Source organism: Pseudomonas jessenii (genome assembly GCF_002236115.1).
GTDB lineage: Bacteria > Pseudomonadota > Gammaproteobacteria > Pseudomonadales > Pseudomonadaceae > Aquipseudomonas > Aquipseudomonas jessenii.
The window spans coordinates 343,234-398,787 of sequence record NZ_NIWT01000002.1 but is presented as its reverse complement, the minus strand read 5'-3'; the positions used below and the strand labels follow the sequence as shown (position 1 = coordinate 398,787).

Here is a 55,554-nt window from a genome sequence, read left to right as displayed (position 1 = left end):
GCATCACGTCCATCGGGTGGGCGTCGGCGGGGATGCGTTCCAGCACTTCTTTGAGCGCTTGCGGCAGGTCGCGCAGCTTGCTCAGTTTGGCAACGTAGGCTGCCAGTTGCGCCTTGCTCGGCAGTTCGCCGTACAGCAGCAGGTAAGCAACTTCTTCGAACTGTGCGTCAGCCGCCAGTTCACGTACGTCATAACCACGATAGGTCAGACCGGCACCCGACTGGCCCACGGTGGACAGTGCGGTTTGCCCGGCTACCTGGCCACGGAGCCCGGCGCCACTGAGTACTTTTGCTTCGGCCATTGCTGTCTCCAATTCTTGAATTTTTTAGGGAAACCAATCTTTCATCTGTAGGAGCGAGCTTGCTCGCGATGGACGCCGATGATGACGCGGGAAAACTGATACCCCGCGGTGTATGGCCCACCATCGCGAGCGAACTCGCTCCTACAGGTACACGGTGTTCATTATTTTTTCGCGGCGAACAACGCATCGAGCTTCTGCTCGAAGGTGTGGTAGTCGATGCGATCGTAAAGTTCCATGCGAGTCTGCATGGTGTCGATGACGTTCTGTTGCGTGCCATCGCGACGGATCGCGGTGTAGACGTTTTCCGCAGCCTTGTTCATGGCACGGAACGCCGACAGCGGGTACAGCACCAGCGATACGTCGGCAGCGGCCAGCTGTTCGGTGGTGTACAGCGGCGTCGCGCCGAATTCGGTGATGTTGGCCAGGATCGGCGCTTTCACGCGATTGGCGAACAGCTTGTACATTTCCAGCTCAGTGATGGCTTCCGGGAACACCATGTCAGCGCCGGCCTCGATGCACGCGGCGGCGCGATCCAGGGCAGACTCCAGACCTTCCACCGCCAGGGCGTCGGTACGGGCCATGATCACGAAGCTGTCATCGGTACGGGCATCGACGGCCGCTTTGATGCGGTCGACCATTTCCTGCTGGGTCACGATTTCCTTGTTAGGACGGTGACCGCAGCGCTTGGCGCCGACCTGGTCTTCGATGTGAATCGCCGCCGCGCCGAACTTGATCATCGACTTCACGGTACGGGCGACGTTGAACGCCGAGGAACCGAAACCGGTGTCCACATCCACCAGCAGCGGCAGGTCGCAAACATCGGTGATGCGGCGCACGTCGGTCAGCACGTCATCCAGGCCGGTGATGCCCAGGTCCGGCACGCCGAGGGAGCCGGCAGCCACCCCGCCACCCGACAGGTAGATCGCCTTGAAACCGGCGCGCTTGGCCAGCAGCGCATGGTTGGCGTTGATCGCGCCGACCACTTGCAATGGATGCTCGCTGGCGACCGCATCGCGGAAACGCTGGCCTGGAGTGCTCTTGTTCAAACTCATGACTCACCTCGTTTGGCTGTCGGGTTAGCGCCGTCCTGGTAATGACGGGCGATGTTGCGTTTGGAGGCGCCGATGTGACGGCGCATCAACAACTCGGCCAGTTCACCGTCACGGTCGGCGATGGCATCGAGAATTCGGTGGTGCTCGGCAAACGCCTGGTGCGGGCGATTGGGCGTGGTGGAAAACTGGATGCGGTACATGCGCACCAGTTGATACAGCTCGCCGCAGAGCATTTGGGTCAGCGTACGGTTGCCGCTGCCCTGGATGATTCGGTAGTGGAAGTCGAAATCGCCTTCCTGCTGGTAGTAGCCTCTCCCGGCCTGAAACGCCTCATCGCGTTCGTGGGTTTCCAGGACCCGACGCAGCTCGTCGATTTCTTCGAGGCTCATGCGCTCGGCGGCCAGGCGACAGGCCATGCCTTCCAGGGATTCGCGGATTTCGTATAGCTCAATCAGTTCGGCGTGATTGAGCGACACCACCCGTGCGCCGACATGCGGCACGCGAACCAGCAGGCGCTGGCCTTCCAGACGGTGGATGGCCTCGCGCAACGGGCCACGGCTGATGCCGTAGGTGCGCGCCAGTTCCGGTTCGGAGATTTTGCTGCCCGGCGCGATATCGCCTTTGACGATAGCCGCCTGAATGCGTCGGAAGACGTTCTCGGAAAGCGTCTCCGTATCGTCTTGCGTAGAAACCGGGGGATCGAGTTGATCCAGCATATTGTCGACACCTTGTAAGCCAGTGCCGCAAAAACTATCGAATAGTGGCGACACAGTCAAAGTATAAATCGATATTGTCGACAATCTTCTGATAACCGGTTGCACCATTACGAAGCAACCGGCCTATTTATAGCCACCGGCCAGCGCTGGCGCCATCAAACCACCGTGCTAGAATGCCGCCCGCATTTGTTTGTCACATCTGCACTGCCTGTCATAAAAACCTGACAGGCATACGAGGGAGCTTGCGCAGCGATGCCAGGGCCTTGAATCAAGTCGGACCGCTGCGCATCAGGATTTATGAGACTCAAGCCCTTCCCCACCTTCCTTTATTTCCTTTGCCTGCCCGGTTTCGCAATGGCCGGGGAAAAGACCGTGTATGGCCTTAACGAGTACGCATCGCTCAATGGCATCGATCTGGAAGTGGCGGCCAAACTCGACACCGGGGCGAAAACCGCCTCCCTGAGTGCACGGGATATCAAACGTTTCAAACGCAACGGCGAGTCGTGGGTGCGCTTTTACCTGGCCATCGACGCCGCCCATTCGCACCCGATCGAACGCCCGCTGGCCCGTGTCAGCAAGATCAAGCGCCGGGCCGGCGACTACGATCCGGAGGAAGGCAAGAAGTACACCGCTCGCCCGGTGATCGAACTGGACATCTGCATGGGCTCGGCCCTGCGCAGCATCGAAGTGAACCTGACCGACCGCAGCGCTTTCCAATACCCGCTACTGATTGGCTCCGAAGCCCTCAAACGTTTCGATGCTCTGGTTGACCCCAGCCTTAAATATGCTGCCGGCAAACCTGCCTGCACCACCGACGCTCATACCGCCGAGTAATTCAAATGCGCTCTCTTACCCTTCACCTGAAACTGCTGATCGCCATCCTGGTGGTGCTGGGCATTTCAGTTACGGCCTATCAGATCTTCGTGCTGGGCATCCCGGTGACCGAAGACGCCACCGACGACCTGTGGAACATCGACGCCAAGGTCGAGTTCGTCGCCAGTGCCAAGGATCCGGTCAAGATCCAGATGTTCGTGCCTCCGCTGAGCCGCGACTTCGTGAGCCTCAACGAGAGCTTCATCTCCAACAACTACGGCGTGGCCGTGAACCGGGTCGACGGCAACCGCAAGGTCACTTGGTCGGCACGCCGGGCCAAAGGCAATCAGACGCTGTATTACCGCCTGGTGCTGACCAAGCGTTATTCCGGTGAGAAAGCCAAGATCAAAGGCCCGACCTTTCGCGACAGCATGACCATCGAAGGCCCGGAAAAAATCGCCGCCGAAGCCCTGCTCGCACCGATTCGCCAACACTCGGCCGATGTCGAAACTTTCGTCGGCGAAGCCATCAAGCGGGTCAACAACCTCAACGACGACAACGTGAAGCTGCTGCTGGCTGGTGACCCATCCGCGGCGCACAAGGCGAAAGTCGTCGAGCTGCTGCTGTCCATCGCCCATGTGCCGATCGAGAAGGTCCACACCATCCGCCTGGTGGCCGACCAGCCGCAAATGCCGGAACTGTGGCTGCGCAGTTTCAATGGCACCGACTGGCTGTACTTCAACCCGGAAACAGGTGAACAGGGCCTGCCGACCGACCGCCTGCTGTGGTGGACCGGCGACGAAAACCTAATCACCGTCGATGGTGGCAAGAAAGCCAACGTGACCTTCAGCCTGAACAACAGCGAAATGAACGCCATTCGCCTGGCCAAGCTGACCGACGAAAACACCGACGCCAATTTCCTCGAGTACTCGCTGTACGGCCTGCCGCTGCAAACCCAGCAGACCTTCATGATCATGGTGATGATCCCGATCGGCGTGCTGGTGATCCTGATCCTGCGCAACCTGATCGGCATCCAGACCCTGGGCACTTTCACCCCGGTGCTGATCGCCCTGGCCTTCCGCGAAACCCAGCTCGGCTTCGGTATCGTGCTGTTTACCATCATCACGGCGCTGGGCTTGTCGCTGCGCTCCTATCTCGAACACCTGAAACTGCAAATGCTGCCGCGGCTGTCGGTGGTGCTGACGTTCGTGGTGGTGCTGATTGCGGCCATCAGTCTGCTCAGCCATAAACTCGGCCTGGAACGCGGTTTGTCGGTGGCGCTGTTCCCGATGGTGATCCTGACCATGACCATCGAACGCCTGTCGATCACCTGGGAAGAGCGCGGCGGTGGCCATGCCATGAAAGTGGCCGTCGGCACGCTGTTCGCCGCGTCCCTGGCGCATCTGATCATGAGCGTGCCGGAACTGGTGTACTTCGTGTTCACTTTCCCGGCGATCCTGCTGATCCTGGTGGGCTTCATGCTGGCCATGGGTCGTTATCGCGGTTACCGCCTGACCGAACTGGTGCGCTTCAAGGCCTTCCTGAAAAAGGCTGACGCCTGATGTTCGGCCTCTGGAAGACCTGGAAGGCCCTGGAAGCCCGGGGCATCATGGGGATCAATCGGCGCAACGCAGACTACGTGCTCAAATACAACAAGCGCAGCCTGTACCCGATCGTCGATGACAAGATCATCACCAAGGAACGCGCCATCGCCGCCGGCATCCATGTGCCCGAACTGTATGGCGTGATCTCCACCGAGAAGGAAATCGACAATCTCGAAGAGATCATCGGCGCACGCAATGACTTCGTGATCAAACCGGCCCAGGGCGCTGGCGGAGATGGCATCCTGGTCATCGCCGACCGCTTTGAAGGGCGTTATCGCACGGTGTCCGGCCGGATCATCAGCCATGAAGAAATCGAACACCAGGTTTCCAGCATCCTGACCGGCCTGTATTCCCTGGGCGGTCACCGCGACCGGGCGCTGATCGAATACCGCGTGATTCCGGACCAGATCTTCAAGAGCATCAGTTACGAAGGCGTGCCGGACATTCGCATCATTGTTTTGATGGGCTACCCGGTGATGGCCATGTTGCGCCTGCCGACGCGCCAGTCCAACGGCAAGGCCAACCTGCACCAGGGCGCCATCGGCGTCGGTGTGGACCTGGCCACCGGCCTGACCCTGCGCGGCACCTGGCTGAACAACATCATCAACAAACACCCGGACACCACCAATGCAGTGGATGGCGTGCAACTGCCCTACTGGGACGGTTTCATGAAACTCGCCGCTGGTTGCTATGAGTTGTGCGGCCTGGGCTACATCGGTGTCGACATGGTTCTGGACCAGGAAAAAGGCCCGCTGATTCTGGAGCTCAACGCCCGGCCGGGGCTGAATATCCAGATTGCCAATGACTGCGGCCTGACGTTGCGCACTCATGCGGTCGAGGCGCGGCTGGAAGACCTGAAGGCGCGCGGCGTGAGTGAATCGGTCGAAGAACGCGTGGCGTTTGTGCAGGAGATGTTTGGGCATATTCCTGCGGTCGAGGGCTGAGGCCCTTCTCTTGCTCGCGATGAACTGAGGCCCATCGATTGTAGGAGCGAGCTTGCTCGCGATGAACCTGAAAACACTGTGGGGGGTCAGGCATACAGCGTTATCGTTGACGACCATCGCGAGCGAGCTCGCTCCTACAGCAATCAATCCCCTCTAGGAGCAATTCTCCGAGGGGACTACAATCGCCACCCCGCCTCGATGGCTGACTTCCCCCGCCCATGTTGACCTGTTCCGTACACCCGCTGCCCTATCGCGCCAACCCCGCCGAATATTTCGCGGCGATTCGCCATGCGCCCGGTGCCGTCCTGCTCGACAGTGGCCGCCCCAGCGCCGACCGCGGTCGCTATGACCTGCTCAGCGCCTGGCCACTGGAACAACTGACGGTGTCGCCCGACGAAAGTGGCGATGCTTTCCTGCAACGCCTGCGCGACAACCTGACACGCCTGGGCGAAGCCATTCTGCCGGCAGATTATGAGTTGCCGTTTGCCGGTGGGTTGATCGGTTACCTGAGTTACGACTTCGGCCGACATCTGGAGCGCCTGCCGAGCCAGGCCAGTGATGACCTGCATCTGCCTGATGCGCGCTTCGGCTTGTACGGCTGGGCCTTGATCAGCGATCACCTTTCGCAGACCAGTCAATTGGTGTTCCACCCGACCCTGCCCGACAGCGAGCGTCAGCGCCTGATCGAACTGTTCAGCCAGCCTGAGCCGCAAGCGAGCGCGCCCTTCAAGCTGCTCACCCCGATGACTGCCGACTTGAGCGCCGATGAGTATCAACAGGCCATCGAGCGCATCCAGCAGTACATTCAGGCCGGCGACTGCTATCAGGTCAATTTCGCCCAACGGTTTCGCGCACCCTGCCTGGGTGATCCGTGGGCCGCTTACTGTGCGCTACGCGCTGCTTGCCCGACGCCTTTTTCCGGTTTCCAGAACTTGCCTGATGGCGATGCCGTACTCAGCCTGTCGCCTGAACGCTTCGTCAAAGTCAGCCAGGGCCATGTGGAAACCCGCCCGATCAAGGGCACTCGCCCCCGGGGCCTGACGCCCGAGCAGGACGCCGCGAACGCCGCCGAATTGCTGGCCAGCCCCAAGGACCGCGCGGAAAACCTGATGATTGTCGACCTGCTGCGCAACGACCTCGGTCGCACCTGCCGCACAGGCTCGGTACGGGTGCCGGAATTGTTCAGCCTGGAAAGCTATCCGAACGTGCACCACCTGGTGAGCAGCGTCACCGGTGAACTGGCGGATGAGCGCGATGCCCTGGACCTGATCGCCGGCAGCTTCCCCGGCGGCTCGATTACCGGCGCGCCAAAGATTCGTGCCATGCAGATCATCGACGAACTGGAGCCGACCCGGCGCGGCCTGTATTGCGGTTCGTTGCTGTACCTGGACGTACGCGGCGAAATGGACAGCTCCATCGCCATCCGTAGTTTGCTGGTCAAGGACGGGCAGGTGTGTTGCTGGGGCGGTGGCGGGATTGTCGCGGACTCGCAGTGGCAGGCTGAGTATCAGGAGTCGATTACCAAGGTGAAGGTACTGCTCGATACGCTGCAGAACCTCTGACCACCCCCATCACTGTAGGAGCGAGCTTGCTCGCGATGAACCTGAAAACGCCGCGGGGTGTCAGTCTTGCCGCGTTATCGTTGACGACCATCGCGAGCAGGCTCGCTCCTACAGGGAATGTGATTACAAGCTCAGGGTCCGGTTTGATGCCTTGATGAACTCCTGCTTCAACGCTTCAAACGTGTGCACCGCCGGGAACTGCGGGAACTGCGCAATCACGTTATCCGGCGCATGGAACAGAATCCCGGCATCGGCCTCGCCCAGCATCGTGGTGTCGTTGTAGGAATCCCCCGCCGCGATCAACCGGTAGTAGAGGCTCTTGAAGGCCAGGACCGACTGACGCTTGGGATCTTTCTGACGCAGTTGATAGTCAGTGACTCGCCCAGTGTCGTCAGTAATCAGGCGATGGCAGAGCAAGGTGGGGAAGCCCAGCTGACGCATCAGCGGCTGGGAGAACTCATAGAAGGTGTCCGACAGGATCACCACCTGGAAGCGCTCGCGCAGCCAGTCGACGAACTCGATGGCGCCATCGAGCGGCTTGAGCGTGGCGATCACTTCCTGAATGTCGGAGAGCTTCAGGCCGTGCTCGTCGAGAATTCGCAGGCGCTGCTTCATCAGCACGTCGTAGTCGGGAATGTCCCGGGTAGTGGCCCTGAGGGATTCGATCCCGGTTTTTTCGGCGAAGGCGATCCAGATTTCCGGAACCAGCACACCTTCAAGATCCAGACAGGCAATTTCCACAAGACACTCCCATTTGTATTGATTATTGAGTCGAGCGAGCAAAAAGACTGCCGAACTCTAGCGATTCGGGCCTGCCCGCGCAACGCAGAGGATGCCCCGGCCCGTGCAGCTTTTTGTTACCATCGACCCCATATAGAGCGCCCAGCGCCACCGACCTGTAGGAAGCCGCCCTGATGAGCCCAACGTTCGACGTCGTGGAACTCGCCACGACCTATGCCAACAAATCCGCCCAGGACATTCTGAAACTCGCGTTTGCCGAGTTCGGCGATGACCTGTGGATATCTTTCAGCGGCGCCGAAGACGTGGTGCTGGTGGACATGGCCTGGAAGCTGAACAAGAACGTCAAAGTGTTCAGCCTCGACACCGGTCGCTTGCACCCCGAGACCTACCGCTTCATCGATCAGGTGCGCGAGCACTACAAGATCGACATCGAACTGGTGTCGCCGGACTACACGAAACTTGAGCCGTTCGTGAAGGAAAAAGGCCTGTTCAGCTTCTACAAGGACGGCCATGGCGAATGCTGCGGCATCCGCAAGATCGAACCGCTGCGCCGCAAGCTGTCAGGCGTGACGGCCTGGGCGACCGGCCAGCGTCGGGACCAGAGCCCCGGCACCCGCAGCGCCGTCGCGGTGATGGAAATCGACACCGCGTTCTCCACCCCGGAACGCACCCTGTACAAGTTCAACCCGCTGGCGCAAATGACCAGCGAAGAGATCTGGGGCTACATCCGCATGCTGGAGTTGCCGTACAACAGCCTGCACGAACGCGGTTTCATCAGCATCGGCTGCGAACCCTGCACCCGCCCGGTACTGCCGAACCAGCATGAGCGTGAAGGCCGTTGGTGGTGGGAAGAAGCGACGCAGAAGGAATGCGGGCTGCATGCGGGGAATATCATCAGCAAATCGAAAGCGTAAATGCCCCTGTAGGAGCGAGCTTGCTCGCGATAAACCCAAGAGCGCCATGGGGTGTCAGGAATACAGCGTTTTCATTGACGACCATCGCGAGCAAGCTCGCTCCCACAAAAATGTGTACACATAAATGTCACCATCGGTGCCATTTATGTGTGCACTTTTCGTTTCTGCGCCCCCAAAAGTTACATCCCCCCGCCTGACGTACACCGCCATGTCCTCCTGAATCCCCTTCGTAAAATAAATACCTGTTCAATCGGTCAATTTAAATTGCCTATTTTTCAGTAATTTGGCGAAACGCCATAACAAAACGAAATGAGCAGCGCGTTTCATAGAACTGCCAGCTGGCACAGTTCTGGCTTAAGTGCATACATGTTTTGTATACAATCAATTCAAAACATACACACACTTTAGATCCGCAAGCCTGAAGCGCCCTATCCCGTACAGGCTGCAGATGCCCCGTAACCAATGATATTCGCCATCCGCGACGAAGATTTGTCGAGCCAACGCTCATGCACAGTCATCGCGAGGTCGAGCATCAGGAGCCTGCCGGAATGCGTACTAGTCTCTCCAATAACAACATCGCGCTGGATCTACCCTCCTCCCATTCCATCCACACCCTCGACAATCAGGCGCATCACGCCCCCGTGGTGCTCAGCCCCCGATTGCACAACAAGGACCTGGCGCCAACCAAGTCCGAAGGTCGGCGCTGGGGCCGCTACAGCATCTTTGCCCTGTGGACCAACGACGTGCACAACATTGCCAACTACTCGTTTGCCATAGGCCTGTACGCCTTGGGTCTGGGTGGCTGGCAGATTCTCCTGTCCCTGGGGATCGGCGCCGCGCTGGTTTACTTTTTCATGAACCTGTCTGGCTACATGGGCCAGAAAACCGGGGTGCCGTTTCCGGTCATCAGCCGGATCAGTTTCGGCATTCACGGTGCGCAGATTCCTGCATTGATCCGCGCCGTTATCGCCATCGCCTGGTTCGGTATCCAGACGTATCTTGCGTCCGTGGTCTTTCGCGTGTTGTTAACGGCGGTCCATCCCGGGTTCGCCGACTACGACCACGACTCGATCCTCGGCCTGTCGACCCTGGGCTGGGTGTGTTTCGTCGCGATCTGGTTCGTGCAACTGGCGATCCTGGCCTATGGCATGGAGATGGTGCGGCGCTACGAGGCATTTGCCGGCCCGGTGATTCTGCTGACCGTCGCCGCCCTTGCCGCGTGGATGTACACCCAGGCCGATGCGACCATCGCCTGGTCTATCCGTGAGCCGCTGACTGGCGGTGAGATGTGGCGCAACATCTTTGCCGGTGGCGCACTGTGGCTGGCGATCTACGGCACCTTGATCCTCAACTTCTGCGACTTTGCCCGTTCTTCGCCGTGCCGAAAAACCATCAAGGTCGGAAATTTCTGGGGCTTGCCGGTGAACATCCTGGTATTCGCCAGCATTACCGTCCTGCTGTGCGGCGCGCAATTTCAGATCAATGGCCGGATCATCGAAAGCCCGACCGAAATCATCGCCTCGATCCCCAACACTTTCTTCCTGGTGCTCGGCTGCCTGGCGTTCCTGATCGTCACCGTGGCGGTGAACATCATGGCCAACTTCGTCGCCCCGGCGTTCGTACTCAGCAACCTGGCGCCCAAGTACCTGACCTTCCGCCGCGCCGGCTTGATCAGCGCGACCATCGCTGTACTGATCCTGCCGTGGAACCTCTACAACAGCCCGCTGGTGATCGTGTACTTCCTGTCCGGCCTCGGTGCCCTGCTCGGCCCGTTGTACGGGGTGATCATGGTCGACTACTGGCTGGTACGCAAAGGCCGGATCAACGTGCCGCAGTTGTACAGCGAAGACCCTGACGGCGCGTATTACTACAGCCGCGGTGTCAATTTACGCGCGGTGGCGGCGTTCATTCCTGCAGCGTTGATCGCCATCGTCCTGGCATTGGTACCGGGCTTCCACAGCGTATCGCCATTTTCCTGGCTGATTGGTGCCGGTATCGCCGGGATGCTCTACCTGATCATCGCCAAGCGCCAACCGCATTACGTCGATGTTAGCGGCGAAGCCATCGCGGTCGACAACGTCAGCCACTGATCCCGTCGCGGCCCGGCGTTGTCGGGCCGCAGAACCAACTGCAATAAGGACTCCCCATGCGCATTCTCGTGGTCAACGTCAACACCACCGAATCCATCACCCAGGCCATCGCCCGTTCGGCGCAGGCCGTCGCGTCACCCGGCACGGAAATCGTCGGCCTCACCCCGCATTTCGGCGCGGACTCCATTGAGGGCAATTTCGAGAGTTACCTGGCGGCCATCGCGGTCATGGACCGGGTGATGTCCTACGACCAGCCCTTCGATGCGGTGATCCAGGCCGGCTACGGCGAGCACGGCCGTGAAGGCTTGCAGGAACTGCTCAATGTGCCAGTGGTGGATATCACCGATGCCGCCGCCAGCACAGCCATGTTTCTCGGTCACGCCTATTCCGTGGTCACCACCCTCGACCGCACCGTGCCGCTGATCGAAGATCGCCTCAAGCTCTCGGGCCTCTGGGACCGTTGCGCCTCGGTACGGGCCAGTGGGCTGGCCGTACTGGAACTGGAACACGAACCGCAGCGCGCACTGGAGGCCATCGTCCATCAGGCCGAACTGGCGGTGACCCAGGACAAGGCCGAAGTGATTTGCCTGGGCTGCGGCGGCATGGCCGGGCTGGACGAGCAGATTCGCCGACGTACCGGGGTACCGGTGGTGGATGGGGTGACGGCGGCGGTGACTATTGCCGAATCATTGGTGCGACTGGGGCTGTCGACATCGAAGGTGCGGACTTATGCGACGCCACGGCCGAAAAACATCATTGGTTGGCCGGGGCGGTTTGCCCGGTAGACCGCGGTGCCCCAATCGCGAGCAAGCTCGCTCCCACAGGTTATGCATTGCACCTCAGTAGTGTATTCGACGCAAAACCTGTGGGAGCGTGGCTTGCCCGCGATGGCAACACCTCGGTCTTAAGCCAGGCTCAAACCGCACTGAACCTCTGCCCCAACCCCCGCTCGGCAAACTGCTCAATGACGAATTCGACAAACGCCCGGGTCTTGCCCGGCAGCAGTTTGTGTTCGGCGTAATAGATGGAGGTATAGCCGTCATCGATGTACCAGTCCGGCAACACCCGCTGCAGCCTGCCCGACTCCAGATAGCCCGCGGCAAACGGCATGCTCACCAGCGCAATGCCCAGACCCTGCGCGGCCGTGGCGCAGGCGGCCTCGGAATCGCTCATGGTCATCCGCGCCTTGAGCGTCAACGGGCTGTGTTGCTGATTGCGATGGGTCAACTGCCAGGAGCGTACCCGACCGGTCTGCGGTGAGCGGATCAGAATCCCGTCATGGTGCTTGAGGTCATCCGGCTCGCTGATCGCTGCATGTGTCTCCAGGTAGTCCTGCGTAGCCACCAACACCCGATGCGCCGGACTCAGCCGGCGTGCCACCACGCCCTGGGGCAATTCGAAGCCGCCGCCGATGGCCGCGTCGAAACCCTGCCCGATCAGATCGACCTGGCGGTTGTCGAAGTGCCAGTCCGGGTTGATCGCCGGGAATCGCCGCAGAAACTCGCCGAGCATCGGCACAATGTACAGGCACCCAAATACTGTCCCCATGCTGACTTTCAAGGTGCCCGCCGGCTGCCCTCCGGCGCTGGCGAGATTGGCCACGGCATTCTGGATCGTGTGCAGGCTGCCGCTGACTTCGCCTAGAAACAACTGACCGGCTTCCGTCAGGGTCAGGCTGCGAGTGCTGCGCTGGAACAATCTGACACCCAGGCGTGCCTCGAGCTTGGCAACGCTCTTGCCCACCGCCGCCGGTGTTAGGCTCAAGCGCCGCGCCGCCTCAGCAAAGCTGCCGACCTCGGCACTGCGCACAAAGCATTCGATACTGCTGAAGGTTTCCATAAGCGCCACTATAAACTTTTGGTTTACACAGACTATCGCAACTATGGTCTACACAGCACGTAATCCTGAATCGATACTAGCCTCCATCAACCGGGACATCTCGCCTCGGGACTTGGAGATCGATATGACTACTCAGAACCTCAGCGGCAAAGTGGCCTTGATTCAAGGTGGTTCCCGCGGCATCGGCGCAGCCATCGTCAAGCGCCTGGCCGCTGAAGGCGCCACCGTTGCCTTCACCTACGTCAGCTCCACGGCCAAAGCCGAAGAACTGCAAGGCAGCATCATCGCCAAGGGCGGCAAGGCCCTGGCCATTAAGGCCGACAGCGCCGACGCCGACGCCATCCGCGGCGCCGTGTCCGCCACGGTAGAAGCCTTCGGTCGCCTGGATATCCTGGTCAACAATGCTGGCGTACTGGCGGTTGCACCGCTGGACGAGTTCAAACTCGAAGACTTCGACCAGACCCTGGCCATCAACGTGCGTAGCGTGTTCATCGCCACCCAGGCCGCCGCCAGACACATGACCGAAGGCGGTCGCATCATCAATATCGGCAGCACCAACGCAGACCGCATGCCCTTCGCCGGTGGTGGCCCGTACGCCATGAGCAAGTCGGCGCTGGTCGGTCTGACCAAAGGCCTGGCCCGTGATCTCGGCCCGCAAGGCATCACCATCAATAACGTGCAACCGGGCCCGGTCGACACCGACATGAATCCGGCCGAGGGTGACTTTGCGGAAAGCCTGATCCCGTTGATGGCCGTGGGCCGTTACGGCAAGGCCGAAGAGATCGCCAGCTTCGTCGCCTACCTTGTCAGCCCTGAAGCGGGCTATATCACGGGGGCCAGCCTGACCATCGACGGTGGTTTCGGCGCCTGATGCGTTAAACGCAAACCCAATGTGGGAGCGGGCTTGCTCGCGAAAGCGGTGAATCAGACGACATCAATGTTGCCTGGTACACCGCCTTCGCGAGCAAGCCCGCTCCCACATTTGCCAGAGTCGACCCGTCTTTTTAGCTAGGTCCATTCCAGCGCCGGCAAACCAAAAGCACTCGGCACAAACGCCTTCAGCGTACGAAGAATGCCATCGGCGTGTGCGTACCTGGCGTCGGCCATTGCCGCATCCGGAATCGCAATCGCCGTCATCCCTGCCGCTTTCGCCGCAGTGACGCCGAAGGGCGAATCCTCGAACACCAGGCAGTCTTGCGGTGCAACACCCAGGCGCCGCGCCGCCGTCAGGAAAATATCCGGTGCTGGTTTGGCCGCGCCCACCTCGGCGTCATCGGCGGTGACGATAAAGTCGAACAAGGCGAACCAGTCGCGGTGCAATGTGGTTTTCTGGCCGAACGACTGGCTCGAAGAACTGGTGCCTACGGCAATGGGAATATTGTTGGCCTTCAGATGCCGTACCAGTTCCTGTGCTCCGGGCATTGCCTGCGCTGTAGGAAAACGCTCGCGCATCAGCGGCTCGCGGATCACCAGAAACTCTTGTGCCGTAATCGGCAAGTCCAGCGCTTCAACCACATAGCGCGCCAGATCGCCCGCGCCCCGGCCAATGATGTTCTGTTTGATGCTCCAGTCGAACGTCCGGCCGTAACGCGCGGCAATTATGGAGGTGACTTCGGTGTAGATGCCTTCCGTGTCCAGCAACAAGCCGTCCATATCGAAAATCACGGCCTTGATCGGGCCGAATGCTTTCAGTGGTGCATTCATCGCATCTGATCCGTTTTCTAAGGTATCCCGGGCAGCTCAGGTACGGCCGATGCCCCATGGATTAAAGGATTCAGCAGCATAGCGAGCGCCGCTGGTCTAGAGCAATGATGAAATTCCGATCGACGCCGAATGGCCCTCCGCGATTTAGCGAATAGCCCTACAGCAAGCGCCACCCTTTCCCGACTTCTTTCCTCGCCGATCCCCCGCAGAGTTTCGCGCTCCACATTCCGCCAAGCGAAAGACAGCAGATGTTCGATCCCCAAGAGGTATTGGCATGCCCCGCCAGCGGTCCCCTGATACTTTGCCCCGGCAGGCATGAACGCCACGAGGACGCCTCCAGACAGGCGAAAAACCCCAATGGTGTCAGTATCGACACCGCCGAGCGAACCGCCACCCACAACGGCCCGGTGTCGATGGTTACCGGTGAAGAACTGCTGACCCTGACCGATGGCACCCTCGACGGAATCCTGCCTTTCGACTTCACCCGCCTCTATCGCACCAGTGCCGTCGAAATCGACAGTGGCCTCGGTTTTGGCTGGAGCCATTCGCTGTCCCAGCACCTGGAACTCCACAGCGAGCGGGTGCTGTGGATCGACCCCGAAAACCGCCGCACGCCCTTTCCACGGCCGACGGCAGCGCGCCCGGTGATCCACAACAGCCTGTCGCGGGCGGCGATTTACCTCGGCGAAGAGCCGGACGAATTGATCCTCGCCCTGGCCGGCCACCGCGCGCGGTTCTACCACTTTCATGACGGCCGGCTCAGCACGATCAGCGATGCCTACGGCAACCGCCTGACGGTGCAGCGGGACCGCTGTGACCGGATCCAACGCCTGGACAACGGCGCCGACCGCGCCTTATTGCTGCGTTACGACGTCAAGCACCTGGTGGCCGTCGACTATCAGGTGTTTCAGCGCGGCGACTGCGAGGCAAACACCTGGCGCACCGAACAGACACTGGTCAGCTACCGCTACGACGCCCGCCGGCGCTTGATCGAGGCAACCAACGCCGCAGGTGAAAGCGAGCGCTATGACTACGACGAGCAGCACGTGATCCTGCAACGGCAACTGGCCGGCGGCGCGAGTTTCTTCTGGGCGTGGGAACGCTCTGGCAAGGCAGCCCGCTGCATCCATCATTGGGCCTCGTTTTCGCAAATGGAGGCACGTTACGCCTGGGACGATAAAGGCTGTGTGACAGTGAACAACGCCGACGGTAGCGAAGAGGTTTACGTTCATGACAACCGCGCACGCCTGGTACGCCAGGTCGGGCCCGACGGCGGTGAGTTGCACAAGGCCTACGACGATCAGGGTCGCCTGATCGCCGAGCAGGACGCCCTCGGCGCCGTCACCGAATACCATTATGACGAAGCCGGTCGGTTGATCGCGCGGCGTGCGCCCGATGAGGCGCCCATGACCTGCAACTATCGGCACGGTTTCCTGCGCACCCTCACCCGTGGTCAGGCGACCTGGACCTGTCAGCGCAATGCCCAGGGCGACATCACTGCTGTTTCCGATCCCGATGGACAGATCACCCGCTATTTCTACGACCCCAAAGGGCGCTTGCTGACAATCCGATTCCCCGATCAGAGCGGTCACCGGTTTGTCTGGAACGCCTTGGGGCAACTGTTGGAGGAGACCTTGCCGGACGGTGCCCAGCGCGCTTTTTCCTACGATGTGCTGGGCCGGCGGATTACCCGGCAGGACGAACACGATGCCGTCACCGGCTATGAGTGGGACGCCGTGGGTCGACTGACCAGGATCACGCTGCCCACCGGTGCCTGCCGTGCCTATCGCTACAACGCCTACGGCCAGGTCACCGCCGAAACCGACGAACTGGGACGGGTAACCCGTTACGAATACGCCGACGACCTGCACTTGGTCAGCCGTCGGATCAACCCCGACGGCAGCACGCTGAAGTACGGCTACGATCATGCGCAACTGTTGCTCACCGAGATCGAAAACGAGGTCGGCGACACCTATCGGCTGGACTACACGCCTGGCGGATTGATCCGACAGGAAACCGGCTTTGATGGCCGTCGTACCACCTATGCGTATGACGGTAATGGCCAGTTGCTGAAAAAAACCGAGTTCGGCGACGACGGTTCGCAACTCGTCACACAATACCAACGCGACAGCGCCGGGCGCTTGTTGCTCAAGACCCTGCCCGACGGGATCAAGGTCGAGTACCACTACGACAACTTAGGGCGATTGGTCCGCGTCGATGACGGTCAGGACCATCCGCTGGCGTTCGAATACGACCGCCAGGGCCGGCTGATCACCGAGCATCAGGGCTGGGGCACCCTGCGTTACGGCTACGATGCCTGCGGTCGGCTCAAGCGGCTGCACCTTCCGGACGACTGTGTCCTTGTCTACCACCATGCCAAGGGGGGCGCCCTCACTGCCATCGATCTCAATGGCACGCGCCTGACCTGCCACCGTTTTGTTGGCGGGCGCGAACAGCAACGCCAACAGGGCCTGCTGCTCAGCGACTACGCCTACGACGAGCAAGGCCGCTTGCAGCTCCATTGCGTCAGCCAAAAGCAACGAGCGCTGTATCGCCGCGAGTATGCCTACAGCGCCAAGGGCAATCTCCTGCAGATTGCCGACAGCCGTCACGGCCAGCGCCACTATCAATACGATGCGTTCGACCGCCTGACCGGCGTACGCCACGACCGCGATCCGTTCGCGGAGAACTTCACCCATGACCCGGCCGGCAATCTGCTGATCCGTGGCCGTCCAGGCCCGTTCGTGCTCCAGGGCAACCGTCTGCACCGCCATTGCAACAGCCACTACGACTACGACGCCTTCGGCAACCTGATCCGCGAACGCCGCGGCATGCCGCCCCAAGTCACCAAATACACCTATGACAGCCAGCACCGCCTGATCAGCGTCAGCACCCCGGACGGTAAAAGTGTCAGCTACCACTACGACGCCTTCGGCCGGCGCATCCGCAAAACCATCGACAGCCAGACCACGCAATTCTTCTGGCAAGGCGACCAGCTCATCGCCGAAAGCGCTCCCGAGCACTACCGCAGCTACGTTTACGAACCCGGCAGCTTCCGCCCGCTGGCGCTGCTTGACGGAAAAGGCCGGGCAGACGCCCGCCCGCTCTACTACCAACTCGACCACCTCGGTACTCCGCAGGAACTGACCAACTACGGCGGTGCTATCGTCTGGTCGGCCAAATACACCGCCCACGGCAAACTTCGTGAAGTGAGCCAGGGCGACGGCGAACGACTCAAACAGCCTCTACGGTTTCAGGGGCAATACTTCGACGCCGAGAGCGGCCTGCACTACAACCGTCATCGCTACTACCATCCCGACATTGGTCGTTATCTGACGCTGGATCCGGTCATGCTGGCCGGTGGGTTGAACCCGTATCGGTACACCCGGAACCCGACGGGGTGGGTGGCGCCATTGGGATTGGGCGGGAATTGCCCGCAGGAGAACAAGCCGGGATGCTCGGTGCCGTATGGGCAAGGAAGGGCAAGGGTTGATAAGGGAGAGCCTGATGCGCCCTCTCCAAAACCTTCGAATAAATACGGGTATTGCGGAGACTCACTAGAGCCCCGGGGAATTTTCTAACCGGATTCCCCCCTCGAACCGACGCTTTAAAGAAGCAATCGGGACCCAGGGTTCTTCACTGTCGCTTTGTAATAGCAGGCTCACCCGCGCCATCGTCCCAGTCTTCTGGATCGGCCTCTATATCATCGTCGTCGCTCGGAACCTGCTCCACACCTGCATCATCATCGTCCGGTGGTCGTTGGTCACGGCTCAAGGAATCGGTAGGCGACGGCAGCGGATACTCCGGTGTTTCATCAACGTCGGGGACTTTCCGATCAGTGTTCATATCGCACCTCTTGTGTGACCTGAAGTGCAGGCCACGACCTAGCGAGGATCGGGCGATGGACGCGTTCGATCAGCTGGACAACCGGTCAATCCGCCAGCACGATTCGATCAGTCCTCGTCCTCTTCCTCATCTTCAAACTCGATATTCCCCACATCGCCCGCATCATCAGCATCGTTAAGCGGTACCGTCGCATCATCCATCAGCGATCCCGGATCTTCATTGCCGGGATCGTTTATAGATGGCTGTGCGCTCGGCCCCTTTTCTTCCTTGTCTTCGCTTTTCGCAGTCATGGGATGCCTCGCTCAACTAGTGATGCTTATTGTGGTGCTTATTGTGGTGCTTGTTCGAATGTTTATGTCCGCCACCGGAATGGAAGTGGCCGCTATCACTCCCCAGATCATTGCCGACCGCACCGCCGGCTGCACCGCCAAGACCGGCACCGATGGCCGATCCGGTCGAACCGCCAAGACTGTTGCCGATCACTGATCCACCCGCCGCGCCCAAACCACCGCCTACCGCCGCCTCGGTGCGACTGCGCTTTGGCGCGGCAATGGCACTACCGGCCGCGCCGCCGACTCCGGCACCAACGGCCGCACCCGTGCTGCCACCCACCTGGCCACCGACAACATTGCCCAGGACCCCACCAAGACCACCGCCCACTGCGGCATCTCCATTACCTCCCGCCAGCGCCACCTGAGAGACCAGCAATCCAAAAACAATTGCAGGCACCATCAAGATTCGAGCATTCAGGCTTCCGTTTTTTTTGTCGTTGGTTTTCGGGTTCATGGCACGCCTCACATTCTTCCCAGGGTATGGAAGATTTGAGCTGCTGCGGCGTGAAACGTTCATAAATGAAAAAGCCCGGCATCAAGCCGGGCTCTTTTCAAATCTGGATCAGGATCAGTGACGCTTGTGACCATTGGCCAGGTTGCTGCCCACGCCGCCGCCCAATGCACCGCCCAGGCCCGCACCGATGGTGGCACCGGACTTGCCGCCGAGGCTATTGCCGATCACAGAACCACCGGCCGCGCCGACACCGCCACCGATAGCAGCGCTGGTGCGATGACCTTTTTTGGCGGCAACTGCGCTGCCTGCCGCGCCAGCGACGCCCGCGCCAATCGCGGCGCCAGTGCTGCCGCCCATCTTCTGGCCGACGACGTTACCCAATGCGCCGCCCAAGCCACCGCCCAGCGCGGCAGTGCCGTCACCAGCCATTGCACCTTGAGCAACCAGAAGCCCCAGAACCAGAGCGGGCAGTGTTAAACGCATGACAAAAACCTCAAAAATAGGGGGTACACAAAAGGGGGCGAGATTGAATGCTTTTGCGCGGATAAAGTCCAGCACACCGGTCCAACTTCGCGATTGGCGAGGGTTGGACAGCGTTTACCGAAAAGGTTTTATCGCGGACAAAAAAAAGCCCGCTGGGGAAACGGGCCAGGTGTTGCTTTCTAACGGATGAGTCGAGATTACGGAGGGTGTTGTGAAAAGTTTGTGAAAGATCTGCCCCTTCAAAAAAATTGTCATAAAATTTTTCAGGCATGAAAAACCCCGCTCTATGACGGGGTCTGCCTGACGTTCGATTACTTCCTGACCGGCGCTGTCACCTTGGGTAAAAATTTGCCCTTCAGTACCCGGCACGCCCTGGTCTTGATCTTGTCGACCTCAGTCTGGTCCTCGCCGAAACTGGCCACATATTGGGTCTGACCACACCGCACGGAGTTGTTGATCGGAAACTCTGCGCCATCGTCCTCGATATACGGATCAGCCATCTCTCCACCCCTTTCAAAAAGCGCGATCGACATCGGCAAGCCCTTTGCCTGAAAGAATATCGATCGCCAAGGTTTTTGAGACTAGCCGGTCACCAACGGACCTGCCGTTCGGATTTCCCCGTGACCGACGAATGGCTTCTCACCTTTTACCTCAACTTGACCGCAGTCCCGGTCACAAACACCACGACCATCCCTCCCTTTCCGGCCGGCATGCTGATCTCATAATCAAGCCCGACCACCGCGTCCGCCTGAAGCGCCAGCGCCCGCTCCTTGATCTCATCGGTGGCCTGAATGCGTGCTTCCTTCAACGCTCGCTCCAGTGTCTGGGAACGCCCGCCGAAAAAGTCGCGCATCCCGGCAAACACGTCGCGGACAACGTTGATCCCTTGCACCGACTCGGCGCTGACGATGTCCAGGTAGGCGGTAATTTGCCGGCCTTCGATGGACTGGGTCGTGGTGATGATCATGGGTGTTCCTTCCTGTTCAGATAGTCAGCCAACGCGTCAAACGCTGGCAAAGTAACGGGATCATTGGCCGAGTTGCTGGCCACCGGATGGGATGCGTAGCGGACGATGACCATCTCGGCCTTCGGGTCGACATAAATGCGCTGCCCATGGACCCCACGCGCCATGAATGCCCCGCCTGCCATTTAACTTTCAGTTGGATTTCGCAGGTACATCGCTGAAGTCATAGATGCCCTTAAAAAGATTCACGTGGATCCTGGAACAGGTATCCGGATTTTTTCGGATGTAGACAACGTCATTTTCCACTGGTCCGCAGGTCGTGACCTTGGACGCGTCAGCGAGAACCGCATACCGAATTAAAGGATCAACTTGTGATGAAGCGAGCATGCCGGCTCCCATCAGGGTCCCGATGAAGAAGATCTTCAGCCCTGGAACATGTTCTTCGACAGACGCGCCAATCCGCACACCAAACAACTCTTTCACCTGCCAACAGACGAGCATGCACATGCTGATCAAAAGCAGTGAAACGGGTACAGATAAAATGAAACCACCGATTGTCGAGGCGTACCTGATATTTTCGACTTCAATTCCAGTGGTAGCGTTGATGGTTTTCTCCGCTACGATTTTACAAATGTAAAAAACGATTGCTGTGTAGGCTAGGGAGCTTGGCCATTTCTTTGCAAAAGCACTGATGTTCTTTCGGTTGCGAAAAGCAAAATACGCACCACATGAAAGTACAGCCGTAAAAATTAAAGCGGTCAGAGTCTCATGCTCAAGAAACTGCGCAAGCCACACCGCAAAAATCAACACGGCAGCCTTGATCATGTTCTTTATTTCAATGCTCATTCTTGCGAAAAACCCTATTCAAAAACTGTGTTTTGCATGGGAAGCAGCATATCGAGGCACCCTCGCTCTGGCTGTAGGAGAGCTCCGCGAGTTGCGAAGGACGTTACGTTTGCTTCGTTTTCGCTTGGTTATCGGCAGGATGATGTATTTGGGGCCGGATTGCGGAGTAGATGGGGCATACGAACGGGAATATGATCCGGCAACATTCCCATATCGCCCTTTTTCAGACGCCAAAAACCACAAACCCCCGACTTTCTCTAGGAAAATCAGGGGTTTGTGTTTTCAGAATGTGGCGGTGAAGGAGAGATTCGAACTCTCGATACAGTTTCCTGTATACACACTTTCCAGGCGTGCTCCTTAAGCCACTCGGACACTTCACCGTATCTCTTCAAACATGTTCTGTCTGTCGAGGCGCGCTAATGTAGTCGAAAGCTTTTCCGATGGCAAACATTTTTTTCAGAATTTTCATGCGGTTAACGCGATTCAGCGTTTCCGGTCGTTCCCGGCCATGGCAAAACGGCCAATCTCCGGCTTCGAGCCCTCTTCTATATAGAGGGGAATGCGCAGCAGGCGCGGCGGGCTACGCCTGACAGGCGGGCAAAGGGTGACTGGCGGGTCAGTCACGGCGCTTTACCTGGCTTGCGGCGGTGGGTAACGTCAGCCCAACTTTATTGAAAGGAATAGCGTCATGAGTGAGTTGATTTCCTACCATCTCGAAGACGGTATCGCGACCCTGACCCTGAGCAATGGCAAGGTCAATGCCATCTCCCCGGATGTGATTGCCGAGTTCAACGCTGCGCTGGATCGGGCAGTGGCTGATCGTGCGGTGGTGATCATTACCGGCCAGCCGGGCATTCTCTCTGGCGGTTATGACCTGAAGGTGATGACGGCCGGTCCTAGAGAAGCCGTGGCGCTGGTGACCGCCGGCTCGACCCTGGCCCGCCGCCTGCTGTCGCACCCCTTCCCGGTGATCGTGGCGTGCCCGGGGCACGCGGTGGCCAAGGGCGCGTTCCTGCTGTTGTCGGCTGACTATCGCATCGGCGTTGAAGGTGCGTTCAGCATTGGCCTGAACGAAGTGCAGATCGGCATGACCATGCACCACGCGGGCATCGAGATTGCCCGTGACCGCCTGAACAAAGTGGCGTTGCAGCGTTCGGTGGTCAACGGCGAGATGTTCAATCCACAAGGCGCCGTGGCGGCCGGCTTCCTCGATGTCGTGGTCTCGCCTGAAGAACTGCAAGGCGCGGCACTGGCGGCGGCTCGTCAGTTGAAGAAGATCAACATGACCGCGCACAAGAACACCAAATTGAAAGTGCGCAAAGCGCTGCTGGAGGCCCTGGACAACGCGATCATCCAGGATCAGGAGCATTTGGGCTAAGCCCGGATCTGCTGCCACGAAAAGCCCGACCGTCGTGTCGGGCTTTTTCATACATGTCTGCGTTAAACGTCTGTGACCGCTCTAGGCTGCATCTGACCAAACAGTCGGAAACATCAGCTCAAACATCGACCATCTCCCACTTCCCTGGGAGCAATTGCCGAAAACAGTGCACATCCGTACACTGCGCCACCTTTTGTCCCGGTGGGGCCTGTAAATGCTGTTTTTGTGCCGTATGTCATTGATGGGCCTGCACTTTATCGTGGCGGGTGTGCTGGGGGTGATGCTCGGCCTGTGCCGGCCGTTCAATCCGGACAACAGCCGCCTGTGCGCACGCCTGTACGCATGGCCGGCCATGTGCATTTTGCGTTTGCGAGTGAAGGCCGAAGTCGGGCCGTTGATGGATAAACCCGACAGCTGCGTGATCATCGCCAATCACCAGTCCAACTATGACCTGTTTGTGTTTGGCAACGTGGTGCCCCGTCGTACCGTGTGCATCGGCAAAAAGAGCCTGAAGTGGGTGCCGCTGTTCGGGCAGTTGTTCTGGCTGGCCGGCAATGTGCTGATCGACCGTGGCAATGCACAAAAGGCACGCAAGTCGATGTTGACCACCACCCACACCCTGCAAAACAAAGACACCTCGATCTGGGTTTTTCCGGAAGGCACGCGCAACCTGGGTGAGGACTTGCTGCCCTTCAAGAAAGGCGCCTTTCAGATGGCCATTGCCGCCGGGGTGCCGATTGTCCCGGTGTGCGTCAGCAGTTACGTCAAACACATGCGGTTGAACCGCTGGCGCAGCGGGAAAATCCTGATTCGCTCGTTGCCGGCGATTCCCACCGCTGGATTGAGCCTGGACGACATGCCCCTGCTGATCGCCCAGTGCCGCGAGCAGATGCGTGAATGCATCGAATCGATGGACCGGCAACTGCAAGCCGCCTGAAAAAGAAACCCGCCTGGTGCGGGTTTTCTTTTGCCTGTGCGTCTTTGCCCAGAACTCGGCAGATTTAACTGACTCTCAAACACTGCAAGGCTAAGCTGAGCCACACTGCCAATGCATTCGTTGCCAATTGAAAGCTGCCAAAAGAAGTGAACCACCATCATGGGTAGAGTTGTTGCTGCTGCGGTTTATAGCGCCGGTAAGAGAGTCACTGATATCAGCCTTGACGAAGGCGCAGCCTGGGCTGCAAAGCCCGGGCACTTTGTCTGGATCGGCCTCGAAGAGCCGAACGCCGAGGAGCTCTACAACCTGCAACGCCAGTTCAACCTGCACGAACTGGCCATCGAAGACGCCCTGGAAAAGCACAGCCGACCGAAGCTGGAAACCTTCGGCGATGCGCTGTTCATCGTGACGTATTCGCCCATCCGCCATGAGGGCAAACTCGAGTTCATCGAGACGCATATCTTTGCCGGCAATGGCTACATCATTACTGCGCGCAACGGTCACTCCGCGTCCTACGCCCATGTCCGACAGCGCTGTGAGGCGCGTCCGCTATTGCTTGAGCACGGGGAAGATTTCGTACTCTATGCCATCCTCGATTTCGTGATCGAAAACTACCAGCCGATGGGCGAAGCCATTCACGGGGAAATCGATGAGCTGGAGCGCAACGTGTTGTGCGGCTCGCTGAATGACTACGACATCCAGAAGCTACATGGCCTGCGTCGTGATGTTTTGCGCTTGCGTCGTTATGTGGCACCGATGATTGAGATCGGGGAGGAATTGCAGAGACTGAGCTTCCCGTTCATCGACAAGAACATGCGCCCGTACTTTCGCGATGTGCAGATCCACGTCACTCGACAGATGGAAGACCTGACGACGCTGGCGGATATTGCCAGCCAGACGATTGAGGTCGGGGTGCTGTTGGAGGCCTCTCGCCAAAGCGTGGTGCAACGCAAGTTTGCGGCTTGGGCGGCGATTCTGGCCTTCCCGACGGCGGTGGCGGGGATCTACGGAATGAACTTCCAGAACATGCCGGAGTTGGGCTGGCACTACGGGTATTTCGGGGTGCTGGGGTTTATTACGGTGGGTTGTCTGGGGTTGTGGGCGAGCTTCAAGAAATCGGGGTGGCTGTAGGAGCGAGCCTGCTCGCGAAAAACCTGAGAGCACCGTGGGCTGTCAGGTTTGGCGCGTTATCGTTCACGACCATCGCGAGCAGGGCTAGCTCCTACAGGTTTTAAACAGCTGTTGGCTTGTGCGCGACAAACCGCATCATCCACTCGGCAACCGTGGTGCCGTGGTGTTCCTGTTCCAGGCTCGCGATCCCTTTGGAGTAGACCTGCTCGCCCAGTGCCTGCTGGCGAATTTCCAGCAGGGCACGGGAGTAATCGTGGATGAACTCCGGATGCCCCTGGAAGCACAGCACCTGATCGTTGATATGGTAGGCGGCAAACGGGCAGAAGTCGCTGGAAGCGATAACCGTGGCGTTCTCCGGCAGCGACGTGACCTGGTCCTGGTGGCTGATCAGTAGCGTCAATTCTTCGCGCACCGGGTTCATCCACGGCGCCTTGGCGGCCAATTTGTAGTTGTGGGTGCCGACGCCCCAGCCCTGGGTCGCACGCTCGCTCTTGCCACCGAGCAGCAACGCCAGCAACTGATGACCGAAGCAGACGCCCAGCAACTTGTCCCCGCGCTCGTAGCGGGTCAGCAGATATTTCTTGAGGGTTTCGATCCACGGGTCGGTGCCGAAAGAGTCGGCCTTGCTGCCCGTCACCAGGTAGGCGTCGAACGTCAGGTCGTCGCTTGGGTACTCACCCTGCACCACGTTGTAGACCGTGAACTCGGCGGCAATTGGCTGCTGCGAAAACAGGTGTTTGAACATCTGCCCGTAGCCCTGATATTGGTCAACCAATTCCGGACGCAGGTGGTCGGTTTCCAGAATGCAGATGCGTAACGACATAAAAAATACCTGACACGTGATGGGAATAATGCACACCCCAGAGCCTGCCTTGAAACGCTGTGACAAGGCAAGCCCCGAAATGCATCATCTCCCCCTTAGAACGCCTCCCCTTTGGCGGCCTTCTCCAGCAGCAAGGCGGGAGGCGCGAACCGCTCGCCATACTGTGTGGCCAGATACTGGGCTCGGGCCACAAAGTCCTGCACGCCGTACTGGTTGATGAACTGCAGCGCACCGCCGGTCCAAGCGGCGAAACCGATGCCGAAGATCGAGCCAATGTTGGCATCCGCCGTCGAGGTCAACACCCCCTCCTCCACACAGCGCACGGTTTCGATGGCTTGCACGAACAGCAGGCGATCACGCACGTCCTTGGGCGAAATCTGCCCGTCGGCTTTCTCGAAGCGCGTCTTCAATTCAGACCACAGGTGTTTCTGGCCGCCCGCCGGATACTCGTAGAAACCTCCACCGCCAGCCTTGCCCGGACGCTTGAACTCATTGAGCAACAAGTCAATCACGGCAAATGCCGGGTGTTCTGTCAGCGGTTTGCCTTCTGCTTGCAGGTCCTTGGCCGTTTGCAGGCGGATATGGTTCATCAGGCTGAGGGAAACTTCGTCAGAGATCGCCAGCGGTCCTACCGGCATGCCGGCCTTGCGCGCTTCAGTCTCGATCATCGCCGCGCTCACGCCCTCACCCAGCATGGCAATGCCTTCATTGGTGAAGGTGCCGAACACCCGCGACGTGAAGAAACCGCGGCTGTCATTGACCACAATCGGGGTTTTCTTGATTTGCAGGACGTAATCGAAGCCGCGGGCCAGGGTTTCATCGCTGGTGTTGGCGCCCTTGATGATTTCCACCAGCGGCATTTTTTCCACGGGGCTGAAAAAATGCAGGCCGATGAACTTGCTCTGATCGGGCACGGCACACGCCAGGCCGCTGATCGGCAAGGTCGAGGTGTTGGAGGCGATCACCGCGTCCGCGCCGACGACCTTCTGCGCCGCCAACGAGACTTTGGCCTTCAAATCCCGATCCTCGAACACCGCCTCGATGATCAGGTCGCAACCGGCCAGGTCGGCATCGCTTTCGCTGGTTTGAATGCGTGACAGAACGGTGTCGCGTTGCTCGATGCTCATTTGTCCGCGAGCAACCTTCTTGTCCAGCAGCGCCGCCGAATGCGCCTTGCCCTTCTGCGCCGCCGCGAGGTTGATGTCCTTGAGCACCACATCGATCCCCGCCGACGCACTGACAAACGCAATACCGGCGCCCATCATCCCGGCGCCGAGCACGCCGACCTTGCGGGTGACATAAGGCGCAAAGCCTTGAGGCCGCGAGCCGCCGGCATTGATTTCGTTGAGCTGGAACCAGAACGTGCCAATCAGGTTCTTCGAGACCTGGCCGGTGGTCAGTTCGGTGAAGTAGCGGGTTTCGATCAAGTGCGCCGTGTCGAAGTCCACTTGGGCGCCCTCGACCGCTGCGCAGAGGATTTTCTCTGGCGCGGGCATCGTGCCCTGGGTTTTGCTGCGCAGGATCGACGGCGCAATCGCCAGCATCTGCGCAACTTTCGGGTTTGACGGTGTGCCGCCCGGAATCTGGTAGCCCTTCACGTCCCAGCGCTGCACCGCCGCTGGATTGGCCAGAATCCACGTCCGCGCCTTGGCCAACATGTCTTCGTGATCGGTCGCCAGTGCGTCGATCAATCCTGCCTGCAATGCCTGTGGTGGTCGCACTTTCTTGCCTTCAAGCAAATAAGGCAGGGCTTTTTCCAGGCCGAGCATGCGCACCATGCGCACCACGCCTCCGCCGCCTGGCAGCAGGCCAAGGGTGACTTCCGGCAGGCCGAGTTGCACCGACGGGTGGTCCAGCGCCACGCGGTGATGGCAGGCCAGGCAGATTTCCCAGCCGCCGCCCAGTGCGGCGCCATTGATCGCCGCGACCACAGGCTTGCCGAGGGTTTCCAGGGCGCGCAACTGGCCCTTGAGGCTCAGCACCATGTCGTAGAAGGCCTTGGCCTGGGGTTTGCCAACCTTGATCAGCTCGTTGAGATCGCCGCCAGCGAAAAATGTCTTCTTCGCCGAGGTGATGATCACACCGGCGATGCTGTCCTTGTCGGCCACCAGGCGCGTAACGCAGTCCGCCATGGCTTCGCGGTACACCGCGTTCATGGTGTTGGCGCTCTGGCCCGGCATGTCGATGGTCAGGACGACGATCTGGTCCTGGTCTTTTTCGTAACGAATGGCTTCGCTCATAACTGGGTTCCTTGATGTCCGGGCTCAGAGGCGTTCGATGATGGTGGCAATGCCCATGCCGCCGCCGACACACAGGGTCGCGAGGCCATAACGCAGGCGCCGGGCTTCCAGCTCATCGAGCAGCGTGCCGAGAATGGCGCAGCCAGTGGCGCCCAGCGGGTGGCCCATGGCGATTGAGCCGCCGTTGACATTGACCTTGTCCGGATCGACGGCCATGTCCTTGATGAATTTCAACACCACCGACGCGAACGCCTCGTTGACCTCGAACAGGTCGATGTCTTCGACCCGCAGCCCGGCCTTGGCCAACGCCTTGCGGGTCGCCGGCGCGGGGCCGGTGAGCATGATAGTCGGATCGGTGCTGGTGACTGCCGTGGCGACAATCCGCGCCCGGGGCTGCAAGCCCAGCGCCCGGCCCTTGGCTTCGGAGCCGATGAGCATCAGCGCCGCGCCGTCGACAATCCCGGAGCTGTTGCCGGGGGTGTGCACATGGTTGATCCGCTCGACATGGCTGTAGACCCGCAGCGCGGTGGCATCGAAACCCATCTGCCCCATCATCTCGAAACTCGGCTTGAGCTTGCCCAGGCCTTCCAGGGTCGAGTCGGCGCGGATGAACTCATCGTGATCGAGCAGGATGATGCCGTTCTGGTCCTGCACCGGCACCAGCGACTTTTTGAACGAACCGTCGGCCCGCGCCCGTGCAGCCTTTTGCTGGGAATACAACGCGTAGGCATCGACGTCCTGACGGCTGAAGCCTTCAAGGGTGGCGATCAGGTCGGCACCCACGCCCTGTGGCGTGAAGTGACTGTGCAGGTTGGTCGCCGGGTCCAGCGCCCAGGCCCCGCCATCGCTGCCCATCGGCACCCTGGACATCGACTCGACACCACCGACCACCACCAGGTCTTCGAAACCGGAACGCACTTTCATCGCGCCGAGGTTCACGGCCTCCAGCCCCGAAGCACAGAACCGGTTGATCTGTACTCCCGCCACGCTGACATCCCAATCGGCCACCTGAGCGGCAGTCTTGGCGATGTCGGAACCTTGATCACCAATCGGGGTTACGCAGCCAAGCACCACATCATCGACCTGGCTGGTGTCCAGCGCTGTGCGCTGTTGCAGTGCGGTGAGCAAACCAGCCACCAGGTTCACCGGTTTGACGCTGTGCAAGGCGCCATCAGCCTTGCCTTTGCCACGGGGCGTGCGTAACGCGTCGAAAATCAATGCTTGGGTCATGACGTCCTCGAACCGCAGTGCAGGTGGGTAAATACCGAGTGCCCACTCTTGGCCCGAGCCGCGTTTGATTCAATGACCGCAGCGCTCACAGACATTGACGCTCACGCTCAGACGAACGGTAGTCAGCTACCGTTCAGGACACCAAGCTGTCTAGCCAACGGCTGCCAAAGAAGCTGGCACTAGGCCTCATGCCATTTTTAACGCGAATTTTAAGAACACCATACGAAATGGATCTAAGCCAAGCGTACCGCGGGCTCTAAGGTGAACATGTACGAAGTTGTCGTCGGGTTTTGCCGAGGCACTCGTCACTACAGGAAGTGCAACGCGCTGCCATCATGGATGCTATGCGGGCAGGCATCAGGAAATAACAAAAAAGGCGGTCAAGCCATGTTCAAACAATCGAAAGTACGTCAAGCCGGGCTCATCCTTTTCGCCACCACGCTGTTGTTGATATTGCCGAACCTGACCAAGGTCATCGGCTAGTCGCGTCTATAAAGCTACGGCGTCACAGTTTTTGAATTGCCACTCTCAAAATGTGACTGGCCCGCTACCCGGGCCAGCGTGGCTGTGCCAATCTTTGCGGCACTTGCACGACATGGACGGCGATCACTTGAAAATGCTCATTCTGCTCGGGGCCACGCTGTTCGGCTCGCCCCTGTATGCCGCACAGCTGAACCTGGAGCTGGGCGCGAACAGTCGCACCTGGCAGACCGAGCAATTGCTCAAGCATCCTCAGGTTCAAACCATCGACATCAGCAACGACGTTTCCTACAAGCGGGACATGAGCTACCGCGCCGTGCCGCTGTCCGCACTGCTGACCGGCATCAAACCTGAAGACCACCTGCAAGCCGTTGCGCTGGATGGTTTTGCCGCCGAAATGACCGCCGCGCCGTTGCTCAATACCCAGGGTGCACAGGCGTGGCTGGCGATTGAAGACCCGAGCAAACCCTGGCCACCGCTATCCGAAGGCAAGCCGGGCGCCGGGCCGTTCTATCTGGTCTGGAGCAATCCGCAGGCCGGCAACATCAGCCCAGAACAATGGCCGTTCCAGGTGGCGAGCATCAAACGCCTGGCACCCGTGGCCGAGCGCTTTCCCGCACTGCTGCCCGATCCGGCATTGAAGGCGGATGATCCGGTGAACAAGGGATTTGCGTTGTTCCAGAAGAACTGCCTGGCGTGTCATCGACTCAATGGAGCCGGGGACGCGCAATTCGGGCCGGACCTGAATATTCCGTACAACCCGACCGAGTATTTCGGTGCGGACTTCCTCAAGCGCTACATCCGCGATCCACAGAGTTTGCGCCAGTGGCCGCAAGCGAAGATGCCCGGGTTCTCGGCCGAGGTGTTGCCGGATGGGGATCTGCAGAGCCTGGTGGGGTATTTGCAGCATATGGTCGGGCGCAAGGTTAAGCCGTAACAACATCGTACCTGTGGGAGCGAGCTTGCTCGCGATAGCGGTGTATCAGTCACAAAAGTATTGACTGAAATGACGCCATCGCGAGCAAGCTCGCTCCCACAAGGTTCCTTGGTATCGCGCCTACTGCTGCTGCACTGAAATCACCGGCGCTGGCGTCGGTGACACCAGCACCTTGGCGTGCATCTGCTCACACCCGCCGCCCCGGCGCATCCCGCGCACCGGGCAGGCATCCAGGTAATCCAGGCCCACCGCCAGTTTCAGATGGCGTTCCGGCCGGGCCAGCTCATTGGTCACGTCGAAGCTGTACCAGGCGTCATCCAGCCAGGCTTCGGCCCAGGCGTGGCTGGCCAGGTGTTCGCTGTTTTCGCTGTACAGATAGCCCGACACATAACGCGCTGGAATACCCAGGCTGCGAGTGCAGGCAAGGAACGCATGGGTATGGTCCTGACACACACCGGAGCGCCCGGCAAAAGCCTGGGCCGCGCTGGTGTCCACTTCCGTGGAGCCCGGTGTGTAGGTCATATGCTGGTTGAGGCCATGCATCAGATCGATCAGCGCCGTGCGATCGCGGCGTTGCCTGCATTCCTTCTCGGCGAACGCACGCAGGGCGGCGTCGGCTTCGGTCAAACGGGTGAAGCGCAGAAACGGCAGTGCCGACTGGCTCTCGTGTTCGGCCTCACGCAATTCGTCGATATCGACCTGGCCACGGGCACCGATGATGATCGCCTCATGGGGCTCGTCCATGGTCAGCACATGCAGGATGTTGCCGAACGGATCGAGTTGCGCCCGCACTGGACGCGGCAGGTCGAGCTGCCAGCTGAGCACGTGCTGGCGCTCGCTGTCGTGGGGGGTCAGGCGCAGATACTGGATGCTCGCCCGCACCTTGTCTTCGTAGTGATAGGTGGTTTCGTGGCTAATGGAAAGTCTCATGCGGCCTCCAGATAAGAACTGTGAATCGCGTTACCCAACTGGCGCACCAGCGGGATGAACTCGGTCAGCCAGGCGTGCAGGCCTTCTTCGAGAATTTCATGGATGCCGGTGTAGCGCAGGCGTGCGTCCATTTCTGCCGCCAGTCGTTGTGCCGGGCGACCGTTGGCCCCCGGCAATTGCGAGAGAATCTGGTCGATTTCTTCGGTGCAGGCGCGCAAGGATCGCGGTACATCGGCCCGCAGCAACAGCAACTCCGCCACATGCCGGGCGCCGGGGGCGTCGCGGTAAATTTCCGTGTAGGCCTCGAACGACGACAACGCCCGCAACAACGCGCTCCACTGGTAATACGCGTGAGCGGTGCCATCGCTGACCGCTTCGGCCTGATCGCCGGCCATTTCGTAGCGGGCATCGAGCAGGCGCAAGGTGTTGTCCGCCCGTTCGATAAAGGTCCCCAGACGAATGAAGCGAAACGCATCGTTACGCATGATGGTGCCGTAGGACGCACCCCGGAACAGGTGGGAACGTTCCTTGATCCACTCGCAGAAACGGCTCATGCCGTAGCGACTGAGGCCCTGTTCGGCGATGCCGCGAATTTCCAGCCAGGTGGCGTTGATGTTTTCCCACATGTCGGCGGTGATGCGCCCACGCACCGCATGGGCGCTGGCCCGTGCGGCACCGAGGCAGCTGTAGATGCTCGCCGGGTTGGCCGCATCCAGGGCGAAGAAATGCAGCAGCCGTTCGGCATGCAGTTCGCCATGGCGCTCCAGGTAATCGTCCAGGGTGCCGGTGATCAACAGCGGCATGGCCAGTTCGTGCAAACCGTCGCCACGACCGTCCTGCGGCATCAGCGACAGCGAATAACTGATGTCGAGCATCCGTGCGAGGTTTTCCGCCCGCTCCAGGTAACGCGACATCCAATACAAATCCGAGGCAGTTCTACTTAACATGACAGGCTTCCTTTAATCCTCGACCACCCAGGTGTCCTTGGTTCCACCGCCCTGGGAGGAATTGACCACCAGTGAGCCTTCGCGCAGGGCGACGCGGGTCAAGCCGCCGGGCACGACCCGGGTTTCACGACCCGACAGAACAAACGGCCGCAAGTCGATGTGGCGTGGCGCAATGCCGTTTTCGACAAAGGTCGGACAGGTCGACAGCGACAGCGTCGGTTGCGCGATATACGCATGGGGCTTGGCGATGATCCGCGCACGGAAGGCTTCGATTTCCGCCGCCGTCGCCGCCGGCCCCACCAGCATTCCGTACCCGCCGGAGCCTTGGGTTTCCTTGACCACCAGTTCTGGAAGATTGGCCAGCACATGGGAAAGCTCAGACGGATTACGGCATTGCCAGGTCGGCACGTTCTTCAGGATCGGTTCTTCATCGAGGTAGAAACGGATCATGTCGGTAACGAACGGATACACCGATTTGTCGTCCGCTACCCCCGTGCCAATGGCATTGGCCAGCACCACGTTGCCGGAACGGTAGGACGACAGCAGCCCCGGCACACCGAGCATCGATTCCGGGTTGAAGGCCAGGGGATCGAGGAAGGCGTCGTCGAGGCGACGATAAATCACGTCGACCGCTTTCGGCCCGTCGGTGGTGCGCATGTAGACCTTGTCGTCCCGCACGAACAGGTCCGCGCCCTCCACCAGTTCCACGCCCATTTCCCGCGCCAGGAACGCATGTTCGAAGAACGCACTGTTGAAGCGCCCCGGCGTCAGCACCACCACGCTCGGGTTATCGATGGGGCTTGAACTTTTCAGGGTGTCGAGCAGCAAGTTCGGGTAGTGGTCGATGGGGGCAATGCGTTGCGCCGCGAACAGCTCGGGAAACAGGCGCATCATCATCTTGCGATCTTCGAGCATGTAGCTGACGCCGCTCGGCGTACGCAGATTGTCCTCGAGCACGTAGTAGGTACCGTCGCCGTCGCGCACCAGGTCGACGCCGGAGATGTGCGAATAGATATCGCGGTGCAGGTCCAGGCCCTGCATCGCCAACTGGTACTGCTCGTTGGCCAGCACCTGCTCGGCCGGAATGATGCCGGCCTTGATGATGCGCTGCTCGTGGTAGAGGTCGGCGAGGAACATGTTCAACGCCTTGACCCGCTGGATGCAGCCGCGTTCGACAATCCGCCACTCGCTGGCGGGGATGCTGCGTGGAATGGTGTCGAAGGGGATCAGGCGCTCTGTGCCCTGCTCGTCCCCGTAGAGCGTGAAGGTAATCCCGGCGCGATGAAACAACAGATCGGCCTCGCGTCGCCGTTGTGCCAGAAGCTCGTCAGGCGTCTCGGCCAGCCAACGGGCAAACTCCCGATAATGCGGGCGGACCAGGCCGCCGGCATCGTACATCTCATCAAAATAGGTGCGGATCATGCCGTACTCCTTGTCACTCGGACGTCCAGACCTTCGCAAGGCCCGTGCCATCGGCATAAACGCTTAAATTTCAATCGGTTGGATAATCAACGCGCACGTACCGCACCAATCCTGTGCGGTAAATGCCCCAACCTGATCGCCCCCGCTTCATTGCAAGGCGTGGTGGTCGCCTATCACCAGCATAGTCAGAGTTGATTTCACTGCCCGGCAATGGGTACGGATAATCCAGGCATTCGCTGAAAAGCTCACCGAACTTCCCTTTTAGCCGCCTGCCCTGGCGGCTTTTTTTTTGCTGTCCAACGCCCACAAATGAAAACGGCCAACCCGAAGGTCAGCCGTGATTGCTGATTGTCACTGTTCATAAGGTTATGCGAGTCGCCCTCGTACCTCCTGTTTCACACCCCAGCCTTCGATGATGCCGCCCAGAGGCTCGACCACTGCTTCGAAACCTTGTTCGAAGTCGCCGATATCGTCGTAGGTGGCATACATGACCTTGCACAGCTCCAGCGCCCAGGCGCCGTCGTCGCGCACACTGACTTGCGCATCCAGGGATTCACCACGGTGGAAATGACCTGCCGCCCTGCGTGCCCGCTCCTCATCCGGGAAAATGGCGTAGAACTCGATGGGATGAAACCGTGAAAAGTCAAAACCGCCTTCTTTCATGCGGCGCAGCACGCTGCTGCTGATGTCTTCTTGATAGGCTGTGCTCATGAAACGTCCTCCTCAAAACGATGGATAGACTTTCCGTACTCCCTCACCCGCAACCGAACAGCGCGAGCGACGGCAACCGATGTGCCGGCGGGAAACAAGCATGGAGCTACAAGACCAGACCTTAGCGATTCATTCGCTGATCTCGCTTGCAGAGTAGCCTCAAGACAGAGCCCGTGCCAAGGCCTGGATGTGAATGCGACAGGTGTTGTTCAGATTGGAGTAATGCCGAGGATTTGAATGCTGTTCTGGAGTTTCAGGCTTTTGACCGTCGGATTGTCGGTGCGCCCCTCCAGATCATTGAGGTCGAGTTCGGCAGCAACTGGCAGGCGACGCGCGCGGATGAGTTTGGCGGCTTGCTCGTTGTTCGGGCATTCCGCGCTTTCGAACACTTCGTCAACTTGTTCGCCGTGATCATCTACGAAGGTGACTTTCCACTTTTGCATTGGTGCCTCCTCGATAAAACCCATGGATGGGCCTACCTCTATCTCGACCTTGTTAGCTGGCTAATTGTTCCGCCGGAGCAAACATATCGACGGATGTGAAAATCTCTCCCGACACCCATGCACAAACCATGTGGGAGCGAGCAGGCTCGCTCCCACAGGTTTTGTGTTTCAGCCAATCAGTCGTTACTTGGCTTGTTCACTGCCTGCAACACGTATTGCGGCAAGGCGAAGGCGCCGATGTGGATTTCAGGATTGTAGTAGCGGGTGATGATGCCGCTGCCCGCGAAGCGCTGTTGCAGGGTTTCGCGGGACAACTTGCGATAAGCGGTATTGCTGGCGCCCCAGGCGAAGGTCATCGAACCACCGATGTAGGTCGGTACGGCGGCCTGGTAGAAGTGCCAGTCCGGGAACAGGCTGCGCAGGCGACCGGCGGTGGTCTTCACTTCTTCGATCTGCATGAACGGCGTGCCGTTCTGGGTCACCAGGATGCCGCCTTCGTTCAGGCAGCGGTGGCAAGCCTGGTAGAAGTTTTCCGAGAACAGCACTTCACCCGGTCCGATCGGGTCGGTGGAGTCGGAAATGATCACGTCGAATTTTTCAGTGGTGGTGGCGACGAAACGCATGCCGTCGTCGATCACCAGGTTCAGGCGTGGATCATCGAATGCACCCTTGGAGTGATTCGGCAGGAATTCCTTGCACATGTCGACCACGGTGCCGTCGATCTCGACCATGGTGATGTGCTCGACGCTGCGGTGCTTGGCCACTTCACGCAACATGCCGCCGTCACCGCCGCCGATGATCAGCACGCGCTTGGCAGCACCGTGCGCCAGGATCGGCACGTGGGTGAGCATTTCGTGGTAGATGAATTCGTCGGCTTCGGTGGTCTGGATCACGCCGTCCAGCGCCATCACCCGGCCCATGCGCGGGTTCTCGAAGATCACCAGGTGCTGGTGCTCGGTGCGCACTTCGTGCAGCAGTTTTTCCATGCGAAAACGCTGGCCGTAGCCTTCGTAGAGGGTTTCCAGGTAGTCGCTGGCAGGGATGTTGCTCATGGGAAGTGCTCCGATGAATGCGGGTGGCAACGGACGGTTACCCGCCCATGATGGCCAATCGAGCGTCTCGATTGGCCGGGAAAGGCGCGCATTCTACGTCGCGCAACATGACAGGTCGAACCTCACTTGTTCGGCGTGCCCCAATCCTGTGGGAGCGGGCTTGCCCGCGATGGGATCACCGAGGTGTAACTGACAGACCGAGGTGCCTGCATCGCGGGCAAGCCACGCTCCCACAGGTTCAGTGTCGCCGCTCAGAGTTTGACGTTGCCCCGCGGCCCGGCAATGGCCCAGATGATCAGTCCCAGCACCGGCAACAGCGCGATCAGCAGTACCCAGAGGATTTTCATCCCGGTCCCGACACTACTTTTGAAGACGTTGATGATGGCCCAGATGTCCAGGACAAAAATGATCAAGGCAACCAGGCTGTTGAACGTAGAACCCATGGTGACGCTCCCAAAAAGTGATATGCCCCCTCAGGATAGACGGTCGTCGCGAGGATCCCTTTTTATTGACAGTGTCTGGATCAGACGTGGATCGCCACTTTCAGGGCTTCCAGGGATGGCGCGGCTGTAATGCCCACTTCGGTGCACAATTCCAGCACCCGTGGCACGTCATTGCCGTAGACCAGGACCACCTGCAACTCGTCATCGAGCAACTGGCTGAAGTTCATCAGCGTGTAGCCACCGTTTTCCTTGTTCATGCTGCTCATCTGCACCTGGATGCGGTTGAGCGCGGTCAGAGCTTCGGTCCTGGCCAGTTGCTTGGGCTTGAGATTGAACTCCACACCCGGGCCGAACGAGGCGACGATCTGCGCGAACAGGTCCATGTAAGTGTCAGCCTGGAAAAGCACCGTTTCCGGCAGGCTGCCGACCACCACCCACTCACCCAGCGGGATCGGGAAGGTTTCGTCGTAGTTGATGTCCGGATTGGCCGTCAGAAAAGCCTCGGGATCGGCGTAGGCCTGGGCCGCTTCGTCCGCGACCTTGAGGATTTCGTCTTCGCCCATGCACCCGGAGCTGATTTTGCTGATGAGTTCGACGAGTGCGGCTTTCATGGGGAGGATCCTGTTGCGAGGTGAATTTTGAGGGCGCGAAGGATAGCGCATTAATGAGGGAAATGCGGACCTGTGGCGAGGGGGCTTGCCCCCGTTGGGTCGCGAAGCGGCCCCAAAACATTCAATTGGGGTACATCAGAAAGACCGCATATGCTGATTCTACGACTGCTTCGCAGCCGAACGGGGGCAAGCCCCCTCGCCACAATTGGGATTAACAGCCTCAAGTCATTCGATATCAGCCAATCAGCTTCTCAAGCTGCGCAACGGTATCGGAAGCCCCCATGGTCCTGGCAGCCTCCAGCGCGGTGATGCCATTGGCGTCCTTGGCTTTCGGGTCGGCGCCCTTGCTGATCAGGTAATCGACCACTTCGACGCGGTTGAACATCGCCGCCATCATCAGCGCCGTGCGGCCATCGAAGGACGAGCCTTCAACCTGGGCGCCGCCATCGACCAAGGCCTTGATCACCACCAGGTCACCCTTGAAGGCGGCACCGGCAATCGGGCTCTGGCCGTTGTCGTTGCGGATCTCCGGGTCGGCCTTGTGCTCCAGCAGGACTTTTACCGTGTCCACATGCCCGTGATACGCGGCCAGCATCAGCAAGGTATCGCCCTTGTGGTTACGCAGGTTCGGCGGCAAACCCTTGGTCAGCAGCGCGGCCATCATCGCCGCATCGCCCTCCCGTGCCTTGTTGAATACCTGTTCGGTAAATTCGGCGGCTTCTTCGGGGGTCATCTGGCGGCTTTTGTCTGACATTGGGCACTCCCTTTTCTGTCATTCGTAAAAGCCGACAGTTTCCCGAGCGCCCCCGGCACTGTCACTTGTTTTTTCTCATGGGCCGCCATAGTCAGATTCAATAGCGGTACTTGCCGCCGTGAATGTCGGACAACAACTGCTCCGTGACCTGTACATAAGTCTGTGTCCCCGGCAACCAGGCATAGATCGGGTCATCGCCGGTTTTACCCGGGTCGAAGGCCTCGTCCTTGAGTCGGGTCTTCTGATATTTGAACGTCCCGGTGGTTTCCATTTTCACTTTCACCCGCAGGAACAACGGCACTGCATAGGCCGGCATCTGCTCGCGGGCGAAGGCCAGCAGCTCACTGAAGTCCAGAGTTGCCAAGGATTCGGCGGGAGTGATCGCCGCCATCCCGGCCCGGCCATTGGTGTTGCGGATTTCCACGCCATAGGCCACGGCTTCGGAAATAAGCGGGTGTTGCAGGAGGATGTTTTCGACCTCCGTGGTCGAAACGTTTTCGCCCTTCCAGCGGTAGGTGTCGCCCAGGCGGTCGACAAACTGTGCATGCCCAAAGCCGATGTTGCGCAACAGGTCGCCGGTGTTGAAGTAGCGGTCTCCCTTTTCGAACACATCCTGAAGCACGACCTTGGCGGTTTTCTGCGGATCGGTGTAACCGTCCAGGGGGGCCTTGTCGTCGATTTTTGCCAGCAACAACCCCTGCTCACCCTTGGCGACCTTGCGCATCAGGCCATTGGCCTGTCGAATCGGCGCGCCGCTGTCATGGTCGTACGCGACCAACTCCCAGGACATCAGGGAAAAGCCGATGGTGTTGTCGAAATTGAGAATGTTGGTGAAACCGATATTGCCGTCGCTGGCAGCGTACAGCTCGCAGATGTGATTCACCGCAAAGCGGGTCTTGAACTCGCTCCAGGCGCCGGGGCGCAAGCCGTTGCCGATCATTTTCTTCACATCGTGCCGGCTGTCCTCGGAGCTGGGCGGTTGATCGACCAGGTAGCGGCACAGTTCACCGACATAACCGATGGTGGTCGCCCGGTACTTGCGCGCATCGTTCCAGAACTGACTGGCGCTGAATTTGCGGCGGATGGCGAACCCGCTGGCCCCACTGACGGCCGAACCCCAGCACACGCAAAGGCCCGTGGCGTGGTACAGCGGCAAGGTGCAATAGACGACATCCTCGGGGCGCATGTCCAGGGCGATCATGCCGAAGCTCGCAGAGCTGCGCATCCAGCGACCGTGCTTGAACACGCCGGCCTTGGGCAGCCCCGTGGTGCCCGAGGTGTAGATATAAAAGCAGGGATCGTCGAAGAAAATCTGCTGGCTGCTGGCCGGGTTGTCGCTGGCGTCGTCGAGGCTGACGGTCATCAGGTTGATGAGACCTTCAGGTGCGATACCGGGTTGGCGAGAGGTGTCCTGATCGGCAACGAACCAGGTTCGCGCAGCCTTGATCGACACCCGCTCACGCACCGCCAGGTACGCCGGGACCAACTCCTCACCGACAATGATCGCCACCGGCGCCACCAGGTTCACACTGTGCACCAGGGTGTCGCGGGTTTGCGAGGTATTGAGCAGTGCACTGATCGCGCCGACCTTGGCCACCGCCAGAATCGTCACCAGCAGTTCCGGGCGGTTCTCGATGAAGACAGCCACCACATCACCCTTGCCGATGCCTTGGCCGATCAGGTGATGAGCGATGCGATTGGCCCATTGGTTGACCTCGGAGTAACTGAGCGTTACGTCGCCTTGCAACAGCGCCGGGCCATCCGGGTTGCGCAGCGTGGCTTGCTCGAAACTCCAGCCCAAACCACACGCCTGGGTCGGGTCCTTGACGTTGGCTGCCTTCATGCCCCTCACCACCCGGGGGATGGCCTTGGCGATGGAAGGCAGCTTGCGGAGCATCATGCTCCAGGTAATCGTGTCGTTCGACGTGCGACTCATGATGCTCCCGTTCGATCTTTTTATTGTCGGGCTGCGATGACTGAACCCGAAAATACGTCAACGGTTCTTGAGCTGTACACGCGGTTTTTGAAATGTTTTGTATCTGCGATCTTGATCTGCGATTGATACAGGGCCAATCGTGAACCCCCGCACACGCAATGGTTCCATCGAATCGCCGAGCGACCTCGCAAAATGCAGGATGCACGATGGCCGTTCATGCAGAATGCACGAAAGCAAAAATCACCACAGATACTAACTTGTTGTTTTATAAGATAATTTACAAACAGCCCAGACTGGCACAATCACTGCAACCCTCTCCGTATGCTTGTCATTCAAGAGCCAACGGAGCTGAAAGAAATGAACCTGATTCAGGAAAAATTTTCGTCCCTGTTCTCCAACTTCGAAGTCACCACCCATGCCCGGCCTGACGGTGGGATCCTGCTGACCCTGAGCGGCGGCGAAGGCAAGGTGTTCAAGCGCTCGATTTCCTATCAGCAATTGCACAATGGCGACCAACTGACGTGGGTCATCAGTGCGATTCGCCGCGACCTCGCCGAACAAGCCAGTGAACTGCCGCAGATTTCCATGCTGCAGAGCCAGCAACGGTTTGCCCTGCCGACCTATCACTCGCTGTAAACAGTTGTGGGAAAAACACTGTGGGAGCGAGCCTGCTCGCGATAGCGGAGTGTCAGTCAACATCAATGTTGGATGACATATCGCTATCGCGAGCAAGCTCGCTCCCACAGGTTTTGCGGCGTTTAGAAATTGGCGGGATTTATCCGCGCAAAGCTGTCCACGGTGACATGCCCCGCCAGTTCCCCACCCTCGCGGGCCAGCCCGCAAGTGGCCATCCCCGCCGTGCGCGCCGCGTCGAGTTCTTCGACGATGTCCGACAGAAACAGAATCTGCCCCGCCTCAAGGTTGATCGCCAGGGTGATGTTGGCGTAGGACTGCGCCTCGCGCTTGGGGCCCGAAGTGGTATCGAAATAGCCGCTGAACAGTGGCGTCAGATCCCCCGCCTCTGAGCAGCCGAAGATCAACCGCTGGGCCTGGATCGAACCGGACGAATAAACAAACAGTTGAAAGCCGTCCCGATGCCAGCGCTTGAGCGCTTCAACGGCGTCCGGGTACACGTGCCCCTTCAACTGCCCGGCCTGATAGCCCTGCTCCCAGACCATGCCCTGCAACGCTTTCAGCGGCGTGGCCTTGCGGTCTTCAGCGATCCAGCCCAACAGGATCTCGATGACCCGCTCGACGTCGGCGTCCGGTTCGTTGCTGTCGCGGCGCACGGCAGCCAGTTGCTCCGCCACATCGGCGCGTTCGGCATGCTGACGGACAAACGCCGGCAAGTGTTTGGCGGCATAGGGGAACAGCACGTCGAACACAAAACTCACCGCGCTGGTGGTGCCTTCGATGTCGGTGAGAATCGCTTTGATCGGCATCGACTCAGTCCTCCAGGCGCGGGAATTGGCTGGCGATGTCTTCGCCGGTGAAATTGGCCACCCAACCTTCCGGGTTGTTGAACAGACGGATCGCGACGAAGTGTGGATGTTCGCCCATGTCGAACCAGTGTTTGGTTCCGGCCGGTACCGAGATCAGATCGTTTTTCTCGCACAGCACCGCGTAGACGTAATCGTCGATGTGCAGGGTAAACAGGCCACGGCCGGCAACGAAAAATCGTACTTCATCTTCGCCGTGGCGATGTTCGTCGAGGAACTTGGCACGCAGTTCGGCTTTTTGCGGGTGATCGCTGTTGAGGCTGATCACGTCGACAGTGACGTAACCGCGCTCGGTCATCAGCTTGTCGATTTGCTCCTGGTAGGCGGCAATCACTTCGTCCTGAGTGGCGCCCGGCTGGATCTTCGCCGCGGCTTGCCAGCGATCGAAGCGTACGCCCTGCTCGGCCAGGGTCGAGGCTATGTCTTCGAAATGGGTCAGCACCTTGTTGGGGATTTCAGGGCTGGAGACGTGATAGACGGACAGGCTGCTCATCAGGGCAACTCCTTAACGGTTCATGCTTTAAAGAGCGAGCGCATCTTCAACTCGCACTCGAACAAAAATTCAAAGGCCTCGATCTGCCGCAGGGCATCGCTCATGCGCGCGCCCCAGGTGTACAGGCCATGGCCACGGATCAGGTAGCCGACGCAATCGGGATGGGCGTCGAGCCAAGGCTGCACCTTGGCGGCCAGTCGCGCAATGTCCTGGTCGTTGTCGAAAATCGGCACCCGCACTCGGGATTCGTGGGTCGTCACACCGCTGAAGGCCTTTTGCAGTTCGTAGTCTTCGAACTCGATGAAGTCTTGCGGCGTCAGGCGCGACAGCACGGTGGCGTTCACGGAATGAGTGTGCAACACGGCACCGATCTCCGGGCGCCAGCTGTAGAGCTGGGTGTGCAACAGGGTTTCGGCGGACGGTTTCTTGCCCGGTTCCAGGCTATTGCCGGACAGGTCGGTGGCCAACACGTCGTCCATGCCCAGTTGCCCCTTGTGCTTGCCGGACACGGTCAGCAAGGCTTCGCTCGGCGACAGGCGGGTCGAGTAATTACTGCTGGTAGCCGGCGACCAGCCGCGGCCATACAGAAAACGCCCGGCGTCGATGATTTCCTGGGCGAGTTGTTCACGGGTAAGGCTCATGGCCTGTCCTCTTGCATACGTGTGGCAATGATAACGGCAGCCGCGACGGCTGCGAGACTGGCAATACTAAATGTCCATGCCGCGCCGAGGGCATTCCAGCTGTAGCCGGAATACAACGCGCCCAACGCACCGCCGGTGCCGGCCAATGCGGCGTACAGCGCCTGGCCCTGGCCTTGCTGGCGCGCACCGAAGCTACGTTGCACGAATGAAATGGCAGCGGCGTGAAAGCTGCCGAACGTCGCCGCGTGCAGGATCTGGGCAAACAACAGTACCCAAAGAAACTCTGCCAGCGAACCCAGCAACAGCCAACGCAACGCCGCCAGCAGAAAGCTGGCCATCAGCACCCGGCGCAGTGAAAAGCGCGCGAAGATCCGGCTCATGGCCAGAAACATCAGGACTTCGGCGACCACGCCGACCGCCCAGAGCATGCCGATCACACCCCGGCTGTAACCCAGGCGCTCAAGGTGCAAGGTCAAGAACGTGTAATACGGTCCGTGGCTCATTTGCATCAGCGCCACGCAGCCGTAAAACGCCAAAACGCCGGGGTTGCGCAGTTGCTTGAGGAATCCCTCCCCCGCCACCCGGTTGCCCGGGGCCGGTTGGGCATTGGGCACCCACAGGCTGCTGAGCACGATGCCCACCATGATCAGCACCAGCGCCGCCGGATAGATGTCCAGGCTCAGCCATTCAAACAAACGGCCCAGCGCGACCACGGTGATGATGAAACCGATCGAGCCCCACAGGCGAATCTGGCTGTAGCGCGAGGTCTGGCTCTGCAAATGCGCCAGGGTGATGACTTCGAACTGTGGCAACACCGCGTGCCAGAAGAACGCATGCAAGGCCATGACCATCGCCAGCCAGGCGTAGGTCTTGCTGACGAAGATCAGCGAAAAGGTCAGCAGCGTGCACACCGCGCCGAAGCGCACGATGGCCAGTCGCCGACCGGTGTAGTCGCCCAGCCAGCCCCAGATGTTCGGCGCCACACAGCGCATCAGCATCGGGATCGCCACCAGCTCGCCGATCCGCGCTGCGCTGAACCCCAGGTGATCGAAGTACAGCGCCAGAAACGGCGCTGTCGAACCGAGCAAGGCGAAATAGAACAGATAGAAACTGGAAAGCCGCCAGTACGGGAGCGCCGCAGTCGCCATCAGACGGCTGCGACCATGATGTCAGCCATTTACAGCTGACCCAGCACCGGCGTGCTCACACGCACGTCGGCGTTTTGCCCACGATGGCGCAGCAGGTGATCCATCAGCACGATGGCCATCATCGCCTCGGCAATCGGCGTGGCGCGGATGCCCACGCACGGGTCGTGACGGCCCTTGGTGATCACTTCCACCGGATTGCCATGGATGTCGATGGAACGGCCCGGCGTTGTGATGCTCGACGTCGGCTTCAGCGCCAGGTGCGCAACGATGGGCTGACCGGAGGAAATACCGCCGAGAATGCCGCCCGCGTTGTTGCTGAGGAAACCTTCCGGGGTCATTTCATCGCGATGCTCGGTGCCACGCTGGGCGACGCTGGCAAAACCGGCGCCGATTTCCACGCCCTTGACCGCGTTGATGCTCATCAGCGCATGGGCCAGCTCCGCGTCGAGGCGGTCGAAGATCGGCTCGCCCAGGCCCGGCATCACGCCTTCGGCGACCACGGTGATTTTCGCACCGACCGAATCCTGGTCGCGACGCAACTGGTCCATATAGGCCTCCAGCTCAGGCACTTTGTCCGGGTCCGGGCTGAAGAAGGCGTTCTGCTCGACCGAATCCCAGGTCTTGAACGGGATTTCAATCGGCCCCAACTGGCTCATGTAGCCGCGAATGACGATGCCCTGGCTGGCCAGGTATTTTTTTGCAATCGCACCGGCCGCGACGCGCATCGCGGTTTCACGGGCCGAGCTGCGACCGCCGCCGCGATAATCGCGCTCGCCGTACTTGTGGTGGTAGGTGTAATCGGCGTGGGCCGGGCGGAACAGGTCCTTGATCGCCGAGTAGTCCTTGGACTTCTGGTCGGTGTTGCGGATCAACAGGCCGATGGCGCAACCGGTGGTGCGGCCTTCGAACACGCCGGAGAGGATTTCGACTTCGTCGGCTTCCTGGCGCTGGGTGGTGTGGCGGCTGGTGCCGGGCTTGCGGCGGTCCAGGTCACGCTGCAGATCCTCCAGGGAAATCTCCAGCCCCGGCGGGCAGCCATCGACAATGGCGACCAACGCCGGGCCATGGCTTTCGCCCGCGGTGGTGACAGTGAACAGCTTGCCGTAGGTATTGCCGGACATGCAGGACGCTCCGTGAAATGAACCTGAATACGTAATGCGCGCCAGTATACGCAGGCTACCCAAGTAGTTCATCCTCGAACCTTATGGGTGCCCGTGAGTCCAACCGGCATCTTCTTGATAATGGCGCGATGATGCTGCGAGTTCTAGCCTTGAGCCTTACCCTGATTTCCGGCTTCGCCCAGGCGACTGTCCTGCAACGACCGATCACATTGGATACGGGCACCGGCGAGCTTTTCGGCTCGTTGTTGCTGCCAAAATCCGACAATCGAGTGCCGGTTGTCCTGATCATTTCAGGCTCCGGCCCTACGGATCGTGACGGAAACAACGCCGACGGCGGGCGCAATGACAGCCTCAAGCGCCTGGCCTGGGTGCTGGCCAAACACAACATCGCCAGCGTGCGTTACGACAAGCGTGGCGTGGCCGCGAGCCTGGCGGCGACCCCGGATGAACGCAATCTGACGGTGGAAGCTTATGTGGCCGATGCCCAAGCCTGGGGCCGGAAACTCAAGACCGATCCGCGTTTTGGCCAGTTGATCGTGCTGGGTCACAGCGAAGGCGCCCTGATCGCCAGCCTCGCTGCGCCGGATATCGATGCCGACGCGGTGATATCTGTCTCCGGCAGCGCAAGACCGGTGGATCAGGTCATTCGCGAGCAACTGGGCAATCGCCTGCCTCAACCGCTGATGCTGCGCAGCAATGAATTGCTCGACAGCCTCAAGGCCGGGAAAACCGACGACAATGTGCCGCCACCCTTGCAGGTGATTTTCCGTCCGAGCGTGCAGCCTTACCTGATTTCCCTGTTCCGCCAGGACCCGGCCGCGGCATTTGCGAAGTTGAAGATGCCAGCACTGATCATTCAGGGCAGCAACGACATCCAGGTCGGCGTCAATGACGCAAGGCTGCTCAAGGCGGCCAAACCGGACGCCGAACTGGCGCTGATCGAGGGCATGAACCACGTCATGCGCATCGTGCCTAACGACGTCAAACGCCAACTGGCCTCCTATAAGGACCCGCAGCTGCCCCTGGCGGCGGAACTGGGCACGCGAATCCTCGGTTTTATTGACGGACTTCGCGCCAGTTAACCTCCAGTCTTGAAAAAAACGGCCGATAAGCCTTTGTCGCCAACACATTGGTTGGCGACAAGCTGAGCTTGGACAGGATCTCGCCGTTATGACTGACACCCAGACTTCACCCGACACCAGCGCTGAAAAAGACGCACCGCCAGCGGTCGAGCTGCCCTGGGCGGACGTCCACGTCGAGCACCACAAGATGCTCCGTCTGGCGCCGCTGCAGACTGACCGCAACACAGGCGGACGCCCATTGCGCTTTGTCGAGTTAGGCTATGCCGAACGCAATGACAAGACGCACAGCCTGATGCGCATGAGCATCACCCTGCCCGGCCAGCGCGTACGCAAGGAACAGAATCATCTGGACGTGTGGGTCGATCACGCTGAAAAACGCGTGCATTTCGGACCGGAAAGCGGACTGCAGATTGAACCGCTGAACCGTGGCATTGGTCGCTACTTGGCGGCCCAGGGCATCAATTGGGCGAAAAAGCGCTGGCCGACCTACACCGTCGACGGCTTTGACCTGAACAACAAGGATGCACTGAACGAAGACACCCGCCTGCGCCGCGATCATTTTTTACGCGTGCACGGTTTCGACGTGGTGTATGCCGATGCCCAGCATTTGAAAGGCAGTGTCAAGCCGGTCAAGGTCGGCGACCTCTCTGGCGACTGGAACAGCGAAAAACTGCAGGTCGTGGAAATCCTCGAGGCGGCGCAGATGCTCCAGCAAGCCGAACAGAACCTGGCCGAGCAGGAAGTCAAACTCAAGAAACACGAAGAAAAAGTCAGCAAGTACAAACGCGAAGACGCCGGGCTGCGATTCACCATCACCTGCCTGGTGGCGTTTGCGGTGTTTCAGGCGGGGTTGTTGATCTGGATTGCCACGCATCGTTGAAGGCTTGAGACCGCGGCGCATTCATTGTAGGAGCGAGCTTGCTCGCGATGGACGTTAACGATGACGCGTGTATTCTGAATAAACACGTCGCCCTTACGTCCATCGCGAGCGAGCTCGCTCCTACAAGGTCAGACGCGAGAAGCGAACAACGCCTGATGCTCACGACACTGCTGCGCGCTGAGCATGAACACACCATGGCCGCCACGCTCGAACTCCAGCCAGGCGAAGTCGACTTCCGGGTACAACGCCTCGACGTGCACCTGGCTGTTGCCCACTTCGACAATCAGCAAGCCCTTCTCGGTCAGATGATCCGCCGCCTCGGCAAGCATGCGCCGCACCAGGTTCAAACCATCATCACCGCAGGCCAGGCCCAGTTCCGGTTCGTGCTGGTATTCGTCCGGCATGTCGGCGAAATCTTCCGCATCGACGTAGGGCGGGTTCGACACGATCAGGTCGAAACGTTGACCCGGCAAGCCCTCGAAACCGTCGCCCTGCACCGTGTACACACGCTCATCGACACCATGGCGCTCGATGTTCTGATTGGCCACTTCCAGCGCTTCGAACGACAGGTCCGCCAACACCACCTCGGCATGCTGGAACTCGTAGGCGCAGGCGATGCCGATGCAACCGGAACCGGTGCACAGGTCGAGAATCCGCGCCGGCTCGGTAGCCAGCCACGGAGTAAAACGGTTTTCGATCAACTCGCCGATGGGGGAGCGCGGGATCAGCACACGCTCATCGACGATGAACGACATGCCACAGAACCAGGCCTCGCCCAGCAGATACGCGGTAGGCACCCGATCTTCGATGCGGCGCTTGAGCAAAAGCTGCAGGTGAACCACTTCGTCTTCTTCCAGGTTGCAGTCGAGGTAGCTGTCGGATATTTCCCACGGCAGGTGCAACGCGCCCAACACCAATTGCCGGGCTTCGTCCCAGGCGTTGTCAGTGCCATGGCCGAAAAAAAGATCCTCCCCATGGAAGCGGCTGACGGCCCAACGGATATGGTCACGCAGGGTACGAAGGCGGGAAGTGATCACGACGGCAAACTCCAGAAAAATCGACGGGGGATTCTACCAGTCAAACGACTTCACGACGACGCGGGAAACTACCGATTCAAATGTAGGAGTTATCCATTTTTTCGCTAGGCTATTGAACAAAACGTGACTATTGACAAGGCTACAGGCCAGCAACGACGGCACCTACGATCGTAGCGATTCACAGAACCGCTCAGCCAGAGGACAATGGCGCAAAAGCCCCACTCCAAGGAGCCCCAGAATGTCTGTTCCAAAAACGATGTTTCAACTCAGCGGCCGCGGTTATGCAGCGGCCAATCTGAGCCATGCCACCCTGGTCATCATCGATGCCCAGAAAGAATACCTCAGTGGCCCACTGGCCCTGAGCGGCATGGATGAAGCTGTCGCGAACATCAAGCAACTGCTCGCCGCTGCCCGCGCCGCCGGCCGGCCGATCGTGCATGTCCGCCACCTCGGTACCCTCGGCGGGCTGTTCAACCCACAGGGCGTAGGTGGAGAGTTCATTCCGGGCCTGGAGCCGCAGAGCGATGAAACCGTCATCGGCAAATTGTTGCCAAGCGCTTTTCACGGCACCGAACTGGCACAACGCCTGGAAGACCTCGGCGCCCTTGACCTGATCGTCTGCGGTTTCATGAGCCACTCCAGCGTCAGCACCACGGTACGTGCCGCCAAGAACCTGGGCTTCCGCTGCACCCTGGTGGAAGACGCCTGCGCCACCCGCGACCTGCCTTACAAGGGCGGCGTGCTCAGTGCCGCACACGTCCATCAGACGGAAATGGCGATCATGGGCGACAACTTCGCCACCCTCGCGCTGACCCGTGAACTGATCTGATCGACGCTCAATGAGCGGCCTGGAACGCCGCTCATCCGCAAAAGCCTCCCATTTGCCGTAATTGTCTTAGCCTCAGGAACATCCCGGTCAACTCCCGGTCGAAGGGCCGATACCCATTGAGGAAGGTCGGAATGAAGTTATCCGATGGTTTTGACGCTCGCCGCTTGCGGCCCAAAGGCCAAAGCAACTGGCGTTTTCGAATCGGCGCGACGTTCGCGGCGTTGCTGGCGATGTGCGGCGTGTTGCTGGCCATGGCCGGTGCCGCCAGCCTGCTCGGCCACGCACCCGCCCTGGGTGAATTGAACACAAGCCGCACCGGTGCTGCCGTGATCCTGGCCATCGGCCTGTTCGTGCTGTACCTCGGTGTCTGGCTATGGCGCCGTTGCCGTCGTCGCTCGCGGCAGTCGCGGGAGCTGGCCATGTCCCCGCACCTGATGAAAAAACACGACTGAGCCTGGCATCGCGCGCGTTTTTGTCGCGCCCGATTCGCTTCGAGTTGGGTAAACTGGCCGCCCTTCGCGGAGGCTGACATGCAAGACGACGATTTTTCCCTGTTCAAAAGCGCGATCCAAGGCGTCAAGCCGATCAAGCACGATCGCGCCGAAACCGGCAAACCCAAGGCTGACCGCGCGCAGATTGCCAAGCTGCGTCAAGCGGCCACCGTGCGCACCGAATCCACCACCGTCGACGGGCTGTCCGATCAGTTCGTCATCGACGTCGGCCCTGAAGACGAGCTGATGTGGGCCCGCGATGGCGTGCAGGAAAGCCAGATGCGCAAGCTCAAGGTCGGGCAGATTCCTTTCGAAGGCAGCCTCGACCTGCACGGCATGAGCGTGGAAAAGGCCAGGGAAACCCTCTGGGCATTTTTGGCTGAAGCCACCAAATTCGAAATCCGCTGCGTGCGCGTCACCCATGGCAAGGCTGTTCGCCTGGACGGCAAGCGGCCGATGATCAAAAGCCACGTCAACACCTGGCTGCGCCAGCATCCACAGGTACTCGGCTTCACCTCGTGCCAGGCGAAACATGGTGGTGCTGGCGCGGTTTATGTGATGCTCAAACGCACCATGATGGAAGGTCGTGACGAGTAAAGCTGACGCGTCACGCTTGCAGCGTCGTGTCCGTCACCGTACCCTTGCCCTTTGCGTAAAATCCCACAGGTAGTTTCATGTCCCTGGAACAGAATTACACGGCGATCCTCGGCCAGCTCGGCGAGGACGTTTCCCGCGAAGGCCTGCTCGACACGCCAAAACGTGCCGCCAAAGCCATGCAGTACCTCTGCCGCGGCTATGAACAGACACTGGAAGAGGTCACCAACGGTGCCCTGTTCAGCTCCGACAACAGCGAAATGGTGCTGGTCAAGGACATCGAGTTGTACTCGTTGTGCGAACACCACTTGCTGCCGTTCATCGGCAAGGCTCACGTCGCCTACATCCCGAGCGGCAAGGTCCTGGGCCTGTCGAAAGTCGCGCGGATCGTCGACATGTACGCCCGCCGCCTGCAGATCCAGGAAAACCTCAGCCGCCAGATCGCTGATGCGGTCCAGCAGGTTACCGGCGCCCTGGGCGTTGCGGTGGTGATCGAGGCCAAGCACATGTGCATGATGATGCGCGGTGTGGAAAAGCAGAATTCGACGATGATCACCTCGGTGATGCTCGGTGAGTTCCGCGAGAACGCCGCCACCCGCAGCGAATTCCTCAGCCTCATCAAGTAATTTGCGGCACGAAGAAAACCGGCGTTCATCGCCGGTTTTTTTTCGCCCGCAAAAAATCAGGTAAGCTGCGCGCCCTTATTCGTTTGCACCGTGAGGCTTTCAACGTGTTCGTAAAAGCGCTTCGTGTCGGCCTTGGCCAACTGATCATCTTCATCGACTTCATCACCCGCCCAGGCAAGAAGCAGCGCCCGGCGGAAGTTCAGGCACAGGTCAATTCGGCTGCCAAGGGCCTGACGCTGTATCAATTCCACGCCTGCCCGTTCTGCGTGAAGACTCGCCGTACCCTGCGCCGCCTGAATGTGCCGGTGGCCCTTCGCGACGCGAAGAACAACGAACAGGATCGCCAGACCTTGCTGGAGCAAGGCGGCAAGATCAAGGTGCCGTGCCTGCGCATTGAAGAGAATGGCCAGACCACCTGGATGTATGAGTCCAAGATGATCATTGATTATCTGGACAAGCGTTTTGCGGCAGCCTGAAAAATTTGGGCGGGGCTGATGCCCCCATCGCGAGCAAGCTCGCTCCCACAGTGGACTTGTCTGTGGGAGCGAGCTTGCTCGCGATGAGGTCGGCACAGGCACCATAAATTTCAGACAAAAATAAACCGGCCCATTGGCCGGTTTATTTGTTTCTAGGCTGCTTTTGCGGCCTGGGCAGCACGCACCACCGCCGCCAACCGCTTGAGCCCCTCATCCAGCCGCGCCGGATCAATGTGGCTGAAGTTCAATCGCAGATACCCCGGATGGTTGTCCGGCTCGGGGAAGAACGGCTCCCCCGGCATGAACGCCACGTCGTTGGCCAGCGCGGCATTCAGCAAGGTGCGGGTGTCTTGCGGCTGCTTGAGTTTCAACCAGAAGAACAGCCCGCCCTGCGGCACGTTCCAGTCCGCCAGATCGGAGAAGTGCGTTTCCAGCGCAGCCTGAAACGCATCCCGACGCCCCCGATAAAAATCGCGCAACTCACTACGGTGTTGCTGATATTTCTCGGTGCCGATCCATTGCAGCGCCTGCCACTGGCCGACCCGATTGGTGTGCAAATCCGCCGATTGCTTGAGTTTCAACAGATGTGGATACAGGTCCGGGCTGGCGATCAAGTAGCCGACACGCAAACCCGGCAACAGGGTTTTCGACACGGTCCCGGTATAGATCCAGCTGGCCTTCTTCAAGCGACTGACAATCGGCGTGGCGCTGCCACCGTCGAAGGTCAGCTCGCGATAAGGCTCGTCCTCAATCAGCGTCACGCCAAACTCATCGAGCAATGCCGCCACCGCGTTGCGTTTGGCTTCGCTGTAACGCACTGCCGATGGATTCTGGAAGGTCGGGATCAGGTAGATGAAAGCCGGGCGGTGTTGTTCCAGGCGAGCACGTAGCGCCGTCAAGTTCGGTCCGTCAGCCTCCAGCGGCACGGTCAGGCATTCGGCGCCGAACAGCTGGAAAATCTGCAATGCCGCCAGATAAGTCGGCGCTTCGAGCAGGATTTCGGTGCCCTTGTCGATATACAGCTTGGCGGCCAGGTCGAGGGTCTGCTGTGAGCCGCTGACCACCAGTACCTGGCTTGCCTCACATGGCACTCCCAACGCTCGCGCCTCGGCGGCCAGCGCTTCGCGCAACGCCGGTTCGCCCTCGCTCATGCCGTATTGGCCCATGGAAACCGGCATCTCGGTCCACTCGACCTTCGGCAACATGGTTTCGGCCGGCAAGCCGCCGGCAAACGACATCACCTGCGGACGTTGGGCCGCAGCGAGGATTTCACGGATCAAAGAACTTTTAAGGCGTGAGACACGTTCGGAAAAAGCCATGGGGATCACCGGTAGCGAGGCATGTGAAAAATGAGTCAAACTTGTTGACCGAAATTACGCTTCCCCGAACGGATACGTCAATATGCTTGACCTTAAAAACCCGCTTTCCCAGCAGCAAGCCATGGAAGCGTTTTTCTTCGGCTACCAGGCCTTCACCGCCAAGGCCGATGAAATGCTCGAACGTCGCGGCCTGAGTCGGGTGCATCAGCGCATCGTGTTTTTCATCGCCCGCTATCCGAACCTCAGCGTCAAGGAGTTGCTGGCCTTGCTCGGGGTGAGCAAGCAGGCGTTGAACATGCCGTTGCGTCAGTTGGTCGAGATGCATCTGGTGGACAGCGTCGCGTCCGAGTCGGACAAGCGTAAGCGGTTGCTGGAACTGACCGATGACGGCGCTCGTTTCGAACAGTCGTTGCGCCGTGAGCAGGTGAAATTGCTGGAGCGGGTGTTTGCCGAGGCTGGGGAGACGGCGGTGAATGGCTGGCTGGCGGTGAATCTGGCGCTTGGGGAGAATCAACAAAAAACCTGAGCCCGAAAGTCCTTCGCGAGCAGGCTCGCTCCTACAGGGGTATGCGATCAACTGTGGGAGCGAGCTTGCCCGCGATGGCATCGGAACAGGCGATATATCCCTATTGCCAAACTTTTCGTCTACAAAATCAAAAACATTATTTGCATTCTTTGTATACAAAAGCATAATCCACTTCGTGCGAGTTCCTGACCAAGAGGTCAACAAATTCGCAAGTACCTCAAAGGGCCGCTGCCACCCCTCTCGGATCCGGCCCTGGAAATAACAATAAAACTCTTGAGGAGTACTCGCTGTGGAAAGCCGCAAATCCGAAGCATCGACGCTGGAAATCTCGCCGCCATTACGCAATGGCTTGCTGGAACGTCTGTTCAAACTCAGCTTGCACGGCACCACGGTGAAGACCGAGCTGATTGCCGGTCTGACAACCTTCATCACCATGGCTTACATCATTTTCGTCAACCCCAACATCATGGCCGACGCCGGGATCGATCACGGTGCGGCGTTCGTCGCCACCTGTATCGCCGCGGCACTCGGTTGCCTGTTGATGGGCCTGTACGCCAACTGGCCGGTCGGCCTGGCACCAGGCATGGGGCTGAACGCCTTCTTCACCTACACCGTGGTTGGCACCATGGGCTACAACTGGGAAACCGCCCTCGGCGCGGTGTTTGTGTCCGGTGTGTTGTTCATGATCCTGACCTTCTCGCGGATCCGCGAATGGCTGCTCAACAGCATCCCGGTCAGCCTGCGCTTCGCCATGGGCGCCGGCGTGGGTCTGTTCCTGGGGCTGATCGGCCTGAAAACCGCAGGTATCGTCGTCGATAGCCCGGCGACCCTGATCAAGCTCGGCTCCCTGCGCGAACCCGGTCCGCTGCTTGCCGCCGTGTGCTTCCTGATGATCGCCATCCTCAGCTATCACAAGGTGTTCGGCGCGATCCTCATCAGCATCATCACCGTGACCCTCGCCGGTTGGGGCCTTGGGCTGGTGCACTACGAGGGCATCATGTCCGCCCCACCGAGCCTGGCTCCGACCTGGATGGCCATGAACGTTGTGGGTGTATTCAACATCAGCATGGTCAGCGTGGTCCTGGCCTTCCTCTTCGTGCACATGTTCGACACCGCAGGCACCCTGATGGGCGTTGCCCAGCGTGCCAACCTGGTGGGCGCTGATGGCAGGATCGAAAACCTCTCCCGCGCCATGAAAGCCGACAGTGCTTCCAGCGTATTCGGTGCGGTAGTCGGCGTTCCTCCGGTCACCAGCTATGTGGAAAGTGCTGCCGGTGTTGCAGCGGGTGGTCGGACTGGTCTTACCGCAGTGACCGTAGGTGTGCTATTTATTGCAGCCATGTTCTTCGCACCGCTGGCCGGGATGATTCCTGCCTATGCAACCGCGGGCGCGCTGATTTATGTAGCGATGCTGATGATGGGCGGCATGGCCCACATCGAATGGGACGAAGCCACCGACAGCATTCCGGCGATTGTCACCGCCATCATGATGCCGCTGACTTTCTCGGTCGCCGACGGCATCGCACTGGGCTTCATCACCTACGTGGCGATGAAGGCCGGTACCGGCAAGTACAAGGAAATTTCGGTGAGCCTGTGGGTGCTCTGCGCGATCTTCATCGCCAAGTTCATCTTCTTGTAAGCCACACGCGGTACACGCTTGAAAACAGCCTCACCCCGTCGGGTGGGGCTTTTGTGCAAATGGAGGAAAGTGATGAGTCTGGAAACCTGGCTGCTGTTCAGCGGCGCTGCGCTGATAGTGATCCTGATCCCGGGGCCGCTGTCGTTGCTGATGATCAGCAACAGTCTGAATTACGGCCTGCGCCGCTCTTACCCGGCCTTTCTCGGCGGCGTGTCGGCATCGATCTGTCTGCTGAGTGCTTCGGCGCTGGGTCTGGGGGCGTTGTTGCTGGCGTCGGAACAGCTGTTCAGTGCCCTGAAGATTCTTGGCGCCCTTTACCTGTTCTACCTCGCCTGGCAGAGCTGGCAGCAATCGCGCCTGCCTTCCCATGGCGCTGAAGTGCCACAGGCCGCGCCGGTGCCACGCTTTCGCGCACTGTTCGGGCGTGCGTTCATGCTGGGCGCAAGCAACCCGAAAGACATCCTGTTCTTCGCCGCTTTCCTGCCGCAGTTCTTGAGTGCCGAACAGCCGTTCCTCCCACAACTGCTGGTGATGATCGTGACCTGGACCGTGCTCGACCTGTTGTGCAAATTGGCCTACGGCCTCGGCGCCCATGGTGCGGCACGGTATCTGCGCAGCGGCAAGGGACAGAGCTGGTTCAATCGGGTGAGTGCGGGGTTGTTCAGTGGTGCGGGGGCTGCATCGTTGTTGAGCCGATAACAGTTGTAGGAGCGAGCTTGCTCGCGATGGACGTTAACGATGACGCGGGCCATCTGAATGCCCGCGTTGTCTGGGCCTCCATCGCGAGCAATCGAGCGTCGACCGGCTGCTCCTACAGAAGACGAAAAAAAGCCCGCAGTGTGAGCGGGCGAAAGACCAAAGAAGCTATATGCGCAGTCGCTTCCAGGTTGCAGCAGCTGCCTGGGGGATCAGCTGCCGCGATAGGTGGAGTAGCTGTAAGGCGAAATCAACAACGGCACATGGTAGTGATCCTGCTCGGCGGAGATGCCAAAACGCAGCACCACCACATCAAGGAATGCAGGCTCCGGCAGCTGAACGCCACGGGCGCGGTAGTAATCGCCGGCATGAAACTGAACCTGATAGACCCCGGTGCGGTAGTCATCGCCTTGCAGCAGCGGTGCATCGACACGGCCATCGCTGTTGGTTATCGCGCTGGCGACCAATTCCAGGTGCGATCCTTCAACGCGGTACAACTCGACCTTGATCGAGCTGCCCGGGCAACCGTGTGCTGCGTCCAAAACGTGTGTAGTCAAACGTCCCATTGATTCTGCGCGCCTGCCTGCGTGGAGCAGTCAGACTTCGCGCCTCCCGAAGTCAGTTGAAAAGGAGACCGCACCGATTCGGAGCACGAAAAGCTGCGGCGAGCGACTGATTAAGACACTTTTCAAAAAAATTGTACACAATAAAAACGACATTTTTCGTATGACGTCCGCCATCTGCATATTTACCGCCGATTTCCCGCTAAACCGCACCATCTATGAACCCTTCAATCAATAATTGACCAGTCAGGCAGATTTCTTGCAGGCTCACGCCAATAGCAGTA

At 59.6% G+C, this 55,554-nt stretch carries 58 protein-coding genes, 1 tRNA gene and 1 pseudogene (1 of these 60 only partly in view); 24 read left to right on the top strand and 36 right to left on the bottom strand.

Annotated elements, in window-relative coordinates; genetic code table 11:
• The 3 genes from prpC to PSJE_RS06495 all read right to left on the bottom strand — a co-directional run.
• Positions 1–301, bottom strand: the 5' portion of a protein-coding gene (gene prpC / locus PSJE_RS06505; RefSeq protein ID WP_090454029.1) for a bifunctional 2-methylcitrate synthase/citrate synthase. It extends 827 nt beyond the left edge of the window; 301 of the gene's 1,128 nt are visible here — the first part of the coding sequence; it begins with the start codon at positions 299–301; its stop codon lies off the left edge, out of view.
• A gap of 161 nt (positions 302–462) precedes the next feature.
• Positions 463–1,353, bottom strand: coding sequence for a methylisocitrate lyase (prpB, locus tag PSJE_RS06500; protein ID WP_008017616.1), 891 nt, complete (start codon positions 1,351–1,353; stop codon positions 463–465).
• A complete protein-coding gene (locus tag PSJE_RS06495) occupies positions 1,350–2,069 on the bottom strand; it encodes a GntR family transcriptional regulator (protein WP_008048579.1) in 720 nt (239 codons plus the stop codon). The genes prpB and PSJE_RS06495 overlap by 4 nt, the downstream gene beginning before the upstream one ends.
• A 297-nt stretch (positions 2,070–2,366) precedes the next feature.
• Here PSJE_RS06495 and rloA point away from each other — a divergent pair, with 297 nt between their 5' ends.
• The 4 genes from rloA to pabB all read left to right on the top strand — a co-directional run bounded on the left by rloA (position 2,367) and on the right by pabB (position 6,992).
• Positions 2,367–2,903, top strand: a complete 537-nt coding sequence (gene rloA / locus PSJE_RS06490) for a retropepsin-like aspartic peptidase RloA (protein ID WP_046042906.1) — start codon at positions 2,367–2,369, stop codon at positions 2,901–2,903.
• Positions 2,904–2,908: 5 nt separating this feature from the next.
• Positions 2,909–4,444, top strand: a complete 1,536-nt coding sequence (gene rloB, locus PSJE_RS06485) for an osmotic stress tolerance membrane protein RloB (RefSeq protein ID WP_090454027.1) — start codon at positions 2,909–2,911, stop codon at positions 4,442–4,444.
• Positions 4,444–5,430, top strand: coding sequence for an alpha-L-glutamate ligase-like protein (locus tag PSJE_RS06480; protein ID WP_057715712.1), 987 nt, complete (start codon positions 4,444–4,446; stop codon positions 5,428–5,430). The genes rloB and PSJE_RS06480 overlap by 1 nt, the downstream gene beginning before the upstream one ends.
• Positions 5,431–5,648: 218 nt before the next feature.
• Entirely contained in the window at positions 5,649–6,992 is a 1,344-nt protein-coding gene (gene pabB / locus PSJE_RS06475) for an aminodeoxychorismate synthase component I (protein WP_090454025.1), read from the top strand.
• Positions 6,993–7,115: 123 nt separating this feature from the next.
• Here pabB and thrH read toward each other — a convergent pair whose 3' ends face one another.
• Positions 7,116–7,733 carry a bifunctional phosphoserine phosphatase/homoserine phosphotransferase ThrH gene (thrH, locus tag PSJE_RS06470; RefSeq protein ID WP_090454024.1) on the bottom strand — a complete coding sequence of 206 codons (618 nt, stop codon included), beginning with the start codon at positions 7,731–7,733 and terminating at the stop codon, positions 7,116–7,118.
• A 173-nt stretch (positions 7,734–7,906) separates the two neighbouring features.
• Between thrH and PSJE_RS06465 the strand changes: the two genes are divergently transcribed.
• From PSJE_RS06465 to PSJE_RS06455, 3 genes are all read left to right on the top strand, one after another.
• Positions 7,907–8,647, top strand: coding sequence for a phosphoadenylyl-sulfate reductase (locus PSJE_RS06465; protein WP_057715715.1), 741 nt, complete (start codon positions 7,907–7,909; stop codon positions 8,645–8,647).
• Positions 8,648–9,195: 548 nt separating this feature from the next.
• Positions 9,196–10,737 (top strand): NCS1 family nucleobase:cation symporter-1, encoded by a 1,542-nt coding sequence (locus tag PSJE_RS06460; protein ID WP_090454022.1) that lies wholly within the window; start codon positions 9,196–9,198, stop codon positions 10,735–10,737.
• Between the two features lie 56 nt (positions 10,738–10,793).
• Positions 10,794–11,522: an aspartate/glutamate racemase family protein gene (locus PSJE_RS06455; RefSeq protein ID WP_007988885.1), complete on the top strand. Its 729-nt coding sequence runs from the start codon at positions 10,794–10,796 to the stop codon at positions 11,520–11,522.
• Between the two features lie 130 nt (positions 11,523–11,652).
• Here the strand turns inward: PSJE_RS06455 and PSJE_RS06450 are convergent, their stop codons facing one another.
• Positions 11,653–12,576 (bottom strand): LysR family transcriptional regulator, encoded by a 924-nt coding sequence (locus tag PSJE_RS06450; RefSeq protein ID WP_090454020.1) that lies wholly within the window; start codon positions 12,574–12,576, stop codon positions 11,653–11,655.
• A 124-nt stretch (positions 12,577–12,700) separates the two neighbouring features.
• Here PSJE_RS06450 and PSJE_RS06445 point away from each other — a divergent pair, with 124 nt between their 5' ends.
• Positions 12,701–13,447, top strand: coding sequence for a 3-oxoacyl-ACP reductase family protein (locus PSJE_RS06445; RefSeq protein ID WP_090454018.1), 747 nt, complete (start codon positions 12,701–12,703; stop codon positions 13,445–13,447).
• A 137-nt stretch (positions 13,448–13,584) separates the two neighbouring features.
• Here the strand turns inward: PSJE_RS06445 and PSJE_RS06440 are convergent, their stop codons facing one another.
• On the bottom strand, positions 13,585–14,280 hold the full coding sequence (locus PSJE_RS06440) for an HAD-IA family hydrolase (protein WP_090454016.1): 696 nt from the start codon (positions 14,278–14,280) through the stop codon (positions 13,585–13,587).
• Positions 14,281–14,693: 413 nt separating this feature from the next.
• Here PSJE_RS06440 and PSJE_RS06435 point away from each other — a divergent pair, with 413 nt between their 5' ends.
• Positions 14,694–17,861 (top strand): RHS repeat-associated core domain-containing protein, encoded by a 3,168-nt coding sequence (locus tag PSJE_RS06435; RefSeq protein WP_408003800.1) that lies wholly within the window; start codon positions 14,694–14,696, stop codon positions 17,859–17,861.
• A gap of 55 nt (positions 17,862–17,916) precedes the next feature.
• Here PSJE_RS06435 and PSJE_RS06430 read toward each other — a convergent pair whose 3' ends face one another.
• The 9 genes and pseudogenes from PSJE_RS06430 to PSJE_RS06390 form a co-directional block, all read right to left on the bottom strand.
• Positions 17,917–18,126: a hypothetical protein gene (locus PSJE_RS06430; RefSeq protein WP_090454012.1), complete on the bottom strand. Its 210-nt coding sequence runs from the start codon at positions 18,124–18,126 to the stop codon at positions 17,917–17,919.
• 107 nt (positions 18,127–18,233) lie between these two features.
• Entirely contained in the window at positions 18,234–18,416 is a 183-nt protein-coding gene (locus tag PSJE_RS06425; protein ID WP_057715722.1) for a hypothetical protein, read from the bottom strand.
• 16 nt (positions 18,417–18,432) lie between these two features.
• Positions 18,433–18,858 carry a YMGG-like glycine zipper-containing protein gene (locus PSJE_RS06420; RefSeq protein ID WP_090457788.1) on the bottom strand — a complete coding sequence of 142 codons (426 nt, stop codon included), beginning with the start codon at positions 18,856–18,858 and terminating at the stop codon, positions 18,433–18,435.
• Between the two features lie 168 nt (positions 18,859–19,026).
• Positions 19,027–19,395 carry a hypothetical protein gene (locus PSJE_RS06415; protein WP_007988063.1) on the bottom strand — a complete coding sequence of 123 codons (369 nt, stop codon included), beginning with the start codon at positions 19,393–19,395 and terminating at the stop codon, positions 19,027–19,029.
• A 311-nt stretch (positions 19,396–19,706) separates the two neighbouring features.
• Positions 19,707–19,895 (bottom strand): hypothetical protein, encoded by a 189-nt coding sequence (locus tag PSJE_RS06410; protein WP_032829518.1) that lies wholly within the window; start codon positions 19,893–19,895, stop codon positions 19,707–19,709.
• Between the two features lie 146 nt (positions 19,896–20,041).
• On the bottom strand, positions 20,042–20,362 hold the full coding sequence (locus PSJE_RS06405) for a YbjQ family protein (protein ID WP_090454008.1): 321 nt from the start codon (positions 20,360–20,362) through the stop codon (positions 20,042–20,044).
• Positions 20,359–20,535: pseudogene (locus tag PSJE_RS06400) on the bottom strand (6-aminohexanoate hydrolase); the annotation flags it as partial. The gene PSJE_RS06405 and the pseudogene PSJE_RS06400, both read right to left, overlap by 4 nt.
• Before the next feature lie 16 nt (positions 20,536–20,551).
• Positions 20,552–21,184 carry a hypothetical protein gene (locus tag PSJE_RS06395; RefSeq protein ID WP_090454006.1) on the bottom strand — a complete coding sequence of 211 codons (633 nt, stop codon included), beginning with the start codon at positions 21,182–21,184 and terminating at the stop codon, positions 20,552–20,554.
• A 311-nt stretch (positions 21,185–21,495) separates the two neighbouring features.
• Positions 21,496–21,585, bottom strand: a tRNA-Ser gene (locus PSJE_RS06390).
• Between the two features lie 308 nt (positions 21,586–21,893).
• Here PSJE_RS06390 and PSJE_RS06385 point away from each other — a divergent pair.
• The 3 genes from PSJE_RS06385 (at position 21,894) to PSJE_RS06375 (ending at position 24,651) form a co-directional block, all read left to right on the top strand.
• Positions 21,894–22,583 carry a crotonase/enoyl-CoA hydratase family protein gene (locus PSJE_RS06385; protein WP_057715728.1) on the top strand — a complete coding sequence of 230 codons (690 nt, stop codon included), beginning with the start codon at positions 21,894–21,896 and terminating at the stop codon, positions 22,581–22,583.
• A 214-nt stretch (positions 22,584–22,797) separates the two neighbouring features.
• Complete coding sequence (locus tag PSJE_RS06380) at positions 22,798–23,520, top strand: lysophospholipid acyltransferase family protein (RefSeq protein ID WP_057715729.1); 723 nt, start codon at positions 22,798–22,800, stop codon at positions 23,518–23,520.
• A 159-nt stretch (positions 23,521–23,679) separates the two neighbouring features.
• Positions 23,680–24,651, top strand: coding sequence for a magnesium and cobalt transport protein CorA (locus tag PSJE_RS06375; protein ID WP_057715730.1), 972 nt, complete (start codon positions 23,680–23,682; stop codon positions 24,649–24,651).
• A gap of 100 nt (positions 24,652–24,751) precedes the next feature.
• On the opposite strand, the gene PSJE_RS06370 is transcribed toward PSJE_RS06375, so the two are convergent.
• The 3 genes from PSJE_RS06370 to PSJE_RS06360 form a co-directional block, all read right to left on the bottom strand.
• Positions 24,752–25,474 carry an amidotransferase gene (locus PSJE_RS06370; RefSeq protein ID WP_057715731.1) on the bottom strand — a complete coding sequence of 241 codons (723 nt, stop codon included), beginning with the start codon at positions 25,472–25,474 and terminating at the stop codon, positions 24,752–24,754.
• Between the two features lie 95 nt (positions 25,475–25,569).
• A complete protein-coding gene (locus PSJE_RS06365; protein WP_090454004.1) occupies positions 25,570–27,714 on the bottom strand; it encodes a 3-hydroxyacyl-CoA dehydrogenase NAD-binding domain-containing protein in 2,145 nt (714 codons plus the stop codon).
• 24 nt (positions 27,715–27,738) lie between these two features.
• Complete coding sequence (locus PSJE_RS06360) at positions 27,739–28,944, bottom strand: acetyl-CoA C-acetyltransferase (RefSeq protein WP_090454002.1); 1,206 nt, start codon at positions 28,942–28,944, stop codon at positions 27,739–27,741.
• A 595-nt stretch (positions 28,945–29,539) separates the two neighbouring features.
• Between PSJE_RS06360 and PSJE_RS06355 the strand changes: the two genes are divergently transcribed.
• Positions 29,540–30,361 (top strand): c-type cytochrome, encoded by an 822-nt coding sequence (locus PSJE_RS06355; protein WP_090454001.1) that lies wholly within the window; start codon positions 29,540–29,542, stop codon positions 30,359–30,361.
• Between the two features lie 120 nt (positions 30,362–30,481).
• On the opposite strand, the gene PSJE_RS06350 is transcribed toward PSJE_RS06355, so the two are convergent.
• The 10 genes from PSJE_RS06350 to PSJE_RS06305 form a co-directional block, all read right to left on the bottom strand.
• Positions 30,482–31,291: a transglutaminase family protein gene (locus tag PSJE_RS06350; RefSeq protein WP_057715735.1), complete on the bottom strand. Its 810-nt coding sequence runs from the start codon at positions 31,289–31,291 to the stop codon at positions 30,482–30,484.
• A complete protein-coding gene (locus PSJE_RS06345; RefSeq protein WP_057715736.1) occupies positions 31,288–32,238 on the bottom strand; it encodes an alpha-E domain-containing protein in 951 nt (316 codons plus the stop codon). The genes PSJE_RS06350 and PSJE_RS06345 overlap by 4 nt, the downstream gene beginning before the upstream one ends.
• 12 nt (positions 32,239–32,250) lie before the next feature.
• The gene (locus tag PSJE_RS06340; RefSeq protein WP_046042936.1) at positions 32,251–33,660 is read right to left on the bottom strand and encodes a circularly permuted type 2 ATP-grasp protein; all 1,410 of its coding nucleotides are present in this window, start codon (positions 33,658–33,660) and stop codon (positions 32,251–32,253) included.
• Positions 33,661–34,026: 366 nt separating this feature from the next.
• The gene (locus PSJE_RS06335) at positions 34,027–34,371 is read right to left on the bottom strand and encodes a ribonuclease E inhibitor RraB (RefSeq protein WP_007971898.1); all 345 of its coding nucleotides are present in this window, start codon (positions 34,369–34,371) and stop codon (positions 34,027–34,029) included.
• 209 nt (positions 34,372–34,580) lie between these two features.
• Positions 34,581–34,814, bottom strand: a complete 234-nt coding sequence (locus tag PSJE_RS06330; RefSeq protein ID WP_057715738.1) for a hypothetical protein — start codon at positions 34,812–34,814, stop codon at positions 34,581–34,583.
• 176 nt (positions 34,815–34,990) lie between these two features.
• Positions 34,991–35,866, bottom strand: coding sequence for a polyamine aminopropyltransferase (gene speE / locus PSJE_RS06325; protein WP_090453999.1), 876 nt, complete (start codon positions 35,864–35,866; stop codon positions 34,991–34,993).
• Between the two features lie 251 nt (positions 35,867–36,117).
• Entirely contained in the window at positions 36,118–36,309 is a 192-nt protein-coding gene (locus PSJE_RS06320) for a PLDc N-terminal domain-containing protein (RefSeq protein ID WP_090453997.1), read from the bottom strand.
• Positions 36,310–36,389: 80 nt separating this feature from the next.
• Positions 36,390–36,920 (bottom strand): hypothetical protein, encoded by a 531-nt coding sequence (locus PSJE_RS06315; RefSeq protein WP_090453995.1) that lies wholly within the window; start codon positions 36,918–36,920, stop codon positions 36,390–36,392.
• 235 nt (positions 36,921–37,155) lie between these two features.
• The gene (locus PSJE_RS06310) at positions 37,156–37,674 is read right to left on the bottom strand and encodes an ankyrin repeat domain-containing protein (protein WP_090453994.1); all 519 of its coding nucleotides are present in this window, start codon (positions 37,672–37,674) and stop codon (positions 37,156–37,158) included.
• Between the two features lie 97 nt (positions 37,675–37,771).
• Positions 37,772–39,610 (bottom strand): long-chain-acyl-CoA synthetase, encoded by a 1,839-nt coding sequence (locus tag PSJE_RS06305; RefSeq protein WP_090453992.1) that lies wholly within the window; start codon positions 39,608–39,610, stop codon positions 37,772–37,774.
• A gap of 357 nt (positions 39,611–39,967) precedes the next feature.
• Between PSJE_RS06305 and PSJE_RS06300 the strand changes: the two genes are divergently transcribed.
• Positions 39,968–40,246: a DUF3509 domain-containing protein gene (locus PSJE_RS06300; protein WP_057715744.1), complete on the top strand. Its 279-nt coding sequence runs from the start codon at positions 39,968–39,970 to the stop codon at positions 40,244–40,246.
• Positions 40,247–40,368: 122 nt separating this feature from the next.
• Here PSJE_RS06300 and mtnC read toward each other — a convergent pair whose 3' ends face one another.
• From mtnC to aroC, 5 genes are read right to left on the bottom strand one after another with little or no spacing between them, the layout of a single operon-like run.
• On the bottom strand, positions 40,369–41,052 hold the full coding sequence (gene mtnC / locus PSJE_RS06295) for an acireductone synthase (RefSeq protein ID WP_090453991.1): 684 nt from the start codon (positions 41,050–41,052) through the stop codon (positions 40,369–40,371).
• A 4-nt stretch (positions 41,053–41,056) separates the two neighbouring features.
• A complete protein-coding gene (locus PSJE_RS06290) occupies positions 41,057–41,602 on the bottom strand; it encodes a 1,2-dihydroxy-3-keto-5-methylthiopentene dioxygenase (protein ID WP_057715746.1) in 546 nt (181 codons plus the stop codon).
• Between the two features lie 20 nt (positions 41,603–41,622).
• The gene (locus PSJE_RS06285) at positions 41,623–42,243 is read right to left on the bottom strand and encodes a methylthioribulose 1-phosphate dehydratase (protein ID WP_057715747.1); all 621 of its coding nucleotides are present in this window, start codon (positions 42,241–42,243) and stop codon (positions 41,623–41,625) included.
• Positions 42,240–43,391, bottom strand: a complete 1,152-nt coding sequence (locus tag PSJE_RS06280) for an MFS transporter (RefSeq protein ID WP_090453989.1) — start codon at positions 43,389–43,391, stop codon at positions 42,240–42,242. The genes PSJE_RS06285 and PSJE_RS06280 overlap by 4 nt, the downstream gene beginning before the upstream one ends.
• 29 nt (positions 43,392–43,420) lie before the next feature.
• Positions 43,421–44,512 (bottom strand): chorismate synthase, encoded by a 1,092-nt coding sequence (gene aroC / locus PSJE_RS06275; RefSeq protein WP_057715749.1) that lies wholly within the window; start codon positions 44,510–44,512, stop codon positions 43,421–43,423.
• An 83-nt stretch (positions 44,513–44,595) separates the two neighbouring features.
• On the opposite strand from aroC, the gene PSJE_RS06270 reads away from it, so the two are divergent.
• Together PSJE_RS06270 and PSJE_RS06265 are read left to right on the top strand one after the other, a co-directional pair.
• Positions 44,596–45,594 (top strand): alpha/beta hydrolase, encoded by a 999-nt coding sequence (locus PSJE_RS06270; RefSeq protein WP_090453986.1) that lies wholly within the window; start codon positions 44,596–44,598, stop codon positions 45,592–45,594.
• Between the two features lie 88 nt (positions 45,595–45,682).
• Positions 45,683–46,474 (top strand): hypothetical protein, encoded by a 792-nt coding sequence (locus tag PSJE_RS06265; protein WP_090453984.1) that lies wholly within the window; start codon positions 45,683–45,685, stop codon positions 46,472–46,474.
• A gap of 128 nt (positions 46,475–46,602) precedes the next feature.
• Here the strand turns inward: PSJE_RS06265 and prmB are convergent, their stop codons facing one another.
• Positions 46,603–47,511: a 50S ribosomal protein L3 N(5)-glutamine methyltransferase gene (gene prmB / locus PSJE_RS06260; protein WP_057715752.1), complete on the bottom strand. Its 909-nt coding sequence runs from the start codon at positions 47,509–47,511 to the stop codon at positions 46,603–46,605.
• Between the two features lie 238 nt (positions 47,512–47,749).
• Here prmB and PSJE_RS06255 point away from each other — a divergent pair, with 238 nt between their 5' ends.
• The 5 genes from PSJE_RS06255 (at position 47,750) to PSJE_RS06235 (ending at position 50,527) form a co-directional block, all read left to right on the top strand.
• On the top strand, positions 47,750–48,340 hold the full coding sequence (locus PSJE_RS06255; protein ID WP_056721821.1) for a cysteine hydrolase family protein: 591 nt from the start codon (positions 47,750–47,752) through the stop codon (positions 48,338–48,340).
• 131 nt (positions 48,341–48,471) lie between these two features.
• Positions 48,472–48,792, top strand: a complete 321-nt coding sequence (locus PSJE_RS06250) for a hypothetical protein (RefSeq protein WP_008048404.1) — start codon at positions 48,472–48,474, stop codon at positions 48,790–48,792.
• A gap of 78 nt (positions 48,793–48,870) precedes the next feature.
• Positions 48,871–49,428: a Smr/MutS family protein gene (locus tag PSJE_RS06245; protein ID WP_057715753.1), complete on the top strand. Its 558-nt coding sequence runs from the start codon at positions 48,871–48,873 to the stop codon at positions 49,426–49,428.
• 77 nt (positions 49,429–49,505) lie between these two features.
• Positions 49,506–50,051 carry a GTP cyclohydrolase I FolE gene (gene folE, locus PSJE_RS06240; RefSeq protein WP_007988130.1) on the top strand — a complete coding sequence of 182 codons (546 nt, stop codon included), beginning with the start codon at positions 49,506–49,508 and terminating at the stop codon, positions 50,049–50,051.
• Between the two features lie 104 nt (positions 50,052–50,155).
• Complete coding sequence (locus PSJE_RS06235; protein WP_090457786.1) at positions 50,156–50,527, top strand: glutathione S-transferase N-terminal domain-containing protein; 372 nt, start codon at positions 50,156–50,158, stop codon at positions 50,525–50,527.
• A 152-nt stretch (positions 50,528–50,679) separates the two neighbouring features.
• Here the strand turns inward: PSJE_RS06235 and PSJE_RS06230 are convergent, their stop codons facing one another.
• A complete protein-coding gene (locus PSJE_RS06230) occupies positions 50,680–51,846 on the bottom strand; it encodes an aminotransferase-like domain-containing protein (RefSeq protein WP_090453982.1) in 1,167 nt (388 codons plus the stop codon).
• Between the two features lie 82 nt (positions 51,847–51,928).
• On the opposite strand from PSJE_RS06230, the gene PSJE_RS06225 reads away from it, so the two are divergent.
• From PSJE_RS06225 to PSJE_RS06215, 3 genes are all read left to right on the top strand, one after another.
• Positions 51,929–52,372, top strand: coding sequence for a MarR family winged helix-turn-helix transcriptional regulator (locus tag PSJE_RS06225; protein ID WP_057715755.1), 444 nt, complete (start codon positions 51,929–51,931; stop codon positions 52,370–52,372).
• A 289-nt stretch (positions 52,373–52,661) separates the two neighbouring features.
• The gene (locus PSJE_RS06220; protein WP_090453980.1) at positions 52,662–54,011 is read left to right on the top strand and encodes an NCS2 family permease; all 1,350 of its coding nucleotides are present in this window, start codon (positions 52,662–52,664) and stop codon (positions 54,009–54,011) included.
• Positions 54,012–54,083: 72 nt separating this feature from the next.
• Positions 54,084–54,710, top strand: coding sequence for a LysE family translocator (locus PSJE_RS06215; protein ID WP_090453978.1), 627 nt, complete (start codon positions 54,084–54,086; stop codon positions 54,708–54,710).
• A gap of 209 nt (positions 54,711–54,919) precedes the next feature.
• On the opposite strand, the gene uraH is transcribed toward PSJE_RS06215, so the two are convergent.
• Positions 54,920–55,273: a hydroxyisourate hydrolase gene (uraH, locus tag PSJE_RS06210; protein ID WP_003223171.1), complete on the bottom strand. Its 354-nt coding sequence runs from the start codon at positions 55,271–55,273 to the stop codon at positions 54,920–54,922.
• Between the last annotated feature and the right edge of the window lie 281 nt (positions 55,274–55,554).

Coding starts and splice junctions, on each gene's coding strand:
- PSJE_RS06255 (WP_056721821.1), top strand. CDS start 47,750: ATGTCTGTTCCAAAAACGATGTTTCAACTCAGCGGCCGCGGTTATGCA.
- PSJE_RS06455 (WP_007988885.1), top strand. CDS start 10,794: ATGCGCATTCTCGTGGTCAACGTCAACACCACCGAATCCATCACCCAG.
- PSJE_RS06305 (WP_090453992.1), bottom strand. CDS start 39,610: ATGAGTCGCACGTCGAACGACACGATTACCTGGAGCATGATGCTCCGC.
- PSJE_RS06270 (WP_090453986.1), top strand. CDS start 44,596: ATGGGTGCCCGTGAGTCCAACCGGCATCTTCTTGATAATGGCGCGATG.
- PSJE_RS06465 (WP_057715715.1), top strand. CDS start 7,907: ATGAGCCCAACGTTCGACGTCGTGGAACTCGCCACGACCTATGCCAAC.
- PSJE_RS06310 (WP_090453994.1), bottom strand. CDS start 37,674: ATGTCAGACAAAAGCCGCCAGATGACCCCCGAAGAAGCCGCCGAATTT.
- PSJE_RS06315 (WP_090453995.1), bottom strand. CDS start 36,920: ATGAAAGCCGCACTCGTCGAACTCATCAGCAAAATCAGCTCCGGGTGC.
- PSJE_RS06435 (WP_408003800.1), top strand. CDS start 14,694: ATGGTTACCGGTGAAGAACTGCTGACCCTGACCGATGGCACCCTCGAC.
- PSJE_RS06360 (WP_090454002.1), bottom strand. CDS start 28,944: ATGACCCAAGCATTGATTTTCGACGCGTTACGCACGCCCCGTGGCAAA.
- PSJE_RS06380 (WP_057715729.1), top strand. CDS start 22,798: ATGCTGTTTTTGTGCCGTATGTCATTGATGGGCCTGCACTTTATCGTG.
- PSJE_RS06385 (WP_057715728.1), top strand. CDS start 21,894: ATGAGTGAGTTGATTTCCTACCATCTCGAAGACGGTATCGCGACCCTG.
- PSJE_RS06340 (WP_046042936.1), bottom strand. CDS start 33,660: ATGATCCGCACCTATTTTGATGAGATGTACGATGCCGGCGGCCTGGTC.
- PSJE_RS06395 (WP_090454006.1), bottom strand. CDS start 21,184: ATGATCAAGGCTGCCGTGTTGATTTTTGCGGTGTGGCTTGCGCAGTTT.
- PSJE_RS06250 (WP_008048404.1), top strand. CDS start 48,472: ATGAAGTTATCCGATGGTTTTGACGCTCGCCGCTTGCGGCCCAAAGGC.
- PSJE_RS06420 (WP_090457788.1), bottom strand. CDS start 18,858: ATGGTGCCTGCAATTGTTTTTGGATTGCTGGTCTCTCAGGTGGCGCTG.
- pabB (WP_090454025.1), top strand. CDS start 5,649: ATGTTGACCTGTTCCGTACACCCGCTGCCCTATCGCGCCAACCCCGCC.
- PSJE_RS06355 (WP_090454001.1), top strand. CDS start 29,540: ATGGACGGCGATCACTTGAAAATGCTCATTCTGCTCGGGGCCACGCTG.
- speE (WP_090453999.1), bottom strand. CDS start 35,866: ATGAGCAACATCCCTGCCAGCGACTACCTGGAAACCCTCTACGAAGGC.
- PSJE_RS06495 (WP_008048579.1), bottom strand. CDS start 2,069: ATGCTGGATCAACTCGATCCCCCGGTTTCTACGCAAGACGATACGGAG.
- PSJE_RS06440 (WP_090454016.1), bottom strand. CDS start 14,280: ATGAATGCACCACTGAAAGCATTCGGCCCGATCAAGGCCGTGATTTTC.
- PSJE_RS06370 (WP_057715731.1), bottom strand. CDS start 25,474: ATGTCGTTACGCATCTGCATTCTGGAAACCGACCACCTGCGTCCGGAA.
- PSJE_RS06280 (WP_090453989.1), bottom strand. CDS start 43,391: ATGGCGACTGCGGCGCTCCCGTACTGGCGGCTTTCCAGTTTCTATCTG.
- prpB (WP_008017616.1), bottom strand. CDS start 1,353: ATGAGTTTGAACAAGAGCACTCCAGGCCAGCGTTTCCGCGATGCGGTC.
- PSJE_RS06415 (WP_007988063.1), bottom strand. CDS start 19,395: ATGCGTTTAACACTGCCCGCTCTGGTTCTGGGGCTTCTGGTTGCTCAA.
- aroC (WP_057715749.1), bottom strand. CDS start 44,512: ATGTCCGGCAATACCTACGGCAAGCTGTTCACTGTCACCACCGCGGGC.
- PSJE_RS06330 (WP_057715738.1), bottom strand. CDS start 34,814: ATGCAAAAGTGGAAAGTCACCTTCGTAGATGATCACGGCGAACAAGTT.
- PSJE_RS06265 (WP_090453984.1), top strand. CDS start 45,683: ATGACTGACACCCAGACTTCACCCGACACCAGCGCTGAAAAAGACGCA.
- PSJE_RS06320 (WP_090453997.1), bottom strand. CDS start 36,309: ATGGGTTCTACGTTCAACAGCCTGGTTGCCTTGATCATTTTTGTCCTG.
- PSJE_RS06460 (WP_090454022.1), top strand. CDS start 9,196: ATGCGTACTAGTCTCTCCAATAACAACATCGCGCTGGATCTACCCTCC.
- PSJE_RS06365 (WP_090454004.1), bottom strand. CDS start 27,714: ATGAGCGAAGCCATTCGTTACGAAAAAGACCAGGACCAGATCGTCGTC.
- PSJE_RS06335 (WP_007971898.1), bottom strand. CDS start 34,371: ATGAGCACAGCCTATCAAGAAGACATCAGCAGCAGCGTGCTGCGCCGC.
- PSJE_RS06445 (WP_090454018.1), top strand. CDS start 12,701: ATGACTACTCAGAACCTCAGCGGCAAAGTGGCCTTGATTCAAGGTGGT.
- PSJE_RS06430 (WP_090454012.1), bottom strand. CDS start 18,126: ATGAACACTGATCGGAAAGTCCCCGACGTTGATGAAACACCGGAGTAT.
- mtnC (WP_090453991.1), bottom strand. CDS start 41,052: ATGCCGATCAAAGCGATTCTCACCGACATCGAAGGCACCACCAGCGCG.
- PSJE_RS06215 (WP_090453978.1), top strand. CDS start 54,084: ATGAGTCTGGAAACCTGGCTGCTGTTCAGCGGCGCTGCGCTGATAGTG.
- rloB (WP_090454027.1), top strand. CDS start 2,909: ATGCGCTCTCTTACCCTTCACCTGAAACTGCTGATCGCCATCCTGGTG.
- PSJE_RS06480 (WP_057715712.1), top strand. CDS start 4,444: ATGTTCGGCCTCTGGAAGACCTGGAAGGCCCTGGAAGCCCGGGGCATC.
- PSJE_RS06425 (WP_057715722.1), bottom strand. CDS start 18,416: ATGACTGCGAAAAGCGAAGACAAGGAAGAAAAGGGGCCGAGCGCACAG.
- rloA (WP_046042906.1), top strand. CDS start 2,367: ATGAGACTCAAGCCCTTCCCCACCTTCCTTTATTTCCTTTGCCTGCCC.
- folE (WP_007988130.1), top strand. CDS start 49,506: ATGTCCCTGGAACAGAATTACACGGCGATCCTCGGCCAGCTCGGCGAG.
- PSJE_RS06450 (WP_090454020.1), bottom strand. CDS start 12,576: ATGGAAACCTTCAGCAGTATCGAATGCTTTGTGCGCAGTGCCGAGGTC.
- PSJE_RS06350 (WP_057715735.1), bottom strand. CDS start 31,291: ATGAGACTTTCCATTAGCCACGAAACCACCTATCACTACGAAGACAAG.
- PSJE_RS06245 (WP_057715753.1), top strand. CDS start 48,871: ATGCAAGACGACGATTTTTCCCTGTTCAAAAGCGCGATCCAAGGCGTC.
- PSJE_RS06290 (WP_057715746.1), bottom strand. CDS start 41,602: ATGAGCAGCCTGTCCGTCTATCACGTCTCCAGCCCTGAAATCCCCAAC.
- PSJE_RS06375 (WP_057715730.1), top strand. CDS start 23,680: ATGGGTAGAGTTGTTGCTGCTGCGGTTTATAGCGCCGGTAAGAGAGTC.
- PSJE_RS06230 (WP_090453982.1), bottom strand. CDS start 51,846: ATGGCTTTTTCCGAACGTGTCTCACGCCTTAAAAGTTCTTTGATCCGT.
- PSJE_RS06345 (WP_057715736.1), bottom strand. CDS start 32,238: ATGTTAAGTAGAACTGCCTCGGATTTGTATTGGATGTCGCGTTACCTG.
- PSJE_RS06410 (WP_032829518.1), bottom strand. CDS start 19,895: ATGGCTGATCCGTATATCGAGGACGATGGCGCAGAGTTTCCGATCAAC.
- PSJE_RS06225 (WP_057715755.1), top strand. CDS start 51,929: ATGCTTGACCTTAAAAACCCGCTTTCCCAGCAGCAAGCCATGGAAGCG.
- PSJE_RS06300 (WP_057715744.1), top strand. CDS start 39,968: ATGAACCTGATTCAGGAAAAATTTTCGTCCCTGTTCTCCAACTTCGAA.
- PSJE_RS06285 (WP_057715747.1), bottom strand. CDS start 42,243: ATGAGCCTTACCCGTGAACAACTCGCCCAGGAAATCATCGACGCCGGG.
- uraH (WP_003223171.1), bottom strand. CDS start 55,273: ATGGGACGTTTGACTACACACGTTTTGGACGCAGCACACGGTTGCCCG.
- PSJE_RS06405 (WP_090454008.1), bottom strand. CDS start 20,362: ATGATCATCACCACGACCCAGTCCATCGAAGGCCGGCAAATTACCGCC.